The organism is Acinetobacter seohaensis (genome assembly GCF_056431365.1).
On record NZ_JBWKMK010000142.1, the window covers coordinates 1 to 50,591 of the forward strand.

The following is a 50,591-nucleotide window of genomic DNA, read 5'->3' on the forward strand; positions in this document are numbered from 1 at the left end:
CCTGCCATATTGGCAGGACTCTCGATTTTACTAAATACTCTTCAACTGCTCTCAGAATATTCAATAGATGAACTGAATGAAATCGCAACCATTGCACTAGGTACCTAAAGATGTGTAGATACCTATGATTATAAGAGGGGAGAGTTTTCCTATTAAATCTCGTAATACAAACGCTCTTTCGGGAACACGACTTTAAATATAGAGCCTTGATTTTCTTTAGATTCGACTTCTAAGTGTGCATTATGCTGCATCAAAACGTGCTTCACAATTGCTAAACCTAAACCAGTACCGCCTGTTTGTCGGCTACGTGCGCTGTCTACACGATAAAAGCGTTCGGTTAAGCGTGGTAAGTGTTTCGGATCAATCCCGATGCCTGTATCTTCCACAGTAAAATAACCTTGATTGCCATCATCATGCCAGCCAATGGTAATCGTCCCACCTTTCGGGGTATATTTAATCGCATTGGTGATCAGGTTGCTAAAGGCACTGGCCAATTCTACATCTGAACCAATCAGATCATAATGACTGTCAATATTTAAGTTGAGCGTATGTCCATAATCGACGTTATAGGCATGTGCATCGTCAAATAATTGATTCATTAAACTTGGCATTTCAATAATTTGATTTTTGGCGATGGTTTTTTCATTTTCCAGACGCGACAGCAGCAGCAGGTCATTTACCAAAGCGTTCATGCGTCGGGTTTGTGACTGCATTTGCTCAAAAGCACGTTTCCAACGCGGGTTAATATCTTCCTGATCGGTAAAGGTTTCGATATAACCACTCAGCACCGTTAGCGGAGTGCGTAATTCGTGTGAAATATTATCGACAAAGTCTTTACGCATTTGTTCTAGGTTATGCATACGCGTCATGTCGTAAGCAAATAACAAACGGCTATCGCCACCAAACTGAGTCATTTTGACTTGCACATATTGCCCTTCATGCACGCTAGATTTCATTTTTAAACCGTCAGGTGCTTGATCAATATGATTAAAATATTCAATAAAACTAGGTTGGCGCAAAATAGTGAGGATGTTGCGTCCACGGTCTAAAGGCTGAATACCCAATAGCTTTTCAGCAGCAGGGTTCCACCATTCAATTTGATGATTTTCATCAATCAGCATCACGGCTTCATCCAACGCCACCAATGAAGACTGGGCGCGATCAATCAACCCGACCATTTCGGCCTGAACGATACGTTCCTGACGTTGTGAGCGATAAACATTGAACAGTAATGCACCCCAAATACCATGCAGATTTGGCGGCACATCATAAGGACGATTGGAAATCCAATCATTAACTAAATAGAGGGAGCGCATTTGCTGAAGAAAAAACAGCAAAAAGGCGAGGCTAATACAAATCCAAAAATACCCAATCCCAAAACCAATCAAGCTTGCAATAATTAGGAAAAAGGCCAATAAACGAAAATCTTGTTTGGCAAAAGTCCATAAACTGCTGTAACGAACTTGTTTGAGGTCACGGGCGAGTTCAGGGACTGGGTAAGGTTCGTACATAAAATAATTTTAGCCTAAAGCAACATCCGCACGTGTCGAGAAGCGATAGCCTGTACCACGTACCGTTTGTACAAAACGGTCTACGCCATACGGTTCTAAAACTTTACGTAAACGACGAATATGCACATCAATAGTTCGGTCTTCAATATATACATTGCCGCCCCAGACTTGGTCAAGCAATTGCGCTCGGGTGTAAGCGCGCTCTGGGTGCGTCATAAAGAACGCCAATAGACGATATTCGGTTGGGCCCATTTCTAAAATATTGTCACCAAAACTGACACGCTGGCTGACTGGGTCCAAAATTAAACCGTTGGCATCAATAGTTTTTTCACCGCTTAAGGCATTGGCACGACGTAAGACCGCTTTAATACGTGACACCAGTTCACGGGTCGAGAACGGCTTAGTCATGTAGTCGTCCGCGCCAGCATCTAAACCTTGAACTTTGTGATCTTCTTCGCCACGTGCAGTGAGCATAATCACAGGAATTTCAGCAAGGTTGTCATCGCGTTTTAGGCGACGGCACAAGTCTACACCGCTGACACCGCCTGGCATCATCCAATCAAGCAAGATAAGCGCTGGACGTTGATCGACAATCATTTGATGCGCTTGTTTTGCATCTTCTGCTTGTAAGCACTGAAAGCCTGCCATATCTAAAGAGGTATGGATCATTTCCCGAATTGGGAGTTCGTCATCGACGATTAAAATGTAGTCATCTTTCACAACGCAATATCCTATAGATGTTAACGGTGGACCGTTTTATTTATGACAGGCTTATTACAAAGATTAATTATGACAGTATCATTGCAGAAAGGGGTAAACAGGCTATTTTTGCAATAATTTGTGACAAACTAGTGTCGATTTGATGAAATATCTACAGATATTCAGTCAAAGTAAAATAATGAAATTAAAAAATATTATGAATATTTTTCAGTTTTATGACAGGTTGCTGGAATCTTTATCAAGCACTTGCTCTTTGTCTGAAAAGGTTTGAAGCAGTGATAAAAATACAATACGGCAAGAAGACAAGACATCTTCCATGGATTGTTTGAAATCGCTCATCACCCAGCGAATCGCAATTTGGGTGACATAACCATTTAAGCCTGTCGCTACCAGTGAAATTTCTCGGTTGGGGCGGTCTAAATGCGGCATCATCAGCATGACAAAGGCCTGAATCATGCGGTCAAAACGCGACATAGTTTCGTGAATGGTGGCTTGGTTATGTAGTTCTTGCACCAGCATGGCATCAATATAAATAATACGTGCCATTTGCGGGTTATTTTTTAGCGTGGTCAGTAAAGCAGTCAGTCCTGCATCAATCATTTTTTTAGGATCAGCCGAGGCTTGCATAATGGCTTGCATGACATTTTGCTGTAATTCATCAATCAATTTTAAAAAAATGGTCTGAAACAGTTCTTCGCTTTTTTTAAAGGATTCGTAGAAATAGCGCTCGGTTAGTTTGGCTTCGGTACAAATATCTTTTACGGTCACGGCAAAAAAACCATGCGTGCCATAGGCTTGAATACCTGCCTCAATCAGTTTTTCACGACGCGCCTGTTTGCGCTCAGTTAAAGACAAGCCTTTAAACTGACGTTCTTTTTGTTGTTTCTGGGTGGTTTTTTCTGTTTCTGCAGTCACGGGCAGTTGTTCTGTCATGTTCAGTTAAGCCAAATAAGAACCGTAATTAGGCTTTATACTAGCAATAATTATCTGTTAAACCTATGTTTTCAGATTCATTTGCGATATTCGTACTGGCTTATATTGACAATACTTATTGTCAAAATTATATTTAAACCACAGCGCATCGCACAGCCCTACAAAACAACAAGCAGGTCTGAACTGTGCACGCCACATACTCAAGGAAATCACATGAAAAATTTTAAAAATAAAGTTGCCGCAATTACAGGCGCAGGCTCGGGTATTGGGCAGCAATTGGCTGTTCTATTGGCGAAGCAAGGCTGTCATTTATCGCTCAGTGATGTGAATGAACAAGGTTTGGCGCAAACAGTGGATTTGCTCAAAGACAGTAATGTGCGCGTGACCATTAAAAAGGTGGATGTTTCTAAATTAGAACAAATGCGCGAATGGGCAGCTGAAACTGTGCGAGACCACGGCTCGGTCAATATGATTTTTAATAATGCAGGCGTGGCGTTGGGTTCTACCGTAGAAGGTGCAAGTTACGAAGAGTTGGAGTGGATTGTTGGTATTAATTTCTGGGGTGTGGTCTATGGCACCAAAGAATTTTTGCCTTTAATCAAACAAACGGGAGATGGTCATATCATTAACATTTCCAGTTTATTTGGTTTAACTGCACAGCCAACGCAGTCGGCTTATAACGCAACCAAATTTGCGGTGCGCGGTTTTACCGAGTCTTTGCGTCAGGAATTGGATTTGGAAAATTGTGGTGTGAGTGCGTTGAGCGTGCATCCAGGCGGGATTCGTACCAATATTGCCAACAATGCTAAAATGAACGACAGCATGCGCACTTTGGGCATGAATCCTGAAAAATCGGCACGTGCTTTTAATAAATTATTGCGTTGCCCGCCTGAAGAAGCGGCGCGCCAAATTTTAGAAGCGGTACAAAAAGACAAGCGCCGTTTATTGATTGGTAATGATGCCAAAACTTTGGATTTAATCCAGCGTATTGTTCCAACGGGTTATCAGAAAGTTACCGCATGGGCGACTAAGTTGGGCAAGAAACGCGGTTAATCTAACTTACAAATATAACAGACCATTCAGACCAAAACCTGAATGGTTTTTTTCTTCCAGACAAATTGATAATACGCACCTTGACCGATGCACAGACTCACAAATGCCAAGGCATAGGCATACCAAATTCCTTGCAAACCCCACCACTGACTGAAGAAATAAGCACACGGTACTTCAATTAAAACAATCGCTAAAATATTGATGATCATTGGAACATTGACCGTGCCACTGGCGCGCATAATGGAGGCAAAAATTGCACTGGCACCAAAAAATAAAATGGCCCATAACACAATAAATAAGAGCTGCTGACCCAGTACCACCACCGCAGGATCGGTAATAAACAACGCCATCAGATATTTAGAAAATAAATAACCCAAGGTGACTAAAATACCTGTAATCAGCAAATTCATGCCTAAGGCTGTACGGGTCACTTTAGCCAGTAATTCGGCTTTGCCTGCACCAATGGCTTGTGCAGCAAAAATTGAAGCGGCAATTGCAATAGACAGTGCAGGGAATTGAATATAATTCAACACCTGATTGACCGCACCATAGGCTGCTGTGGCTTCTGCGCCATGCCGATTAACCAACCCCACAATTACCAAACCTGCCATAGACGTGGTGACCATTTGTAAGCCTGTCGGAATACCTAAGCGTAAAATGACTTTGCTTAAATGGGGTTGATGTCGAATTTGGCGAAACAAGTGCCAATCTAGTTTGAGTGGATGATCTTTTTTATTTAAATAAATCACCAAGAAAATTAAAACAGCCAGATAACCTAAAATGGTGGCAATGGCCGGTGCAATAATGCCCAAGCGAGGAAAGCCAAAATAACCTGCAATCAGGATGGGGGTAATCACTAAGCCCATTAAACTAGTCAGACTTAGGGCAATGAGTGGTGTAAGGCTATCGCCCACTCCACGTAAAATAGAGGTATAAATAATATAAACAAACAGCAGTGGGCTGCCTGCCAACATCCATTGCACATACGGCAGGGATAGATGCATCACTTTAGGGTCTGTGCCTAATAATATTAAAATTTGTTCGGCAAAAATCACCCCCAAACAGGCAATGAAACTGCCGCCAATTAGGGTCATAAATAAAGTCGAACCGACAATACAACGCACTTTTTCGACATTTTGTGCGCCCCACGCTTGCCCGACCAACACGGTCGATCCTGCCGAAAGCCCAATCACAAAGGCCATCAGGCAAAAAATAATGGGAAAAAATACCGACACCGCAGCAATGGCTTCCACACCGAGCATTTGCCCGACAAAAATCGTGTTAATGGTGCCCGAAAGATTTTGCAAAATATTGGTGGCAATCAGTGGCAATAGAAACACCAAAAAGGTTTTCCAAAGCTGAGGGTGATCGACCAGTGCCTGAGGTCTTGCCATGCCAAATCCTGCGCTTCAATATGCGGTTGTTTGAAATTTCACCCTAGCATGATTTGGTCATAAAAAGCCTTAGCTTTTCAGTAACTCAGTGGCATTTGTTGCCGCTTAAATTGCCGATAAAATTTCACCTGCACGCAACAGGGTTTCGGTTTTTTTAGCAAAGCAGAAACGGATTAAACGTAAATCATCGGGTGGGGTTTGATAAAATGCAGACACAGGAATACCGACAATGCCGTGCTCCTCGGCTAGAAAATGGCACATATCGACAGCATTTAAGCTGGGACGGATATTGCTGTAATCTAAATTTTGAAAATAAGTGCCTTGTGCAGGGCTGAATTGAAAGCGTGAATTGGCAATGCCTTGATTAAACAAATCACGTTTGTCCTGATAAAACTTTGCCAGTTCTGCAATATGTTCAGGGTGCTGCTGCATATAATTTGCCAAAGCCACTTGCACAGCGCTAACTCCGCAGAAATTAATAAATTGATAGGCTTGGCGAAAGAGCTGCATTAAGGCAGGTGCAGCCGCACAGTAGCCTGTTTTCCAGCCTGTGACATGAAAAGTTTTACCAAAGGAACCCACGACAAAACTGCGTTCCCTAAGCTCAGGAAAAGACAGTGCAGAGCGGTGTTGATGCGCATCAAAGACCAAATGTTCATAGACTTCATCGGACAGCACCACAATATTATGTTCCTGAATAACATCAATTAAATGCTGCCAATCTTGCGCTGACCATACTGTGCCTGTGGGGTTATGTGGTGTGTTGATGATGATCATGCGGGTTTTGGCATGAATCGCATCTTTGACCATATTCCAGTCCACCTGAAAATGTGGAGCCTGCAGCGGAATATGAACGGCTTTTGCACCCAACAATTTTACACAGGGTGCATAACTGTCATAACTTGGATCAAAAATAATGACTTCATCGCCTGCCTGCAGCACGGTTTGCATGATGCTAAAAATAGCCAGTGTTGCCCCTGGGGTGATGGTAATTTCACTGATCGGGTCAAGCATTAGCTGATCACGCTGTAAAAATTGCTGTGCCAGTTGTTCGCGTAGTGGCAAGTAACCATCGCCCGAAGGATATTGATTGAAGCCTGCGTGTGTGGCTTGGCTTAAAGCATCCAGTAATGCTGCAGGTGGGGGAAAGTCGGGAAAACCCTGCGATAAATTTAAGGCATTCAGTTGTTGTGCCAAGTTAGACATGGTACTAAAAATACTCAGACCTTGAGCAGGCAGTTTCGCGTGAATATCGAGCATAGTGGGGTTCTGGTTGTGGCAGCAGCTTGTTTTACATCGTAGCGTTTTCAGGGGGGAATGCAAATGGGGTAAAGGGTGATGATGTGGCTTGAATAGATCGTTCGAGGCGTTATTTTTGATTGAACACCTCAAGATCGACTTATCAAAAAAATTTCATCTCAAATCAACTCCACCAATGCCCGAATAATCCCCAATCCCAGACCAATAAATGCACCTACCACTACACCATTGACCCGAATCATGTGTAAATCACCACCGACTTCGTTTTCAATTTTGCCAATCATTTCGCGCGAGTCCCATTCATGAATGCGCTCACTAATAAAGCGAATTACTTTTTCACTATATTGATCTGACAAGTTCACCGCAATCGTACTCATTTTTTCATTCAGTAATTGACGTACTGCGGTATTGGCAATGATATTTTCACCGACTTGCTGAATAGCAACACGCAGGTTTTGTGCAATTCCCGAATCAGGTTTTTGTAAATCTTCCTTAATCGCATTGCAGAGAATCACCACTGCACCACTGATAAAATTCAAGACTTGTGGACTGTCTAATAGGGCATTTTTAGTGTCATTTAGACGTAGACTGGCACTGCTGTTGTTATCTGCCAGTTGTAACATCAGTTGTTGCCCAGCATCTTCAATTTTTTGTCGCCAAGGATGTTCAGGGTCTGCCAACATAGATTCGACCCGTTGCAGTAAAGAATCTATGGTGCGTTGCTGCACATCAATTCCAATCCAGCTCGCACCTTTGGCCAGTTTCCACACGCCAAGCTCTTTAAACAATTGACGGGTCAATTCACGGCTTTTTTCAGGATGTTTCAGCATCCAGTCATGGGCAAGGTCTAAACCGCGTTGCAGCACATCCTGATGAAAGTCATTTTCCAAAACCGCACGCAGCATTTCACTGGCCAAGTGGTTGACCTGCGTGTTGCGAACCCATTGCACACTGTTGCTTTGAATAAAGCGCCCAATTTGTTCTTGCCCGACAAATTCAAAAATTTTCGGTACAGTTTGCTGAATGACTTGGGTCACTTGCGCATTATTTTGCGGATTCGCCAACCATTTACCCACGGCTAAGGATAAGTCAGTGCTATGCAGGCTTTTTTGTACCACTTGGGGCGATAAAAAGTTTTCCTGCACAAAGCGCCCCATCGACTCGGCAATACGGTCTTTGTTGCGTGGAATAATTTCGGTGTGATCACGTAAGAATTTAGGAATTGGCATTTTGCCAAAAGGATTGCGAAACAGCACCGTAATCGCATACCAGTCTGCTAGCCCACCCACCACGCCTGCTTCGGCAGACAGCATTAGAATGTGAATCAACCACGTATATTCAGGCAGTAATTTTGCGGTCAGCATTAATGCCAGCCATGCCAGCACGGCAATCACTAAAGCAATGGTGGCAAAGCGTTTACTGCGTTGCAGGCTCGGAGAGCTATGCTGCGAGCTGCTCGCTAAAGTGTGGTCAGACGCTGTATTCATGCAGGCATCCTTATCTCATTAGGGCGCGGCAGGGGCAGAGGTTGGTGGGGGTAATGGTTGTCCTGTGGGACTTAAACCATATTTTGCCCCCAGTGATTGTAAAATTAGGCTCGCATCAAAGGCATCTTCAGGTGCAGATTTTTGATCTTTAAAACACTGAATGGTGTAAGACACTTGAGTCGGATCGAGGGTCACCACTTGCGGCATATCATAGAATGGGTCAGGCCAGAATGGTGCGCGACGATGATAATATCCATACGGCGAATAGCTATACGGATAGTAACTTGGTGCAGGGTAAACCACGGCTTGTCTAGGTGGTTTCTGGCTACGGTTACTCGGATCATCTAAAACTTTAAAAAAGCGAAAACCGTGTTGCAGCGTGGTTTGTGCTGCTTTCACCAAAGTAATTTCTTCTGCAGTGCCAAAACTCATGTTATGACCCGCTAAAAAACTAATCCGATAGGTTTGCGCATTCAGTGGTGTGGTGCTGTATTGCCCCAACTGCTCAAAGCTGAGCGGTTTAGAGGATGTCGTGGCACAGCCTGTAAACAGCAAACTGCTAGCAAGGGCAAGACCGAGTAGGGAATATTTCATGTGAAAGCTCCTGTACACATCAACCAGCCAAGACAAGCTCGCCAGTTAGAAACTGCTATTGGGTTGGGTTAAAAACTCAAGTTCTTCTGCACTCGAAGGACGTCCCAACACCTGATTCCGATGTGGATAACGCCCAAAACGGTCAATAATCACTTTATGTTTCAGTTCATAGCCCAACACGGTGGGGTCATTCAAACTTTCAAACAGCGTCAATGCGACTTCGTGAATACGTTTGGATTCACTGTGCATAAACGGCATATATAAAAAACGGCGTTCGGTTGGGTTTAAGTCCTGATCCAATTTTAAGTGAATCATTTCCTGTGCCAACACCAAGGCCATTCCATCTTGGGCAAAGGCACGCGGGTCATTACGGTATAAATTACGTGATAATTGATCTAAAACAATGATTTCAGCCAAACGACCTGCAGGTGTTTCGCGCCATGTCCATAATTCTCCTTGTGCCGCTTGTTGCAGTACATCGGTAAATTTTTCTGCGAGCAGGGCATCAAATTCTGCGCTTTTGACAAACCAGTTCGGTTCTGCAGCAGGAGAAAACCAAAAATCTAAAAAATCCTGATAATTCATACGCTTTATTATTTACCTCTGTTCTTTTGATTATAAAATCACAAATTTAGCATGTCTTATAGTGCAACTTTGTGATAAAAAATTGCCAAATTAAAATTTATTGACGTTGACCACTTTATTAAATGTCAGCATGCCCCAAAATCATCATTTTGTTAGAAAAAACAGCCCAAGCGCATGTGCTGATGCCAAATCAAGTTATACTTGAACGGTAGCAATTTCATCTCAGATCATCTGCATGATAGAGAAAATTGCCACCGACCCAAAATCAGCCTGTGGTTTATGTCGTATTTGTAGTGTATTGGATTAAGCGAGAGTGTAATGAGTCAACCCGAACCAAATGCGCAAGATGTTCTACCAACATGGGTAGACGCTGCGTTGCTTCAAGGGATGTTGCGCGGGATTGAACGCGAAAGTCTGCGTATGCAAAGCGATGGCTTCTTGTCGCAGCAAGCACATCCTCAAGCCTTGGGTTCGGCACTCACACATCCGCATATTACTACGGACTATTCCGAAGCGTTGATGGAGTTCATTACTCCACCGCAAAGCAGCATTCAACACGCGCTTGATTATTTGCGAGATATTCATAGCGTGGTGCATCAGCACTTAGGCGAAGGTGAAAAACTTTGGCCGCTGTCGATGCCATGTATGCTTGATGAAACCGATGACGGTATTCCACTGGCGCAATATGGCAGCTCCAATATTGGGCGCTTTAAAACTTTGTATCGCCGTGGTTTAGGTGTGCGCTATGGTCGCCGTATGCAGACCATTTCAGGGGTGCATTATAATTTATCCTTCCCTGAACATTTATTTGCCGCCTTGCAACAACATGAAAGTGATGAGCAGCTCAAAGCACTGAGTTTGCAAGATTATCGTAGTCATCGTTATTTAGGTTTAATTCGTAACTTTATTCGTTTAACGCCATTGGTGATGTTTTTAGTCGGTGCGAGTCCATCGGTTTGTCAGTGTTTTATGACAGGGCGTGAACATCATTTGTTGCCGTTGTTAAGAGGCACGTTGTATTTACCGTATGCGACTGCGTTGCGTATGGGTAACTTTGGCTATCAAAACTCGGCGCAGAAAAAACTTGGTATTCATTACAATGACTTAACAGGTTATTTAGATGGTTTGCAAAAAGCCGTAAAAACCCCGTACTTGCCATTTAGCCGCTTAGGTTTAGATGATGCCACGGGTGAGCCAATTCAAATTAATGACCATGTGCTGCAAATTGAAAATGAGTACTATAGTTTAGTGCGCCCAAAACAAGTGCCACAAGAGGGTGAAACCCCATCTCAAGCACTTGCCAATCGTGGTATTGGTTATGTCGAATTACGCGCGGTAGATGTTAATCCGTATAGCCCAATTGGGATAGATGAACATACCGCAGGCTTTTTGGAAGTCTTAGCATTGTATTGTTTGTTGCAAGACAGCCCAGCCTTGTTAGATGCGGAACAAAGCATCATCGAAAAAAATCAGGCCGAAGTGGTCAATCGTGGGCGTGCGCCAAATGCGCACATTCAAGAGGGCGATGTTAAAACCCCAATTGAAGCGTGGGGACAGCAGTATGTCACCGCTATGCAACCTTTGGCTGTTTTACTCGATCAAAGTTATGCGACGCAGCTGTATTCTCAAGCTTTAGAACGCATGATGGCGCGTTTACATGAAGTCGATGAAACCCTGTCGGCACACATGATTGCCGATACTATTCGTCATGGTGGTACGTGGGGCTTTGGCAGTTATATGGCACAGCAACATGCACATGCGTATGAACAACATACGCTTCGTCCTGAAACACAAACATATTTTGATGAAATTGCAGTGCAATCTATTCAGCAACAACAACAACTTGAACAAGCACAGGGTCTGAGTTTTGCAGACTATGTCGCACAATATAGATAACAGCTCAGAGATTTAAACATGCAATTGAGTTATCGTCTGCTAAGTGGTGTTTTATTTTTAGCCAGTGTCATTGGGATGACATTTGCATTGTATTTAGAGCATGTGCAAGGTTTAGCGCCGTGTCCACTGTGCGTTTTTCAGCGGGTGGGCTTAATTGCATTGGGTTTGGTTTCACTGATTGCTTTTGTGCATAACCCTAAATCTAACGTGGTTAAGCGTATTTACGCGCTGTTCGGCAGTATTGGAATTTTATGGTCAGTGGGTGTGGCAGCACGGCATGTGTGGCTGCAAAACTTACCGCCCGATCAAGTGCCAAGCTGCGGTCCAGGGCTAGATTATTTGGTAGATGCCTTACCCATGAAAGCCGTATTGCAACAAGTACTGTCGGGTTCAGGTGAATGTGCTGTGATTGACTGGACGTTCTTAGGGCAGTCTTTACCTGTGTGGTCATTGCTGTTCTTTAGCGTGTTGGCGATCATTAGTTTATGGCAATTGCTGCGTAACTATCCGTTTGTGGCATCGACTACATTTGGCAAAGTGAAGAAAAAATAAATTCGGGCTACTTGCTCACTGAATTGATAAAAATGCGCCATCTCAATGTAGATGGCGCTTTTTTATTTTTGTATCTGTTGAAAATCCATCTAAAAATCATCGTGTTGTAGCGTATTTTGAACTGTTTAGACTATGTTAGGTGAGCGCAATGCCTTCTAAACTTGACCAATCGCCAATAAATTCATGAATTTGCTGCTCTGGTACTTCTTCATGCGCAGGATAAAACCATTTCACCAATTGCTCTGCCACACTTGGATGATATTGTAACTGAAAGTGGTTCAGACCATAGAACACAGCTTTGTGCGATTCAGGCAGTTTTAATTGAAAACGTGGGTTAGGATGTTCCCCCAAAGCACTTTTTATACTGACTAAATAATCGCCAATGACTTTGCGGGTCAGGTTCTGCTTTTTCTCAAACTCAATGCTGCCTGCCACGAAATAAGCATTAATATGGGTCGGCAAAGGTGCGGGTTTGCGGTTGTCATCGACCTGTCCAATTCGTGCCTGATTATGTTCCCAGTCATCATCTCGCACACTGCCATAGCGCAAATCTAAAATGCCGTTGCTGCGAATGTTGACCAAATGCCCGACAATTTTCACAATAGGAAAGCGACCTAATTTTTCCTGTAAATGGAAACCAAAACGCTCCAAAACAGCCCCATGATGTGGTGAACCCAAGCAGACCAGATTTTCGACCAAGTGAATCCAGTGCTGCAAATTTTGCTTACCGTAAAACAGCGCACTGCGCGACACCAAGCCACCCATGCTGTGCCCAATTAAATCAATACTGGTAATTTTAGGATGACGCTGAATTAAATCATCTAAGGTATTGGCAAGACTGCGGCCATTGGCAGAAATGCGACGCCCTGTATTGTAATTCAGATATAACATGGTGTTATGGTCACGTTGTGCCAGTAATTTTTCACCAAAACCACCAAATTGGTGTGTAGTCCAATCGAGGTGATTGCGGCATAAACCGTGCACAAAAATCACCACACGCCCAGACAAATCGCCTTGTTGGACTTCGCCATAATGGTCATAGAGCACCATAGGTAAGGCGAGCGGATTTTGCTGTTCGAGTAGATAATCTCCCAATACGCCATTCAGTACACCGACTAAAAAATGCAGGCTTGGTGTGAGTGCTTTGTCATGTAAGTTGGGAAATTGCGCAATAATTTGACGTAAACCTGGCGCAACAAAGTGATAGCCGTATTGTTGTAAGCTGTGAAAGGCAAACTTATACAGCTTTTGAAAAGTCGCGGTTTTTTGAAACTTTTGCGAGCGTTGTTCGCTCATGCCAAATACGCTGAGCAAAACTTCACGCTGAATGGTTTGAATCACTTCGCTCATCACGGCATTCAGGCGCGTGCTGACCAACTGTGCCAAGCCTTCTAGTACATCAGCCTGACTTGGAGGTGTACGGTCCCATCTACAATAGGTTTCATGCAGCGGTGTTAAACTTGGCATACTGTGTTGCCCCTTGTGTTCCCATATACCGAACGCTTTATTTTTACTTGGGTTCGCGGTATAAACTCAAGGGTCTGTTGGCATTTCATGAATTTACAGGACTGTAAATTTTTAGATGAATTGTCACCAAACCCGATACTTTTATTTTATCGTGTTCATCTTGAACTACTTGTAAAATACCGATGAATGCCAAGATGTTCGCATCTTTTTGTCTAACAATTGCATTTTTCCATGAAAATTAAATTAAAAACGCAAAATAAGTGCTGTATCAGCCAAAAATTGAATGGTGTTACTGAGAAATGTCACGCATGAATTTAATTTATTTACATGGTTTTCAGAGCAGTCCTTTGTCCATGAAAGGGCAGCTATTGTATGCCTATGTGCAGCAGCATCGCCCTGATATTCAGATGCATTTGCCCGATTTAAATGCTCCACCTTTAGCGGTTTTGGCAAACGTATCGGCATTGATTCGACGTTTGCCCAATGTGGCATTGGTGGGCAGCAGTCTAGGCGGCTTTTATGCGACACAACTGGTCGCACAGCATCATGTGCCTGCTGTTGTGATTAACCCTGCTATGCGACCATGGCAATTGTTTCAGGACTTGTTTGGCGATGTGCTGCCCTATGTGGTACATCCGAACTGGAGCTTAACTGCAGCGCAATTGGATGACTTAGCAGACATTGCGTTGCCAGTTGCGCAAGATGCAGACAAAATATTGGTGTTATTGCAACAAGGCGATGAAGTTTTGGATTATCGTGAAGCGCAGCGTTATTATAGTGCTGCCTCACCTTCGGCCATGATCATGACTGAAGCGCACGGCAATCATGCCATGGATGATTTTGCAGACAAAATTCCGATGTTACTGCAATTTTTATCGGATTCCCTAGCTTAAGGAAACAGTACAACGTGTCTCAATATACCGCTCAATCTCTTGAAGTTTTATCTGGTTTAGATCCAGTACGTCGTCGCCCGGGCATGTATACCGACACCACACGTCCAAACCATTTGGCGCAAGAAGTTATTGATAATGCGGTGGATGAAGCACTTGCAGGGCATGCCAATAAAATTACCGTAAAAGTCTATAAAGATGGCTCTTTGTCGGTAGAAGACAATGGCCGTGGTATGCCTGTCGATATTCACCCAGAATACGGGCAAAGCGGGATTGAAATTATTCTGACCAAGCTGCATGCAGGCGGTAAGTTCAGCACCGACAACTACCAATTTTCGGGTGGTTTGCACGGGGTCGGTATTTCTGTAGTGAATGCCTTGTCCAGTCGGGTTGAAGTGACCGTACAGCGTCAGGGCAACCTGTATAAAATGGCTTTTGATCAGGGCGAAGCTGCTGCACCTTTAGAAGTCTTGGAAGGCAAAGCGCCAAAACGTGCTTCGGGTACGTTGGTACATTTCTGGCCTGAAGCTAAATATTTTGATTCACCTAAATTTGCGCTAAAAGCCTTAAAGCACAATTTAAAAGCCAAAGCGGTACTGGCTGCAGGTTTAGAAATTCATTACATTGATGAAATTAACGATGAAAAAATTGTCTGGCAGTTTGAAAATGGTCTAGTCGACTATTTGATGGATGAGCTGGAAGATCGTGAGATTGTACCTGCTCCTGCTTTTGTGGCGACAGGTGAGGCAGAACGTGCTAGTGCAGAATTTGCAATTTGTTGGAACGTAGAAGGTGGCGAGCAAATTCAGGAAAGTTATGTCAACTTGATTCCGACTGCGCAAGGCGGTACGCATGTCAATGGACTACGTTCTGGTGTGACCGATGCTTTACGTGAGTTCTGTGAATTACGCAATTTATTGCCGCGCAATTTAAAGCTATCTGCCGAAGATGTTTGGGATGGGGTTAACTACATTTTATCGTTAAAGTTCCAAGAGCCGCAGTTTTCTGGGCAGACCAAGGAGCGTTTATCGAGCCGTGAAGCGGCAAGCATTATGCAGAATATCGCCAAAGATGCTTTTGCCTTGTGGTTGAACCAAAATTCTGACATTGCCATGCAATTGGCAGAAATGGCAATTTCCAAAGCAGGTCGTCGTTTAAAAGCAGCGAAAAAAGTAGAACGTAAAAAAATCGTTTCAGGCCCAGCTTTGCCGGGTAAATTAGCCGACTGCGTGGGACAAACCCGTGAAGAATCGGAACTGTTTATTGTAGAAGGTGACTCTGCAGGTGGTTCTGCTAAGCAAGCGCGTGATAAAAACTTTCAGGCGATCATGCCAATTCGTGGAAAAATTTTAAATACGTGGGAAGTGTCTTCGGACGAGGTTTTGGGTTCGCAGGAGGTACACGATATTGCAATTGCGATTGGGGTTGACCCAGGTAGTGATGATTTATCTGAATTGCGTTACGGCAAGATTTGTATTTTGGCGGATGCCGACTCGGATGGTTTACACATTGCTACCTTGCTGTGTGCTTTATTTGTGAAACATTTCCCAAGTTTGGTGGAAGATGGGCATTTATACGTCGCCATGCCGCCATTATTCCGTATTGATGACGGTAAAGATGTACATTATGCGCTAGATGAAGATGAGTTGGAAAATACGCTTAAAAAAGCCAAAACCAAAAATCCGCAAATTACCCGATTTAAAGGTTTGGGTGAAATGAATGCTAGTCAACTACGCGAAACCACGATGGATCCAAATACACGCCGTTTGGTGCAATTGGATTTGGATGATAGTCATTTTACCGCGGGTTTATTGGATAAATTGCTAGCTAAAAAGCGTTCTGCAGACCGTAAAGTATGGTTAGAGCAGAAAGGTAATTTAGCCGATTTAGCGGTTTAAGTAGATGAAATACCATCTGCCATTTTCTTAACATATTCTAAAATTAAGGTGAAAAAAATGGAGCATCTTGTGCTCCATTTTTTATTGATACTTAACTAAAGAACCAATATACAAATAATGAAATAATAAATACGCACATGACGTTCAACACCATGCCCACACTCATCATTTCACTTTGTTTAATTTGACCTGTACCAAATACAATCGCATTTGGTGGCGTTGCCACAGGTAACATAAAGGCACACGATGCACCAATACCAATAATCACCACTAAAATTTCTTTTGGAATACCCATTTGGTCTGCAATTGCAGCAAATACAGGGACCAATAATGCAGCAGACGCCGTATTACTGGTAAATTCAGTTAAGAAAATAATGAAAATGGTCACCGCAAAAATCACCACCAATGGCGAAGTATCACCAAAGGTATTGGCAAGGGTTTGACCCAACACCAAAGATGCACCTGAATCTTTTAAGATTGCACTGAGGGTTAGACCACCACCGAACAGTAATAACACGCCCCAATCGGTATTTTCAGCCACTTGCCTCCATGAGGCAGTACCTAGCATGACCACCAAACATGCAGCAGCTAATGCAGTCCATGTATCGGGTTGGCTAATACCAAAGGTTTCGCTAAGTTTTTTACCAAAAATCCATGCCACTGCAGTACATGCGAATAAAATCATCGTTGCAACACGGGTTTTGGTCCATGGAATGACTTCAGTTTCAAAACGAATTTTCTGGTTTAAATTTGGACGCAATACCAAATATAAGCTGACCAACATGGCTGGCAGTAAAATCAGCACCATTGGTAGACCAATTTTCATCCAGTCAGCAAAGTCATAGTCTAAAGCTTTGGCTGCAATGGCGTTTGGCGGAGAGCCGACCAAAGTACCCAAACCACCTAAACTGGCAGAGTAGGCAATCCCCAATAAAATGAAAATGAAGGTTTTACGTTCTTTAGTGGCATCGAGGTGTGACAACAAGCCCAATGCCAGTGGTAACATCATCGCTGCAGTCGCGGTGTTGGAAATCCACATTGACAGTGCAGCAGTGACCGCAAAAATAGATAAAACCGAAATCCCCAAGTGACCGCCCGACATGGAAATAATCCACATCGCAATTTTACGATCCAGTTTCTGAATGTGCAGTGCAGTCGCTAAAGCAAAACCACCAAAGAACAGGAAAATAACAGGATCGGCAAAAGTCGCCAATGCCTTGCTGGTGCTAATTGGCTCAAGCACTTTGCTGGCATTTTCAAGTGGCATACCTAAAGCCACAGCAAGCACAGGTACTAACAGTGCTGTAATGGTAATGTGTACCGCTTCGGTGAGCCATAAAATACCAATAAAAAGCAACAGACTTAGACCCTTATTGGCGTTTTCATCATAGGGTAAGACGTTATACAAACCGAAAGAGAGCAGGGTCGCAAGAATAACAATGGCCCAAGTCTTGATCAGTTCTTTTCGCTTAATACTGGCTGGCACTTCTATATGGTTATTTTCCATAGAAGTTCGCTCCGTAAAAATGGAATAAAAGGAAAAGTTGGAAGATTGGTCGATGCAAACGACCGAAGCAGTCTTAACAGACTGTTTTTTAAGCTAGTCTTAATTATAGGTGTAAAAAATTATTTAAGCCAAAAAAAATCTAAATAATTTTCCATTTGTTATGTTCATTTTATTGATTTATATCAACAATGCAGGCTGTTTTGTGATGATGGATAATCCTTGAGCAATTGCGTAAATAGCCATAAAACCAAGTAAAGTAAATACAATGTACTTAAATACAGCCTGAGAAATATTTTTACGAATCAGACTGCCCACATAAACCATTGCCACAGAAATTAGGCAAATCAGTGCCAAAACCTTAAATTGTGTGCTGCTAAATTGTTGAATTACTGGATATAACACTGCCAGTTGAATGAGTTTAGAGACAATAAAATTAAGATTACTAATCACCACAATATCGGTTTTACTGTGTTGGGTGCTGAGCAAATACATCATTAAAAACGGTGCCATGGCATTGGTGGCTCCACCAATCACACCTGCTAGAAAACCAAAAATCAGCATATTTTTGAGTGAGGCAGAAATTTGCAAAGGACGTTGTCGAAATTGATCGGCCACGTACAATAAAATCAGTACGCCCATTGCCAATTTTAAATAACCTTCGTTCAGAATGAGCAGCAAACTGACGCCCAAATAGCTGCCAATCAGCGCACTGAGAATTAAGCCCCAATATTTTTTGCAGTAGCCATATAAACTGCTGAATATAGATTGTGTGGCATCGCCCCGCAGCATGTAGATATTGAGAAGCAAACAGGGAATCAGAACCAAAGCAACCGCAGTACTGAGTGGATATAACATCGCCACCGCAGCCGTACTGAGCATAGGAAAACCAAAACCGCTCATGCCATGCAAAATTGCAGCAATCGCACAAAACAGCAGAATAATGAAATCGGTTTTTTGCATGTGGGCTTCACAGTGCTTTTTATTTGAAATTTAACTCAATGTAGCGGAGTTTTGAGCTAAGTACAAATGGGTTGCGTGGTTATGAGCAATGCATATTTATTGGAAACTATTTTAATGACCAATAAAAAAGCAAGACCGAAGTCTTGCTTTTTTGAACAGAGAAAAATACAGCTTAGAAGTGGTATTTGACCAATGCGCTGACATCGTTTTGATTGATGCCTGATTTATTACCGTATTTGTTGTTCCAAACAGAGTGTTCGATACCGACATATAAACGTGTATTTGGCGAAATGTGTTTGCCTGCATTCCATTTATATTGTGTAGTCCAGTTGAGTTCGCTAGCGTGGTCATCTTCTGCAGTAGACCAATCAAGGAAACCATCTACTAAAAAGTCTTCAGCACCGACTTTAAATGGAAGACCGTAAGCAAACGTCATTTGATAATCATCTTGAGAGATATCTTTATCATTATCTGCTTTGTAGAAGTTCAATTGCGCATATTTGAAATATGGAAGCTCAAGATCAAAACCAATACCGTATAGGTAATTGTTAAAGCCTTCGCCACCTTCCCAAGTGGTTGCAATTAAAACATCTTTAATTGGACCAAAGGCAAGTTTTTGACCAGAAACAGCGCCTAAGCTTAAGCGTGGTGATACTTCAAAGTAAGTGTCATTGCCATCTACATCATTGTTTGAACGGTCAGCAAAGGCAAAAAAATCACCATATTTAAAACCAGCAGCGTATTCAAAAGTTACAGTGCTTTGTTCAATCTTTTGATCGCCAGTTAAAAAAGGTGATTTGTAATTTTCACCGTATAAACCTGTCACGCTAAAATCTTGCCAAATCGGTGCAGCTTGCGTAAAAGTTGCAGCAGTGGAGATTGCGCACAGCGCAGCAATATGTGTAAGTTTCATAAAAATAGACCCCAATAAAAGCGTTTCAAGGATACAGATTCTTTAGCAAAAATAAAGCAAAATTCGATTATTGACGGGTCATTTTGGGGTGTTTTTTATCAGTTTTTGGGTTGAGTGTTTTTTAAACGATTTAAAACCAATGGTCAAAATGCAAAGGCGAATATTGCAGATGTAACTAAACCCTTTAAAAGCATCAAGTTTCTTATTGGCAATAGATTGAACAACATGGTGCTATCCAAATTGATCGCTTATTGAGCATCTAAGCTGAAATTGGTGATAAAAGGGTTATTCTTTTGCTGCTTTTCTATAAATATTGCTTGCATATTTTTCAGATAGGCCCGATATTCAAGGTATAGGGACACGGTTCTGCAGAATTAAAAGTGTTCATCATTCACGTAGGAGGAAGTGATTCCAAACTAAGTTGAAGATGTACTTTATGCTGTAAAAACAGCACATTATAAACACGCCAAAACATATATATAAAATTATGTGTAAGATTTTGGCACAACAAGATTCAGAAATAACGAACGCAAGAGGATGAAATCATGAACATTGAAATCCGTACCGATAAAAACATTCAAAACAGTGATCGATTAATTAGTTACGTTCGTGAAGAACTGAATAATGAATTCCAACGCCACAGTGAGCGTATTACCCATTTTTCAGTGCATTTTAGTGATGAAAATGGTGAAAAAGGCGGTGATGACGACATTCGTTGTATGATTGAAGCACGTCCAGCAGGTTTAAAACCAGTGGTTGTGAATCATCGTGGTCATAATATTGATACAGCCATTCACGGTGCGATTGACCGTTTAAAACGCAGCCTAGAACATGCGTTTGAGAAAAATGAGAATCCTCGTGGTGCTCGCCCAGAATTTGTAGATACAGATGTTGGTGGCGACGACGAATAAGGATCAGACAGATTCCAAGAGCCTCGCAAATTTTGCGAGGCTTTTTTGTGTTTGCATGTAGCCAATGCACTAAATTCACGATTTGCTGACATTTATCTCATACAAATGTCGCTTTATTGGGCATAATAGTTCTAAATTAAACATTGAATAAGAGAGCTCTCTGCATGTTAACTGCGCAACAACAAGTCTTGGTGCAAGCAATAGAAGAATTAGACCTTGCCCAAGTGCAACGCCTATTGGCAGACGGTTTAGACCCTAACTTTATGGATGCCGAAAAAGGCCCTGTGATTTCAGTCTGGTCAGATGGTTTATTTCAATGGTGGGAAAAAGTCTGCGAAGCATACGAAGCAGGTCAGCCACTCACAGAACAGCAAAAACAGCAAGATTTGCAAGTGCATTTAGATATTTTAGAGGCATTGATTCAAGCCAAAGTGAATTTGCACTTATGGGATGCCGAAGAAATTTACGGCCCATTGTGGGATGCAGCTTCTGCAGCATGTGTTCCTGCAGTGCAGCGTTTATTGGATGAAAAAGTCGATCCAAACAGCAAAGATGAAGATGGTTTAACCATTTTATCTTCGATTAGTGATTTATTGTTTGATTGTGATTTTGATGAAATTCAGTGGTCGGATGCTTTGCCAGAAGAACAACAGACTTTAGAATTGTTGCGTCGTTACGGCGCAAAAATGAGCAAAGAATTGGCCTAAGAGCAGAGATAAAAATATGTCAGCATTAAAAACAGTTGGGTTAATCGTGGCGGCAGGCATCAGCATGCAGGTGAGCGCGGCAGATTTTGAGTTTGATCGTCCTGGTGCAGGAATGAGTACGGGTATTACACCTGTAGGGAAACTGGCTTGGGAACAGGCTTTGCCAAGTGCAAGTTATCAAGAAAGTAACGATGCTTCGGGCGAAAAAGTTAAAACTACTCGCCTTAATGCTGACATGCTGTTACGTACAGGTTTGGCGCAAGATTTAGAGTTACAGCTGGGCTGGCAAGGTCCTGCATGGAGTAAAAGCAAAACCGCAGGTCAATCGGTTGAAGAAGATGGTTTGGGCGATGTCAGCATTGGTTTGAAACAAGCCATTGACTTAGATGATGACAAACTTTCTATGGCTGTGTTGTTGCAAGCGTTAATTGCCACAGGCAATGATGGCTTTAGCGAAGAAGATGATATTTATAGCTTGGGTACGGCAGTCAGCTATCAATACAGCGAGCTGTTAAAAACAGGCATCAACATGCGTTACGATGTGCAAAATAGCGATTGGGCGGTTACAGCAATTCCCAATATTCAGTATCGTTTAAGCGATCAATGGTCAGGTTTTTCAGAATTGGTCTATCGTAAAGCAGAAAGTCAGGACAATGAATATGGCTTAACTTCGGGGGTGATTTACGCACTGAATGAACGCACTCAGCTGGATGCCAGTGTCGGTGTAGATTTAGACGGTGCAGATAAAAGTTACCATGCAGGTTTAGGTATGGCGTTCTTGTTCTAAGCCATTTAAACCATTTAAAGCTTTAAAATACGTTGTATGTTGCAGCAGGCTAAACTCATCAAGCTTGCTGCAGATTCGTTTTCATCCTAATAAAGTTCATGCCGAGGCGAGCAGAACATGAAGCAGTCCTTATTTCAGACCTTTTGGCAAGCTGCTGTTGATCTAATGGCTGATATTTTTCGCTATATGAATAGGGGCTTATCTTGTCTGCTCGCAAGTCTACTTTTATTGTGTTCGCTAAGCCTACACGCAGAAGCACCTTTACTCCCACCCGAACAAGCCTTTCAGTTTAGCGTTGAATCGGTCAATCCCCAACAAGCCGAACTGCGCTGGAACATGCCTGAACAGTATTATTTGTATCAGCATCAATTTAAGGTTGAGCATGGACAGCAAATACTGGCTTTAGAGTTGCCTCCCGCAGAAGATGTTTATGATGAAAACTATGGACATACTCAGGTTTATTATCAACAAGTCAGTTTTAAAATTCCCACGCAGGCTGCACAGCGCTATCAAGTGAGCTGGCAAGGTTGTGCGCAAGATCGACTTTGTTATCCACCACAGCGCATTGAATTTCAGACCGACAGCACTGGTTTGGTGATTTTAGACAATCAAAGCGCAGCACAAAAAAATCTGTGGGGTGGACACAATAACCCAACCCAGAATGTGTTTTCGACAACACCTGCCAACTCCACGCTAGCATCCTCAACAAGTGTTGCGACAGCGCAACCCATCACTGCACAAGATCAAATGTGGTCAGAAAAACTGGCACAGAGTTCATTTGCTTATGGCTTGCTACTGTTTTTTGGTTTAGGGGTTTTATTGGCCTTTACTCCATGTTCTTTGCCGATGTTGCCCATTTTGACCTCCTTGTTGGTGCGTGAACATAAAGGTGTCAAAGCGTGGACGATTACTCTGGTTTTTGTCTGTAGCATGGCAATGGTTTATGCCATATTGGGTTTAATTGCGTCATCCGCAGGTTTGAATTTTCAGCGTTGGTTACAACAACCTGCTACTTTAATTGCCTTTAGTTTACTGTTTGTGTTGTTTGCCTTAAATTTGTTTGGACTGTTTGAGATCAAGTTACCACGTGCTTGGGTCAATCGACTCGATCAGGCGCAATCTATGCAAAAAGGCGGCAATTTGGCAGGTGCTGCACTCATGGGCATGTTGTCGGCACTTTTGGTCGGCCCATGCATGACTGCGCCATTGGCAGGGGCGTTATTGTTTATTTCACAAACCCAAAGTCAGATGCTGGGGGCGTTGCTGCTATTTACGCTCGGGTTTGGCATGGGTACGCCGTTATTGTTGGCCAGTGTGCTTGGGGCAAAAGCTTTGCCACGCGCAGGTTTGTGGATGCATCAAGTCAAAGTGCTGTTTGCCTTTATTATGTTGGCATTGGCATTGTATTTTATTCGTCCGTTATTGGGTGAAGCATGGATGCAATGGCTTAGTTTGGCACTTGGAGTGGGTTTTGTCGGCTATGTGTTGCATCGTTTGAGTGGCTATCATGGTGCGCTGCGGGCGATTTATCTGAGTGCGTTATTGGTGGTGGTGCCGTATCTGATTTATAACCAATATCAACACAGCCAGCGTTTTTGGCAGCAGGAAAACGATGCGGTTTTAGAATGGCACCGTGCAACGACTGCAACGGAATTACAACAGTTACTTGCCCAAGCTCCGAAAAATCAGCGCATGATTATAGATGTCTATGCCGATTGGTGTGTGGCGTGCCGTCCGATTGAGCAACAGGTATTGACATCTTCCACTGTAAAACAGGCACTTGCAGAATTTTATTTAATTAAACTCGATTTAAGCCATTACGATGCCAGTCATCAAGCTTTGCTGAATAAATGGGAAATTTTAGGGCCACCTACCTTTTTATTTTTGGATGCACAACAACAAGAAATTCGCAGTCTGCGTTTAACGGGTGCGTTTAACGAAAGCACCTTGTTAAATCAACTGCAGCAACTTCAAACCACACAGGAGTCATCGCCATGATGCAGCTGTATATTGCCAATAAAAATTATTCGAGCTGGTCGATGCGCCCGTGGTTGGTACTGAAGGCGTTTGATTTGGTTTTTGAAGAAATACAACTGAACTTTCCATGCGAGCGTGGTGAGGGCGATTTTAAACAACGTGTCCTAGAAATTAACCCCAATGGTAAAGTGCCTGCCTTGTTAGATCAGGGCATGTTGATTTGGGATTCTCTCGCCATTTGTGAATACTTGGCAGAGCAATATCCTGAACAGGCACTTTGGCCGCGTGATGTACAGCAACGCGCTTGGGCGCGTAGCATCAGCGCAGAAATGCACAGTGGTTTTACCGATTTACGCAGTTTATGTGGCATGAATATTCGCACCAATTTAGCAGAAGTGGGTACAAAATTATGGCAAGAACATTCGGGTTTAAGGCAGGATGTGGCACGCATTGAACACATTTGGTCGGCACGTCCTGCAGCAGATGGTTTCTTGTGTGGTGAATTTAGCATTGCCGATGCGTTTTATGCTCCTGTGGTGACGCGTTTTATGACTTATGCCTTGCCTGTAAGTGCCAACAGCCAACACTATATGCAGCGGGTGATGCAGCATCCTGCTATGCGCGCTTGGGTATACGCCGCATCACAAGAAGCAATGTGGGTCAATTATTTAGAGCCTTATCAAAAACCAGCAAAATGACTTGGAAAAAGCAGGATTAGGAAAAATACTGCGGAAGTTTTTGTGCGGTAAAGTGGTCTTTTTTGTTCCAAAAATAAAACATAGTGTCTTAGTTTTCCCAATTATTCTATTTACGCTGCACGATTAAAATAGCGTTATTAAATGAATACAAGATTGGAACATCCCCATGAAAATTTTACACATCGACTCGAGTATTTTAGGTGAAAACTCAGTTTCACGTCAGTTAAGCCAAGCGATTGTGCAACAATTGACTGCAAAAAATAGCAATGCACAGGTCGATTATTTAGATTTGGCACAACAACCGATTCCGCACTTAACTGCCGAAATTTTAATGGGGCAGGATGCAGAACAAGCGGCTTTGGGTGAAAAAATCATCCAACAATATATTGATGCCGATGTCGTGGTGGTGGGTGCAGCCATGTATAACTTTGGTTTGACTTCAACTTTAAAAGCATGGATTGATCGCATCAGCGTGGCAGGTAAAACCTTTAAATATACCGAGCAAGGGCCTGTAGGCTTGGCGGGTGAGAAAAAAGCCTATATCGCCAGTAGCCGTGGCGGTGTGTATAGTGATAACAGCCCTGCCGATTTTCAGGAAGATTTCTTGAAAACCATCTTCAACTTTACAGGGGTGAATGATGTAGAAATTATTCGCGCTGAAGGGGTGAGTATGTCGGAATTTAAAGACCAAGCTGTTGCCAATGCGATGCAAAAAATTCAGGCGATTTAACCCACTATTTCAATAAAAAAAGCTCAGTGCCTTGAGGGTGCTGAGCTTTTTTTATATAGATGGATCGGCTAAAAGGGTTGGTTAGCAAAGCCTTGTTATGGTTGAACTTAGCTCTGATCTTGCCGATGTGCAAACTCTGCTAAATCTGCCAATGCACGTTTGGCTTCTTCAAACCACGGTGAAAACATTTGAAAATTGTGCCACATACCCGTGTAGAGTTTGTAATGCACTTCTACGCCTGCCTGTTCGGCTTTTTCTTTAAAACGTGTTGCATCATCCAGCAAAATTTCTTTAGAGCCAATTTGTACTAAAACTGGTGGTAATTCATGTAAATCATCAAACAATGGCGAAATTTGCGGGTCTGCCCGATCAAGTTCAGGCGGTACATAGTAATCAATGCCTGTTTCCAGCGTTTCAATTGACAGCAGGGCATCATGCTTGCTGTTATAACGCAAGGATTCACTGGTGAGGGTTAAATCTAAAAATGGTGACAGCAGCATTAAGCCACTCACTTGCGGCAATTGCTCATCACGTATTTTTAAAGCTAGCGCCAACGCTAAATTTGCACCGCAAGAATCTCCTGACAAAATAATATCTTTGGCGTGTATACCTTGCGCCAACAGACTTTGATAGACATCAAACACGGCTTCCAAAGCATGTGGAAAAGGATGCTCAGGTGCAAGCGGATAATCGACATGAATCACTTGCATTTGGGTGCGTGCCGCAACTTGACTCAAAAATGCTCGATGGGTATTTAACGAACCCAGAAAAAAAGCCCCGCCATGAATATGAAAAATGAGCTGTGTTGCAGCATTCTGTGGTTTTAATTCTTCGGCATGCAGACCTGCTAAACGCAGCGCGCGTACCTGCACCGACTTTTGCATGGGAAATAAACGGCACATTTGTTCTAGTGCAAAACGTACAGAATTGGGGGGTAAATTAAATTGGCTTGGTTTGCGAATGGTGGTTTTTAAAAACTGCTCTGTAATAATTTGTTTCCACATGGGGTTAATCTTCATGATTTTTCCATCTTGTTCTTTATTTGATCGGATATTTGTGTATTTACCAACATAATTTACAAGGGTACACTAAACGGTCACATTCAAAAATTGCAAATTTGTTGTGACTTTTTAATAATAAAGTTGTCTGATAGTAGACCAGGGAAACAAAACAATGAAAAAAATTGCACTTGCATTCGGGCTGTTAGGTTTAAGCGCTTTGGCCAATGCTGCAGATCCGCTTAACGGCACAGTTTGGAAAACAATTGACGACAAAACCAAACAACCCAAAGCCACGGTAAGATTTACTGAGCAAAAAAATGGAACTTTAACCGCAAGCATTCAGTCAATTTTAACGCCTGGTGAAGAAAATGCCTGTACAAAATGTGAAGGTCCGTATCACAACAAATCACTCAAAGGTTTGACCATTGTTCGCGGTCTGAAAAATACAGGCGGCACGAGCTACGATGGTGGTTCAATTCTTGACCCGCAAACAGGTAAAACCTACAAGCTAAAAGGTAAACTTGCCGATGGTGGTAAGAAACTGGAATTGCGTGGTTTCATTGGTGTAGCGGCATTGGGTCGTAACCAAACATGGATTCGTGCGAACTAAGCATGTATTCCACCTGTGCAGTTGAAATCATATTGCACAGGATATAAAAAACCTGCTCCATGTGAGCAGGTTTTTTATTGGTATTTTTTTAAACTTAACCTAAAGCACGATAAGCCGCTTCATCAAAACCCGCAATAAAGCCTGATTCAGTTTTTAAGACAGGACGTTTAATTAAACTGGTGTGAGTGCAAAGTGCTTCAATTAAGTTGGCTTCACTGGCCAAAGCAGCTTGCTGTTCTGCTTCGCTGAGTTTGCGCCAAGTGGTGCCTTTTTTATTCAGTACTACATCTTGCCCAAGCGCATCTAACCAACTTTTGACAGTGTCGGCATCGATCCCTTGTTTTTTATAATCGTGAAACTCATAACTTAGCCCCAATTCATTGAGTAAATCGAAGGCTTTTTTCATTGAATTGCAGTTCTTAATCCCATAAATTTTTAACATATTTTTTTCACGTTAATATCATCAAACTGGCTATAGCCTAGCCCAAAACAGCGCTAAGTGCTAGAAACTTGCAGTGAACAATGATTGGCTGTTTAAATGGTATGTGTCATCAATACGTCATACCGATGTCACCAAATTGACACTTGATCGCTCTAAAATGGGACGCATAAACAGAATAAAATGAAAAACTTGATAAAAATAGACTCAAGTGAAAATAAAAAATACAGGGAAGAACAACAGTAATAGCGCAAAACAGAAAATAAGATGATAAAAAGAGAAAACCCGCATTTAATCATCCTGATTATGCGGGTCTCATTTTAACGTCCATTGTTACATCCTTGAAACTAACCAAAACCAGTTAGTTTACTTTCCATCCTTCGGCTTCCAATCCTTTTGTGTCATCCTGACTGTCCCTTTGCCGTGATGCAATAATGCGCTGAATCGACTTGAAGATAAATACACAAAGTCGACAGATTATGTGCGAATTGAACCTCAGTTGAGTGAACAATTGTTCACTCATGTAGGCTGTGAAATTTGTGTGAATATTAGATCTTATAATCAATAATCACAGGGGCATGGTCACTAAACCATTCGTCTTTATACACCCAAGCATTGACAGTGCGTGCTTTCCAGTCGGGTGAGCAAGCATGATAATCAATCCGCCAGCCAACGTTCTTGGCACGGGCTTGCCCGCGATTTGACCACCAAGAATACAGCTCCGCTTCATGGCGCACTTCACGGAAGGTATCAACATAGCCCAAATCATTGTAAATATGATCTAACCATGCACGTTCATGCGGCAAACAACCTGAAGACTTTTGGTTGCCCGACCAGTTTTTAATATCAATGCGCTTATGCACAATGTTGTAATCGCCACAGACAATGATCGATTTATTGTCTTCACGCCACTGTTTTAGAATTTTTTGATACTCTTCTAAAAAGTGATCTTTCCGCATTTGCGCTTCTTCACCCGAAGAGCCAGAAGGCAAATACAGTGAACAGATGTAAATTGGGTGATCCAGTCCTACATCAAATTCAGCACTGATAAAGCGACCCTGAGAATCGGCCAATTCAAAGCCTAAACCATTTTGCACAGAAACAAAGGGCAAACGGCTATAAATAGCTGTCCCTGCGTAGCCTGCGCGTTCTGCAGGGAAAAGATGCGTGTGCCAGCCTTCTGGCTTAAATTTATCGGTCCATTGGGCGTGTGTGATGCGGCTTTCCTGCATGCAAATCACGTCTGCTTCAGACTTTTCCAACCATTCGAGTAAGCCTTTGCTTACCGATGAACGCAACCCATTGACGTTAATTGAAACCACTCGAAGAATTTTTTGATCACTCGGATAGCTACTCTTTGGTATCATGCTCAGGTCTTACCTCAATGTATTAATTTGGAGCACCTCATGACATCGCCAGCTCAATTTAACCCGCAAGCTTTTATCGAACTCGCCTTATCACGTGGTGTGCTTAAATTTGGTGAGTTTACTTTAAAATCGGGTCGTGTGAGTCCTTATTTTTTTAACGCAGGTTTGTTGAATGATGGCGAAGCTTTATCGCTATTGGCTTCGGGCTATGCAGATCAACTCATGCAATGCAAAAATGTAGATGTTATTTTCGGGCCTGCCTATAAAGGTATTCCATTTGTGGCAGCTACAGCAGTGGCTTTATCGCAAAATCATGGCGTAAGTGTGCCGTGGGGGTTTAACCGTAAAGAAGCCAAAGATCATGGCGAAGGCGGTGTGTTGGTGGGTGCTGCGGTTGAGGGCAAAAAAGTTTGGATTATTGATGATGTGATTACTGCGGGTACGGCTATTCGTGAAGTGGTGACTATTTTGAAAAATGCAGGCGCACAAATTGCGGGCGTATTGGTGGCTTTAGACCGTCAAGAAAAAGGTCAGGGCGATTTGTCTGCTATTCAGGAAGTGCAAAAAGAGTTGGAAATTCCTGTGCATGCTTTAATTACCATGAAAGATTTAATGAATTATTTGGATGCTAAAGGTGAAAAAGATGCCTTGGCGAAAATGGAAGCGTACCGTGTGAAGTATGGGATTTAAGTTGTTTTGGAGAAGGAAGCGAGAGCTTCCTTTTCGCTTTTATTCAGTTTGATTTTTAATAATATAATGAAATGTAATAAATAATAAAAAAGCCCGACTGAGGGGTGAGACAAATTTTGTATTTTTAAATCACATTAAAATTTAATATGAGAAAAGTACTATGATTTTTTACTAATTTAAAAGTTTGTTATACTTCGCATTATATAATAAAAACATATACGAACTCAAAAATGACAAGATCAACTTCGTTATACAAATTATTTATCAAAACACTAGAACAACAGATGTTCTCAAAAGAGATTGAGCAAATCTTAAAAGTTGTTGAAGGTATCACTGCTCTATTGGTCAGTAGTCAATTAAAGAATGGCGATGAAATTATTGATACTTTTAACAATTCGGTGGCAATATACATTTTTAAAGATCAATTAACATTTCAGAACTCTCTTAGTCATGACTAAACTATAAGGATTAAGATTATGAGAGGTTTTGCTATTCATAATGCACCAACTAATCATGGTGGTCGTATTCTAGCTACTCAGATAAGAAATTCTCAAATGGGCAATTCTTTTGTTAGAGCGGGCGATGGGCATTTCTGTCCAAGATGTAAATGTTGGTCTTCAGTGATTAAAAGCCATGACCATATTATCTTTGATGGTAAGCCAGTTGCTTATGTCGGGGATAAATTAACATGCGGTGCTATTATTCAGCCGCAACAGTCGCATGTTGTTGGTGGGAGTAATGCTAATTATCATATAGTTTCTAATCCTCAAACTGAGCAAACTCTGCCTATAAGTGCTCAACAGAATTTAATAAATAGTTTTACAAATAAGAGGAAGTATGAGAACTATTATATTGAGTTTAATAAAACCGATTATGTAAAATTTAAAACAGGAATTCCTCCATACGATGAAGATAAAAAAGGGCTATTTGGGAGTGTTTTACAAATAGTTTCAGGAGCATGTGATTTTATCGTTACATCTATTTTAAAGAAAAAGAATCTGTTTATAACAGTTTCATATCACCCGCCAGTTGTAAAACATGATGCAAATAAAATCACTCCTTATGCAACTCTAAGACTCTATAAAGAAAAAAATAGAAAATCTGAATTATTAAAAATACAAGAATTGAAGTCTGATGGTGGGGTTTGGAGTATTGAGCGAGGAAAAGAACCAGTAGGTTTCTGTAACATTACCTTGCCTGAGCCTGATTTACTCCTATTGAGGGTTGAATTAGATCTTGGATATGTATTGACGTTTAGCGGTGGAGTTGTTACCCCGATACCCAGTTTTACAACCCACAGCTTTACTTTAAATTCCGCAGCAAGGGAAGTTAGATGAAGAATTTTCTTATTTTTTTAACAGCCTTCTTGATATTCGGAAGCACTGCCTGCTCATCTAATGGACATAATACACATCATGGTGAAGTTGAACTCACTCAAGATAGTGAAGCTGCCCAGAGTCTTTCTGCAGAAGATCAATCTATTATAAAAAAATATAAAGATACGATTCATAATTTGAATTTTAGGGAAAGAGAACATGCGAATAAGGTAATGAAAGATAGTTTGTCTGAAATAAGCAAAATTAAGAATGATTCCGAGCGAGAAAAGTTGCAAATGCAGATTTACTTAGCCACAGCCATGTATAAAGAAGCTTATGATTTAAATAGTAAAATGTTAAAAACTAGGTTTAGCGAAGCACGTTTACTGACTCAATGTGAGTTGAGCTATTACGCTAAAAAGCCTAAAAATGAATATGAAAAATGTTATGCCCAAGTAGCGTCATTGCTGGAAAAGACATTGAAAGTCACTCTTAAAAATGACTCTGAATATTTATATGGTGAGTGGGGGTACTTACTCGCGATGTATAAGGCAGGACATGAAGAATATAGACAAAAAATGGAAGATTTTATTCATTCTACTCAAGATAAAACGCTGAAATATCAGTTTGAAAGTTCTTATGAGTTGGCGATTGAACAGATCGCTAGTTACCAGTGATCTTTGTTGTATTGGTTTTCAGGAGTGCGTAAATACATCAACCTAACCCTACTGTTGTGATGTATGCAAAATTCTTAAAATACGAACAGAATCTTTAACGTCATACACGACAACATAGTGCGATGCACCACAAGTTCTCGAGTTCCATGGATGAGACCAGATCGCCCTTTAATGGCAGCGAAGAATGCTATACACGCACGACTTAAAAGGAGACATTTGGGGTATGAAGAGGGTATGAATAACACTGAGTATCTAAGCGGAGGGTATAAATAATTCTGTGTAAATACAGTTTTAAAAATACTTGGTTACACGCTCTTCAAACATGATACTAAAGCGATTCATAGCAGCTTTCCAATTCTGAATAGGCATCGTCCATTTTTTGCTTGCTGCCATAATTGCTAAATATACCACCTTTTTCACGGAATCATCAGTTGGGAAGATTTTTCTTTTCTTGGTTGCATGGCGGATAACGCTGTTCAATGATTCAATCGCATTCGTCGTGTAAATCGCTTTGCGAATATCCATAGAGTAAGCGAAGAACGTGTTGAGATTCGACCAGTTGGCAAGCCATGACTTGCTGATTTGAGGATACTTCTCATCCCATTTTTGTCCAAATTCATCTAAAGCCTGTAAGGCTGCGTCTTCTGTAACAGCTTGATATATCTTTTTTAAATCGGCTGTGACAGCTTTGTAGTCTTTCCAACTCACATATTTAAGGTTGTTGCGTACCATGTGGATGATACACAACTGAATATGCGTATCAGGGTAAATTGTATTGATTGCATCAGGAAAGCCCTTCAGTCCATCTACGCAGGCAATCAGAATATCCTTTAAACCACGATTTTTCAGTTCTGTAAGGACTGAGAGCCAAAATTTAGAACCTTCGTTTTCTGACACCCACATACCTAATAAGTCTTTCTGTCCGTCTGTATTGACACCTAATGCTAGATACACCGCTTTGTTAATAATCGTACTATCTTGACGCACTTTCACCACGATACAATCCATATAGACAATAGGATAAAGGGCATCCAATGGTCGATTTTGCCATTCTATTACTTGTTCTTTAACTGCATCCGTCACTTTGGAAATAAGCGTTGGGGAGACGTCCGCATCGTACATTTCCTTGAATGTGGCAACAATATCTCGTGTCGTCATGCCTTTGGCGTATAGGGATAGGATTTGGCTATCCATTTGTGTGATACGCCTTGCGAAGCGCTGCTTCTCATCTTCTTGATCAGCTGGGGCTCAAAAGTGCCATCACGATCTCTAGGCGTGTCTAGTTCAAATTCACCATCATCAGTAAATAGCCGTTTGGTTGTATAGCCATTACGTGTATTTTTGCCTATACGAGGACTATTCTTCTCATAGCCTAAATGTTCAGTCAGTTCAGCATTGAGTGCAGTTTCAACGGTGAGTTTCTTTAGAGCTTTACTGAAATTATTCAGGTCAGCTTCTGTTTTTAAGTTCTTGGCAAATTCTTTTGCCAATGCCAGCATTGCTTCATCTTTCATGGTAAACACCTGTGTTGCCCCCAACAGCGTTGAGGGATAGTTTAAGCGTTTACACAGTTTTATTTACAGTCTCCCTAAGCGTATTCACTCAGTCTCCTCCTCACACTTCTTACACTCCAGCATCACCCCCAACTTTTCCTTGCGCCCTTGCTCTGTGATTACCCACGGGCGGTTTTGCCACGGTGGATTATGCCGCACATGCTGCCCATGACCGCAGGCCAAATCTGCGACCCAATCATTTTCTTCATCTAAATGAAAACCAATAATCGCTTGTTGCATCGCATACTCCTAAGTGCATGATGATCGTGGATAAAGCGTTACGAAAATTGCAGCAAAACCAAAGCCAAACTCCGCTATACTTTTGCTTATTCAATTCTTCAAAAGAGCACCGAAATATGCGCGTACTTGTTGTGATGGATCCCATCGAAAGTGTCAATTTGAAAAAAGACTCAACCATGGCGATGTTATGGGCGGCAAGCCGTCGTGGGCATACCTTGGGCTATGCATTACAGCAAGACTTATATATTGATCAGGGCAAGGCATTTGGTCTGATTGCATCGCTCAAAGTCTTTGAAGATTATAACCATTATTACGAATTGGGCGAAAAACGCAAAGAATCCTTAGCTGATTATGATGTCATTCTCATGCGTAAAGACCCGCCTTTTGACATGAATTTCGTTTATACCACATATATTTTAGAGCAAGCTGAACGCGAAGGCGCATGGATCATCAACAAGCCGCAAAGCCTGCGTGACTGTAATGAAAAGCTGTTTGCGACTCAATTCCCAGAACTACAAGTTCCGACATTGGTCACTTCACAACAAAGCCTGATTCGTGAATTTATTCAGCAACATGGTGATGTGATCGTTAAACCGCTCGATGGCATGGGCGGCATGGGAATTTTCCGTTTGTACCAAGATGGGGTCAATATTGGCTCAACCATTGAAATTCTGACCAACAACGGCACTCAGCCAATCATGGCGCAGCGCTATATTCCAGAAATTGTAGATGGTGATAAACGCATCCTCATGGTTAATGGTGAGCCTGTGCCTTATTGTTTGGCACGAATTCCACAAAATGGCGAAGTGCGTGGCAACTTAGCTGCAGGTGGTTTAGGCGAAGCACGTCCATTGACTGAAAATGACAAAGCCATTGCCGCCAAAGTCGGGCCATTTTTACGTGAAAAAGGCTTGGTTTTTGTCGGATTAGATGTGATTGGCAACTATGTCACTGAAATCAACGTGACCAGTCCAACGTGTATTCGTGAAATTGATGCACAGTTTGGTACATCCATTGCCGATGATTTATTTACCGTACTTGAAGCAGGTCGTCCCAACTAAGTTTGGGCTTTATGCTCACTGTATCAATACAAAAGCCGTTTTCTATTTGAAAGCGGCCTTGTTTTTAGAGACGTGGATACAAAAAACAACTTAAACACTTTGCAAAATAGATCAATCAAAGCAGGTAAAATTGAATAAAACTTAACATTTTCCGTAGATTAATAATAAAACTAGTTTAAACTTGAAAATCTGTAGAAAAAAACAATCAAGCACTTGGTGAAAAAAAGTAAATAACCTTTCAAGCCCATGCGTTTGTGATTACAATTGATAGCTTATACAAGATTTTTATTTGCCTTATTTTGAGTTGAAGAATTAAACCGTGACTGACGCACAGCAACAACAGCCTAAACATGTCATGATGATGGCCGCAGGTACAGGTGGACATGTTTTTCCCGCTTTGGCCGTCGCAAAACAATTACAGCAACAAGGGATTCAAGTGTCATGGTTGGCGACCCCAACGGGCATGGAAAATCGTCTGCTTAAAAATCATAATATCCCAATTTACCAAATTAATATTCAAGGTGTACGTGGCAACGGTTTGATCCGTAAACTGGCTGCACCATTTAAAATTTTAGGCGCAACGCTCAGTGCTGTGCGTTACATGAAGCAATTAAAAGTTGATGCTGTTGCAGGTTTTGGTGGTTATGTGGCAGGGCCGGGTGGCTTGGCAGCACGTGCTTTGGGTATTCCTGTGCTGATTCACGAACAAAATGCAGTTGCGGGTTTTACCAACACTCAATTGTCACGTGTGGCAAAAACCGTGTGTCAGGCTTTCCCAAATACCTTTCCAAACAGTAACAAAATTGTCACCACAGGCAACCCTGTTCGTGAAGAAATCACTGCGACCTTAAGCCCTGCATGGCGCTATCAGGAACGTGAAAAAGCAGGCTTGCCAATTCGTATTTTAATTGTGGGTGGTTCACTAGGTGCACAAGCCTTAAATGAATGTGTACCTGAAGCGTTAAAGCAACTAAATGTCGCTTTAGATGTTTATCATCAATGTGGGCAAAACCATGCCGATGCGACGCAGGCACGTTATGCACACAAGCCTGACCATTTACAGGTTGAGGTACAGCCTTTTATTGAAGATATGGCCAAAGCCTATAGTGATGCCGATTTAATTATTTGTCGTGCGGGCGCACTCACGGTAACCGAGGTCGCGACTGCAGGTGTTGCAGCAGTATTTGTACCATTGCCTAGTGCGGTGGATGATCACCAAACTGCCAATGCCAAATTTTTAGCCGATTTGGGTGCAGCAAAAATCTGTCCGCAAGCCAGTATGACTCCCGAAAGTTTAACAACATTATTAACCCCGTTAATGAATCGTCAATTGTTGTCTGAAATGGCGGTCAAAGCCCGTCAGCAGGCGCAGCCTGATGCAACTCAACACGTGGTTCGTCTTATTCAAGCATTGTTCGAGTAAAATATGTCTCCATCTACACCCGCTGATCAAGCGAAAAAATTAATCAAAGTGCCTGAAATGCGCCGTATCAAACACATTCATTTTGTGGGTATTGGTGGCGCGGGGATGTGTGGTATTGCCGAAGTCTTGAAAAATCAAGGCTATAAAGTGTCGGGTTCAGACATCAAAGCTTCAAAAACCACAGCGCAATTAGAAGAAAACGGCATCAAGGTTTATATTGGGCATGCGGCAGAGAATATTAAAGGCGCCAATGTGTTGGTGGTGTCTACTGCAATTGACCCAGAAAACCCAGAAATTAAAACAGCAATTGACACCCGTATTCCTGTGGTGCGTCGTGCTGAAATGCTGGGCGAGTTGATGCGTTACCGTCATGGTATTGCAGTCGCGGGTACACATGGTAAAACCACCACTACCAGTTTAATCACCTGTATGTTGGCCGAAGAAAACATGGATCCAACTTACGTGATTGGTGGTTTGCTAAACCGTACTGGGGTCAATGCAGCATTGGGTGCGAGCCGTTATATCGTGGCAGAAGCCGATGAATCTGATGCATCGTTCTTATTCCTAGAGCCAATGGCGGCTGTGGTGACCAATATTGATGCCGACCACATGGACACCTATGGTGGTAGTTTCGATACCTTAAAAGATACCTTTATTCAATTTTTGCACAAACTGCCATTCTACGGTTTGGCTGTGGTGTGTGGTGATGATGCCAATATTCGTGAAATCATGCCGCGTATCGGGCGCCCTGTATTGACCTATGGTTTTAATGAAGACAACGATATTCGTGCCGTTGATGTTGATCAAGACGGTATGCGCACACACTTTACTGTACTGCGTAAAGACCGCGAACCGTTACGCGTGACGGTGAATCAACCGGGGCTGCATAACGTATTGAATGCCTTGGCTGCAATTGGAATTGCCACCGATGAAGGCGTTTCTGATGGTGCAATTTGCCGTGCTTTAGAAGGCTTTAGCGGTGTCGGTCGTCGTTTCCAAGTACAAGGTGAGTTTGCGGTAGCAGACGGCAATGTGAAATTGGTAGATGACTACGGACATCACCCGAAAGAAGTGGAAGCCACCATTAAAGCTGCGCGTCAAAGTCATCCTGATCGCCGTTTGGTGATGTTGTTCCAGCCACACCGTTTTAGTCGCACCCGTGACTGTTTTGATGACTTTGTGGAAGTGTTGTCACAAGTCGATCAATTGTTATTGCTCGATGTTTATCCTGCGGGTGAAAAACCAATTGTTGGCGCAGATAGCCGTACTTTGGCACGCAGTATTCGTTTGCGTGGTCAGGTTGAGCCAATTTTGGTCGATCCAAATGACGGCAACCTACCGAATATTGTGAAACAAGTGTTACAGGCCAATGACTTGTTATTGACCCAAGGTGCAGGTAATGTGGGGGCGATTTCAATCGAGCTTGCACAAAACCATTTATATTTAAAATAATCACAACCTGTGATGTTTGAATTTGATCGACCAGTTTAAAGTTTAAGGATATAAACGTGTCAAATGCTTCAAAGTTCGGCAAAGTTGCCGTGTTATTGGGTGGAAAATCTGCTGAGCGTGAGGTTTCTCTAGACAGCGGTCAAGCAGTACTCGAAGCACTGCTACGTTCTGGGGTCAATGCAGAAGCATTTGATCCACAAACACGTAGCGTGACCGAATTGGTCAATTATGATCGTGCCTTTATTGTGTTACACGGGCGCGGTGGTGAAGATGGTCAAATTCAAGGTGTTTTGGAATGGTTGAATATTCCATACACGGGTACGGGCGTGCAAGGTTCAGCCATTGGCATGGACAAAGTGAAGACCAAGCAAATTTGGCAAGGTTCTGACTTGCCAACTGCGCCATATCGTATTGTTAGCAAAGATTCCAATATTGAAGACGTGGTTGCCGAATTGGGTTTACCACTCATCATCAAGCCTGTACATGAAGGTTCAAGTATTGGCATGAGCAAAGTCGAAAAAGTAGAAGACTTTGCCGATGCTGTAGCGAAAGCAACTGCACATGACGCTATTGTTATGGCTGAAAAATGGATTACAGGACGTGAATTTACCATCGTGCTGTTAAATGGTCAGGCTTTACCGATTATTCGTTTAGAACCACCGAAAGATGTGGCGTTCTATGATTATGAAGCCAAATATCAACGTAATGATGTGCAATACGGTATTCCGTGTGGTTTAAGCACTGCCGAAGAGCAACAGTTACAAGCTTTGGCATTACGTGCCTTCCAAGCCGTGGGTGCAAGTGGCTGGGGTCGTATTGATGCCATGCAAGATGAGAACGGCAATTTCTGGCTATTGGAAGTGAATACCGTGCCGGGAATGACCAGCCACTCTTTAGTTCCGAAAGCGGCAAATGCAGTCGGCTATAGTTTTGATGAGCTGTGTGTGGCAATTTTGGCACAAACCCTTACAGGTGAAGCACACTAAATATGGCTCAACTTCCTGCATCCTTGCGCCGTAAACGGGCAGCGATTACCTCGATTCATGACAAACCGCCAACAGCCAAAGAAAAGCTGATTCATTTTGGCGGTTGGGTAATGCTGTGCGTTGCGGTGCTCGTGTTGGCAGTGGGTGCGTACGGGCTATACAAAGTCATGACCGATGCACAAATTGCCAAGCTAGATGTAGTGGGTACACGTTCAGATGCGGAACACCGCCAAGTGATGACGCATGTGAACCCTGTAATGACCAAGAACTATTTCACCTCTGACCTAGAGCAAATCCGCGATACCGCTTTGGAGTTGTCTTGGGTAGATCGAGTGGTGGTTTCACGTGCGTGGCCGAATGCTATTCGTGTGCGGGTTATGCCGCGTCATCCAATTGCACGTTGGGGGACAGGTCGTTTGCTCAGTGACAGCGGTGAAGTCTTTACCGAGGTCACGCCACAAAATAATCAACATTTACCGTTATTACACGGGCCAACGCATCAATCTAAAATGATGATGCGTCGTTATAATGAAATTAACCAATTATTCTTACCCGTCAACGATCGTTTAAAAGAACTATATTTAACAGAACGTATGACGTGGTTTATGCAGTTTGATTCAGGTCTACGTGTTATTGTAGATAAAGATCAAACCATGAGTAAGCTGCAGCGCTTGGGGCATCTTGCACAAAGTGATTTGAAACCTGTATGGTCTAAAATATCCGCCATCGATTTGCGTTATCGCAATGGTTTAGCCATTCAATGGAAAAACTCAATTCCGCCAAAAATTGCAAATGGTCACTTTGTTGTAACGATTGATGACACAAGCATTGCAGAGGGAATAAGAGCAAAGCCATAATATTGGGCTTTAAAAAAATAGAGGCATTAAGCCATAAATTAAACATACTGGTAATGGTAGTGAATAAATGAGTGAAGCTGTTCCCTCGGTTGTTGCGATTGACATTGGGACGCACAAAGTTTCAGTTTTGATTGCTAAGGTCCATGCGCCAGACAATATCCAAGTCATTGGTATGGCCACCGCACGTAATCGAGGCATGAGTAAGGGAAAAATTGTCAGTCTCGATAAAGTGATTACTGCAATTAAAAATGCCGTGCAAGAAGCGGAAGATATGGCGGAATGCCGTGTGCATTCGGCATGGATTTCTATTCCTAGTGCAGAGCTAAAAAGCTTTTATGCTTCAGGTCGCACACCTATTGAAAGTAGTGATCACACCATTACCACCAGTGAAGTGGTACGCGCCTTGGACTTGGCCAAAGCCAGTCACCTCACCTCAGACCATTATTTGGTGAGTGCAGTACCACTCGGTTTCGATTTAGATGATTCGGGTGAATGGGTACAAAACCCAATTCGTATGTCAGCACATAGCATGACGGGGCATTATCAATTGATGATGTTGCCTATTAGCACCATGCAGAATTTAGACCGTGCTTTAAAAGGTGCCAATATTGGTGTCGAAAAAATGGTGGTGTCAAATTTAGCCACTGCAGAAGCCAGTCTGCTTAAAGATGAAAAAGAATACGGTGTGTGTCTGGTAGATATTGGCGCAGGTACGACCAGTATTGCAGTTTATTTAGATGGACGTTTGGCCTTGGCACACACTTTGCAGCGTGGTGGTGAGCATGTCACCCGCGATATTGCAGCGGTGTTACAAACCACAACTGAAGAAGCTGAACGGATTAAGCTATTGTATGGCTGTGTAGATATGAAAGTGGTCAAACCTGATCACATGATTCAGATTCAGGGCATTGATGGGCCGCAAACCATTAGCCGTATTGAACTGGCGGAAATTATTATTGCGCGTTATGAAGAAATTTTTGCACAAATTCGTCAGGAACTCGAAAAGAGCGGTGCCATTCATGGTTTATATCATGGTGTGGTTTTGGCGGGTGATGCCTCACAAATTGAAGGCATGATCAGCTTGGTACGTCGTATGTTGGGTGTTTCGGCACACTTGGGGAATCATCCTTCACAAGTTTATGCCGATGAACCGCATCAGGCCGCCTTACGCCGTTCACAATATGCAACAGCATCAGGCTTATTGCTTTATAGTCAAAACTATACTCAAGACACGATTGTAGAACATGAAGACCCTGAAACCTTATCGGTTTGGGGGCGTGTCGGACGGGCATGGTCTGGCTTGAACGAAAAGTTAAAATCTATTTTTTAGTTGAGTTTTTTGGGAATATTGTTAGGAAGTTGTACGGATCATCACTGGTACTTGACAAGCCAGAAGTTGAACAGCATTCTTAAAAATAATTTTTATGAAGATCAAGGCAGTATACGGGCTTAAGTGACTGCCAATAACGTATTAGGAAATCTAAAGGTCATGGCCTCATTTGAATTTATAGATGATCAAACCGATAGCAACGGTCAAGCCCGTTTCACTGTGTTTGGTGTGGGTGGTGCAGGTGGTAACGCTGTGCAGCACATGCTTGAGTCGGATATTCAGGGTGTAAAATTTGTTTGTGCCAATACGGACAAACAAGCATTGGATCGCATGAATTCGCAATTCAAAATCCAGCTAGGTGAGCAAAGCACACGTGGTTTAGGCGCGGGCGGTGATCCTCAAGTGGGTCAAACTGCAGCGGAAGAAAGCCGCGAGCTGATCTGTCAGCAACTTGAAGGCACAGACATGGTGTTTGTGACTGCAGGGATGGGCGGTGGTACAGGTACAGGTGCTGCGCCAGTTGTGGCTGAAATTGCCAAAGAAATGGGCATTTTGACTGTTGGTGTGGTGACTACGCCATTTAACTTTGAGGGTAAGCGTCGCTTACTTTCTGCGGAAAAAGGGATTGCGGCATTAGAACAGCATGTAGACTCTTTAATCATTATTCCAAACCAGCGTTTAATGAAAGTTTACCGCGACATTTCAATGAAAGATGCGTATAAAAAAGCCGATGACGTTTTGTTGAACGGTGTACGCAGTATTTTTGATTTGGTGGTACGTCCAGGTCACATCAACCTAGACTTTGCTGACTTGAAAACTGCGATGAGTACGCGCGGTTATGCGATGATGGGTGTTGGTTCAGGTCGTGGTGAAAACCGTGCGCGTCAAGCGGCTGAACAAGCGATTCGTAGCCCATTGCTCGATAGCGTAACCATTGCCAATGCCAAAGGCTTGTTGATTAACGTAACGGGTGGTGATGATGTGACCTTCGGTGAAATCGAAGAGATCATGGACGTGATTCATCAACTTTCAGATACCGAACAAACCCAAGTATTCTACGGTACGGTATTTGATCCTGAAGCGCGTGACGAAATTAGCGTGACTGTTATTGCTACTGGTTTAGCGCGTAACACAGGCGATACACCAGAGCCTGCAAAACGCACCGTGACACAAACCACTTCTGCAGCACCAACAGCGGCAGTAGAAGAAGATGATGTGCCTGCAATTCAGCGTCAGCAGGCAGAAACTGCGCCTGCAATTAGTGCGACAACAACATCAGGCTCTGCGCGTCCAACGCCAATGAGTATTCAAGACTATTTGAAAAATCAGCAGCGTAAATAAGCCAAGATCCTCAATTTCATTGTGTGATCGGGAAAAGGCAGTTTTAAACTGCCTTTTTTGTTTTTTATCAATGGCTAAATATGCTAACGTATAGCGGTTTTAAAATTTAGATGAATTGAGAACATGCTGAAACAACGTACCCTACAACGTGTCGTCAAGGCGAGCGGTATTGGTCTGCACAGTGGTCAAAAAGTATTGATCAACTTTGTGCCGCATCATGCCGATGGGGGAATTGTGTTTCGTCGTATCGATTTAAATCCGCCTGTCGATATTCCAGCCGATGCCATGCTGATTCAAGAAGCATTTATGTGCTCGAATTTGGTTCAGGATAATGCCAAAGTTGGCACTATTGAGCATGTTATGAGTGCAATTGCAGGGTTGGGCATTGATAACTTGATTATTGAAGTGTCTGCCTCTGAAGTGCCCATTATGGACGGCAGTGCAGGGCCTTTTATTTATTTGTTGATGCAGGGTGGTTTAAAAGAACAGGATGCTGCGAAAAAGTTCATCAAAATTTTAAAACCTGTAGAAGCTTTAATTGACGATAAACGTGCGGTGTTCAGTCCGCATGAAGGTTTTCAGCTCAATTTCACCATCGACTTTGATCATCCTGCCTTTAAAAAAGAATATCAGTCTGCCACCATCGATTTTTCTACAGAAACCTTTGTCTATGAAGTCAGTGGCGCACGTACTTTTGGCTTTATGAAAGATTTGGACTATTTAAAAGCCAATAATTTGGCTTTGGGTGCGAGTTTAGATAATGCCATTGGGGTAGATGATACAGGCGTGGTCAATGAAGAAGGTTTGCGCTTCTCGGACGAGTTTGTACGGCATAAAATTTTAGATGCTGTGGGGGATTTGTACTTGCTTGGACATCAAATTATTGCCAAGTTTGATGGTTATAAATCAGGACATGCCTTAAATAATCAGTTATTACGCAATGTTCAGAGCGATCCAAGCAGTTATGAAATTGTAACATTTGATGACATAAATTCTTGCCCGATCACTTTTGTGCATGTGACATAAGTCATTGTCTTTTCTTACTACGTTATAATGTAACAACAATAATATGTGAATTTCATCACAAATTTGAGCACGAGTTTTTGGTGTTTTCTGCAAACAATTATTTTTTATTGCTTGCCAAACGTAACAAAGCTTGGCTAAGCTTAGGGTCGCTCACAAAGTCAGCAGCACCTCGTAACATATCTTGAGTTTCTGGACTAAGTGTTCTTAAAGGCTTTTCGCTTTTTGGGGGCGTTTGAGATTCAACTCTTAAACGAACTTGAATTTTTTGTATGTCTTTCAGTTCATGCAGTTGTGACAGTTGAGTAATGTATTGCTTTTGCAAATAAGCAAGTTGACTGACCATCGCTTGATTCGTTCCAGTAATGGTTAAGACACCTTGTTGATAACAAACCACCTGCCATTGCTCTGGTTGCGGCAGTAAAGGTTGAATAAGTTTGCCAAGTTTCTGCCATGCAGCAACTTGGGTTGAGAGAAACGTTAGGTTTCCTGTTTTTATGTGTTTTCTTGTTTGTTGAAAGAGATTCACAGGTTCGGACATACATCATTCCTTCATGTTTATGCCCTAATCTTATGCGCTCCTTTCAGTAGATATCAAGGAAGAGATCACAAGGAACTTCAAGTAAGAACAGTTAAGAGGTTTTTTTATGCATTCGCGCCGTATTTTATTAGCGTTTTCACTGGCAGCTTCGGCAGCATCTGTCGCATTTGCTGATTTAGTTGAGTTAGATTCTCAAAATTCATCGACTGATCGTATTGAGCAATTAACCCGCACCTTGTCACAAGGTTCTTATACAGAAACACAAGACATTGATGTTCCTGCACAAACGCAGATGACCGTTAAGCTTCGTGAAAAGACTACAGAATTAAACAATGCGTCTTTAGCAAAAAAATACGGTACCAATACCAGCACCCGTTTTGCTTCTTCAAATCCTTATGCTTGGTTAGTGTCACATCCATTACCAAATGCACGTATTAGCTCGAACTATGGCGGTCGTGTCATGAGTGGTCGTGCTGAAAACCATTCAGGCTTAGACCTTGCTGCACCAAGCGGTACTCCAATTTATGCGACTGGCCCAGGTATTGTGACCAAGTCAGGCTGGGGCACAGGTTATGGTCAATATGTAGAAATTAACCACGGTAATGGTTATATCACGCGCTACGCACACGCTTCACGTTTAATTGCACGTGTGGGTGACCGTGTAGATGCAGGCGAACATATTGCCAACGTGGGTTGTACAGGTCGTTGTACAGGTCCTCACTTACATTATGAAGTAGTGAAAGATGGTCAACGTAAGAACCCTTCTACCTATTTAGCAATGTTGCCGTAATGTTTTGGCTAGAAATTCATGCTCTAGCCACACTCACTGTAAACTACACGCGAACTACAAATTAAAACATGAAATTAAAGCGGCAAAGGTCGCTTTTCTTTATACTCACGTTTTAGCTTTTAGCAAAATCTAGTGAGACATTTCAGACATCAACTTATCACCTAAAAAAATAATAACACGCAGTATCTGCTTTATTGTATAAAAAACCGCCTAAATTGGCGGTTTTTTGTTACTTGCTGTAAGAATGTGTCAATGACTATTTATTTTCTAAATAGTATGCAGGATATGCATTTAAGATTAGCCATATCTACTAAAGTCTAAATTATGATACATATAAAGCATACGATTAGGCTTAGGAATAGTGAATTATGGCGTTTTACGGTGATACGGACTCACAAGAAACCCAAGAATGGCAAGACGCCTTTGATGCTGTGTTACAACATATGGGTACTGAACGGGCAGCATTTTTACTCGAAAAACTGTACCAACGTGCAATTGCAAAGCATGTACCCATTCAGCGATTAAATACTCCTTACCTCAATACCATTTCAGTGGAAGAACAACCTGCCATGCCGGGCGATCAGGATATGGAGCGTCGTATTCGCGCCCTGATTCGCTGGAATGCGTTGGCAATGGTATTGCGTGCCAATAAAACAGGTGATGATTTAGGTGGTCACCTTGCAAGTTTCGCATCTTCAGCCACATTATATGATGTTGGTTTTAACCATTTCTTCCGTGCCAATAGTGATCATTTTGGCGGTGATATGATCTACTACCAAGGTCACTGTGCACCCGGTATTTATGCCCGTTCATTTTTAGAAGGGCGTTTAACCGAAGATCAATTGAATAATTTCCGCCGTGAAGTGGGCGGTAACGGTTTACCTAGCTATCCACATCCTTATTTAATGCCTGACTATTGGCAGTTCCCAACGGTATCGATGGGTCTGGGTCCAATCATGTCAATTTATCAGGCACATATTCAAAAATATTTAATGAACCGCGGTTTAATTAAAGAAGAAGACCGTAAAGTCTGGGCATATCTAGGCGATGGTGAAATGGATGAGCCAGAAAGTTTGGGTGCAATTTCACTGGCAGGTCGTGAAAAGCTAGATAACCTGATTTGGGTGGTGAACTGTAACTTACAGCGTTTAGATGGCCCTGTACGCGGTAACGGTAAAATCATTCAAGAACTTGAGTCGTTATTCCGTGGCGCAGGTTGGCGCGTGATTAAAGTGGTCTGGGGGCGTCATTGGGATGCTTTATTGGACAAAGACGACACAGGTGCATTAAGAGCCATCATGGAAGAAGCGGTGGATGGCGATTATCAGCGCTTGCAAGTGAAAGGCGGTGCATACGCCCGTGAGAAATTCTTTGGTAAATATCCTGAAGCCAAAGAATTAGTCAAAGATTTAAGCGATGAAGATATTGATAATCTGAACCGTGGTGGTCACGACCCGTACAAAGTATTTGCGGCGTATGCAGAAGCGACCAAAGCTAAAGGTCAGCCAACGGTCATTTTAGCCAAAACCGTCAAAGGTTATGGTTTGTCTGATGAAATTGAAGCGGTGAACAAAACCCACCAAATCAAAAAAATGCAGTTGGATTCTTTAAAATATGTACGTGACCGCTTCAACTTGCCATTTAGCGATGAGCAACTTGAAGAAGTGCCGTTCTATCGTCCAAGTGAAAATTCGCCTGAATTGAAATATATGAAAGCGCGTCGCGAAGCGTTGGGTGGTTATTTGCCTGCGCGTCGTAAAGACAGCGAAGCTTTACAAATTCCTGAATTATCAGTTTTCGATTCAGTCTTGGCAGGTTCAGGTGGCAAAGAACAATCGACCACTATGGTGATGGTGCGTTTGATTTCTGCCCTGCTCAAAGAAAAAGCCATTAAAGACCGTGTGGTACCCATTGTACCCGATGAAGCACGTACTTTCGGTTTAGAAGGCATGTTCCGTCAACTGGGTATTTATGCCGCACATGGGCAAAAATACACCCCTGAAGACCAAGAACAATTGATGCATTATCGTGAAGCCAAAGACGGTCACATGCTGCAAGAAGGCATTAACGAAGCAGGTGCAATGAGTGCTTGGGCAGCTTTGGGTACCAGTTATTCGACCAATAACTTACCAATGATCCCAATGTATATGTATTACTCCATGTTTGGTTTCCAACGTATTGGGGATATTGCATGGGCGGCAGGTGATGCACAGGCGCAAGGTTTCTTGTTGGGTGCCACTGCAGGACGTACCACACTCAATGGTGAAGGCTTGCAACACCAAGATGGTCACTCGCATATTTTAGCCAATACTATTCCAAACTGTGTGTCTTATGACCCATGTTTTGGTTATGAGCTTGCCGTGATTGTGCATGATGGTTTGCAGCGCATGTATGTCAATCAGGAGCGCGTGTTCTATTACCTCACTGTAATGAATGAAAACTACGAGCATCCTGAAATGCCACAAGGTGCGGAAGAAGGCATTAAGCGCGGTATGTATTTGCTGCAGGAAGATGAAAAAGCCACGGTTCAATTGCTGGGTTCAGGCGTGATTTTGCGTGAAGTCATCAAAGCGGCGAAAATCTTGCGTGAAGAGTATCAAATTCACTCGAATGTCTACAGTGTGACCAGTTTTAATGAATTGGCGCGTGATGGTATGGCGTGTGAAGAATACAACCGTTTGCATCCATTGGCTGAAGAAAGCAAAGAGCCGTGGATCTCACAACAGTTACGTGGCAAGGATGGCATTGTCGTGTCTGCTACCGATCACATGCGCGCCTATAGCGAGCAAATTCGCGGTTACTTGCCAGACAATCGTCCATTTGTTGCCTTAGGTACCGATGGTTATGGTCGTTCCGATACCCGCGGTAACTTGCGTAGCTACTTTGGGGTCGATGCTGCACACATTGTGGTAGCCACCTTGAAAAAACTGGCTGATGAAGGCGAAGTCGATGCGCGTTTGGTCAAAGATGCAATCTCGACATTTGAGTTAGATACAGATCGTCCTGTCGCGTGGGCACCGCAAGCGGTTCCTGAAGTACAAGCGGTTGCTGACTACAAAGAGGAGCACTGATCATGCAAATTCAAACGCCTGATATTGGTGTCGATAAAGCCACTGTTGCAGATATTCTTGTCAAAGTTGGCGACACGATTGCAGTTGATGACAGCATTGTCCTGTTGGAATCAGACAAAGCCTCTGTTGAAGTACCCAGCACCGCTGCAGGGGTAGTGAAAAGTATTTTGGTACAACAAGGCGATGAAGTGACTGAAGGTGCGGTGCTAATTGAGCTAGAAACTGAAGCTCAAACCGCAGCTGCTACAGAAGTTGCTGCACCGCAAGCCGAAGTGGACGCTGCACCGAAGCAAGATGCTGAACCAGTGGTCGCTGCAGCGCCAAGCTCGGCGACATCAACCACAGCACAAGAAGTAGATGTACAAGTACCTGACATTGGCGTGGAAAAAGCCGTTGTTGGGGAAATTTTAGTACAAGTCGGCGATGCGATTGATGTTGATCAAAGTATTATTGTGGTGGAGTCGGACAAAGCCACAGTAGAAGTGCCGAGTACGGTGTCGGGTACAGTTACCGCTATCCAAATCAATACGGGTGATACCGTAAAAGAAGGTGTGGTGATTCTGAAAGTGAAAACCGCCGCTGCTGCAGTCACACAGGTGGAAACACCTCAAGTGGCATCAGCAGAAGCGGCTGCTGCAACAGCGAGCGCAGCAACTGCATCGGCACCACAAACAACAGCATCAGCACAGGTTGAAGTCGCAGTGCCTGATTTAGGGGTCGATAAAGCCACAGTGGCAGAAATTTTGGTACAAGTAGGCGATACAGTCGCCGCTGACCAAAGTTTGATTGTGGTGGAATCAGACAAAGCCACGGTTGAGGTGCCAAGTACTACCGCAGGTGTGATTCAAGCCATCCACGTGGAATTAGGACAAAGTGTTGCGCAGGGCAATGCCTTAGTGACGATAGTAACTGCAGGCGCAGCTGCACCAGCAGCAGTTGCGGCAGCGCAAGTTGCCTCTGCACCAAGTGCATCGCCAGCAGTCAGTGCTGCATCTACAGCACAAACCACAACGGTTGCAGCAAGTGCACATACGAATGTAGACAAATTGAGCAAGGCGCAAAATGAAGCCAATGCAAAAGTGTATGCAGGCCCTGCTGTGCGTAAACTGGCGCGTGAGTTAGGTGTTGTTTTAGCCGATGTAAACGCCACTGGCCCGCATGCGCGTGTACTCAAAGAAGACTTGAAGGCTTATGTTAAAGCGCGTCTTACTGCGCCGCAGACTGCTCCTGTCGCTGCTACAACACAGCAAGTTACAGGTTTGCCAAAGTTGCCTGATTTTAGTGCATTTGGTGGCGTGGAAGAAAAAGGTTTGACGCGCTTACAACAAGTGTCAATTCCGCAATTGTCCCTGAACAATTACATTCCACAAGTCACGCAATTTGATTTGGCCGATATTACTGAGCTAGAAGCGTGGCGCAGTGAATTGAAAGCCAACTTCAAAAAAGAAGGTGTCAGCCTGACCATTTTGGCGTTCATTGCCAAAGCAGTAGCGCATTTGCTGAAAGATGAGCCATATTTCGCTGCGCATCTGGCAGATGATCAAAAGTCTGTGCTGCTGCGTAAAGAAATCCACATGGGCATTGCGGTGGCAACCCCCGATGGTTTAACCGTGCCTGTACTACGTAATCCAGATCAGAAATCGATTAAACAAATTGCGATTGAACTGGGTGAGTTGAGTCAAAAAGCGCGTGATAAAAAGTTGTCGCCTAAAGATTTACAAGGTGCAAACTTTACCATCACCAGTTTAGGTTCGATTGGCGGTACGGCATTTACGCCGTTGGTGAACTGGCCGCAGGTTGCGATTTTGGGTATTTCACCAGCGACCATGCAGCCTGTCTGGAATGGTGAAGGCTTTGATCCGCGCTTGATGTTGCCGTTGTCATTGTCGTATGACCATCGGGTGATTAATGGTGCAGATGCAGCACGTTTTACCCATAAACTGACCCAGTTGTTGGCAGATATTCGTAGCTTGCTGCTCTAAATTCAGAAAAGCTTTATAAAACCCTGCTACGGCAGGGTTTTTTTGTCAGTGCCGTTACTCGGCTAAATTTGCTTAACCGCAGTATTCCGTTTAGAATAGCTGTACTTCATTGGGGAGTAGCCGCTTTTTACTAATTTCTGTTTCAACTGAATGCAGTAAAAAGGTGATGGTCAACATATTTGTTCCACAGAACATGGTCATCATAGCAAAGAACCAAGTCTGCTTTTTCAAGCTTTCTTTTGTTGGCAAGACCTTTGATTTATCACTCTGCAGATTTTGGCTAGCAGGAGGGATAGGTCATTGGTATGTGTGCTAGCCAGAGAAAAACATCATGTATGAATTCCTCATCTCGACTGCCATTGTCGCCTTAGCCGAAATGGGTGATAAAACCCAACTATTGGCTTTATTACTCGCAGCCCGCTTTCGTAAACCTGCCCCTATTTTAGTTGCCATTTTATTGGCAACACTGATTAACCATGGTCTTTCTGCAGTGTTAGGGCAGTGGATTACCACCGTACTCAGCCCAGAAGTCTTGTTGTGGATTTTATCTTTAGGCTTTATTGCAATGGCCATCTGGATGCTGATTCCAGACCAGTTGGACGATGAAACCGAAAGCATCAACAAATGGCAAAAATATGGTGTGTTTGGTGCAACCTTTGTGCTGTTCTTTTTGGCAGAAATTGGCGACAAAACCCAAATTGCCACGGTGGCTTTGGCGGCACGTTATGACAGCATTTTCTGGGTCATGCTGGGTACGACATTAGGCATGATGCTCGCCAATGCGCCTGCGGTATTTATTGGTAATAAACTGGCGACCCGCTTACCAATTGCATTAATTCATAAAATTGGCGCACTGATTTTCTTAATTATTGGTGTATCGACCTTGGCACAGCATTATTTCTTCTAGAGAATCAGTGAATGTGTATAAATCCTGAGCAAAATGCTTGGGATTTATTTTTGTAAGTTGTGATGCAATTCACTGATATTTCAGATAATCCAAGCTATTTTATTTATTGTAACTTTCCATAAATAGCTATATGTTATTCAGTCATAGAAAACGTATTTTTAAAATGAAAAAATCGGGGTTTGGTTATGGCATTTGACCGTACAACATCGCAGGTCTTGTTTGACAATGGGACACACAAATGTATTAGTTTTACCAGTTTGGTCAAAGGTGAAGGTGTTCAGGCTAACCAATTTCTGATCCTTGATAATAACCGTGTGGCAGTGCTAGACCCAGGTGGTGACCTCACCTATGTACCACTGACCATGGAATTAAATAAATCTCTGTACACGACAAATTTCACAGAACCCTTATCCTATCAGGGTTCTGCCTTCTTAAAATTGCCAAAATTTCCTTAAACTCTTCTTTTTTCCCAAAACCAATTAAACGCTGAATCGCCATTTGAAC

General features: G+C 42.8%; 45 protein-coding genes, 2 pseudogenes and 1 riboswitch. Of the genes and pseudogenes, 28 read left to right on the top strand and 19 right to left on the bottom strand.

Annotated features, from left to right (window positions below; all coding sequences use genetic code 11):
* Nucleotides 1-152 precede the first annotated feature (152 nt).
* From phoR to AC07E5_RS13915, 3 genes are all read right to left on the bottom strand, one after another.
* A complete protein-coding gene (phoR, locus tag AC07E5_RS13905) occupies nt 153-1,511 on the bottom strand; it encodes a phosphate regulon sensor histidine kinase PhoR (protein ID WP_253132352.1) in 1,359 nt (452 codons plus the stop codon).
* Nucleotides 1,512-1,520: 9 nt separating this feature from the next.
* Nucleotides 1,521-2,231: a phosphate regulon transcriptional regulator PhoB gene (gene phoB / locus AC07E5_RS13910; protein WP_004974162.1), complete on the bottom strand. Its 711-nt coding sequence runs from the start codon at nt 2,229-2,231 to the stop codon at nt 1,521-1,523.
* A 213-nt stretch (nt 2,232-2,444) separates the two neighbouring features.
* Nucleotides 2,445-3,164: a TetR/AcrR family transcriptional regulator gene (locus AC07E5_RS13915; RefSeq protein ID WP_179997049.1), complete on the bottom strand. Its 720-nt coding sequence runs from the start codon at nt 3,162-3,164 to the stop codon at nt 2,445-2,447.
* Nucleotides 3,165-3,377: 213 nt separating this feature from the next.
* Here AC07E5_RS13915 and AC07E5_RS13920 point away from each other — a divergent pair, with 213 nt between their 5' ends.
* On the top strand, nt 3,378-4,217 hold the full coding sequence (locus tag AC07E5_RS13920) for an SDR family NAD(P)-dependent oxidoreductase (RefSeq protein WP_096901500.1): 840 nt from the start codon (nt 3,378-3,380) through the stop codon (nt 4,215-4,217).
* A gap of 26 nt (nt 4,218-4,243) precedes the next feature.
* Here the strand turns inward: AC07E5_RS13920 and AC07E5_RS13925 are convergent, their stop codons facing one another.
* The 5 genes from AC07E5_RS13925 to AC07E5_RS13945 form a co-directional block, all read right to left on the bottom strand.
* Nucleotides 4,244-5,611, bottom strand: a complete 1,368-nt coding sequence (locus AC07E5_RS13925; protein ID WP_253132350.1) for an MATE family efflux transporter — start codon at nt 5,609-5,611, stop codon at nt 4,244-4,246.
* 105 nt (nt 5,612-5,716) lie between these two features.
* Entirely contained in the window at nt 5,717-6,871 is a 1,155-nt protein-coding gene (locus tag AC07E5_RS13930; RefSeq protein WP_253132348.1) for a methionine aminotransferase, read from the bottom strand.
* A 158-nt stretch (nt 6,872-7,029) separates the two neighbouring features.
* Complete coding sequence (locus AC07E5_RS13935; RefSeq protein WP_253132346.1) at nt 7,030-8,358, bottom strand: DUF445 domain-containing protein; 1,329 nt, start codon at nt 8,356-8,358, stop codon at nt 7,030-7,032.
* 18 nt (nt 8,359-8,376) lie between these two features.
* Entirely contained in the window at nt 8,377-8,952 is a 576-nt protein-coding gene (locus tag AC07E5_RS13940) for a CC0125/CC1285 family lipoprotein (RefSeq protein WP_104852739.1), read from the bottom strand.
* 45 nt (nt 8,953-8,997) lie between these two features.
* Nucleotides 8,998-9,537 (bottom strand): DUF924 family protein, encoded by a 540-nt coding sequence (locus AC07E5_RS13945; protein WP_167846415.1) that lies wholly within the window; start codon nt 9,535-9,537, stop codon nt 8,998-9,000.
* A gap of 318 nt (nt 9,538-9,855) precedes the next feature.
* Here AC07E5_RS13945 and gshA point away from each other — a divergent pair, with 318 nt between their 5' ends.
* A complete protein-coding gene (gene gshA, locus AC07E5_RS13950) occupies nt 9,856-11,433 on the top strand; it encodes a glutamate--cysteine ligase (RefSeq protein WP_253132344.1) in 1,578 nt (525 codons plus the stop codon).
* 18 nt (nt 11,434-11,451) lie between these two features.
* Nucleotides 11,452-11,985, top strand: coding sequence for a disulfide bond formation protein B (locus tag AC07E5_RS13955; RefSeq protein WP_131261221.1), 534 nt, complete (start codon nt 11,452-11,454; stop codon nt 11,983-11,985).
* A gap of 135 nt (nt 11,986-12,120) precedes the next feature.
* On the opposite strand, the gene AC07E5_RS13960 is transcribed toward AC07E5_RS13955, so the two are convergent.
* Complete coding sequence (locus tag AC07E5_RS13960; protein WP_253132342.1) at nt 12,121-13,452, bottom strand: alpha/beta fold hydrolase; 1,332 nt, start codon at nt 13,450-13,452, stop codon at nt 12,121-12,123.
* A 308-nt stretch (nt 13,453-13,760) separates the two neighbouring features.
* Between AC07E5_RS13960 and AC07E5_RS13965 the strand changes: the two genes are divergently transcribed.
* Nucleotides 13,761-14,345 (top strand): YqiA/YcfP family alpha/beta fold hydrolase, encoded by a 585-nt coding sequence (locus tag AC07E5_RS13965; RefSeq protein ID WP_026438348.1) that lies wholly within the window; start codon nt 13,761-13,763, stop codon nt 14,343-14,345.
* 14 nt (nt 14,346-14,359) lie between these two features.
* Entirely contained in the window at nt 14,360-16,240 is a 1,881-nt protein-coding gene (parE, locus tag AC07E5_RS13970) for a DNA topoisomerase IV subunit B (protein WP_180005851.1), read from the top strand.
* A gap of 91 nt (nt 16,241-16,331) precedes the next feature.
* Here parE and AC07E5_RS13975 read toward each other — a convergent pair whose 3' ends face one another.
* The 3 genes from AC07E5_RS13975 to AC07E5_RS13985 all read right to left on the bottom strand — a co-directional run bounded on the left by AC07E5_RS13975 (nt 16,332) and on the right by AC07E5_RS13985 (nt 19,620).
* On the bottom strand, nt 16,332-17,747 hold the full coding sequence (locus AC07E5_RS13975; protein ID WP_253132340.1) for an SLC13 family permease: 1,416 nt from the start codon (nt 17,745-17,747) through the stop codon (nt 16,332-16,334).
* A gap of 177 nt (nt 17,748-17,924) precedes the next feature.
* Nucleotides 17,925-18,707, bottom strand: a complete 783-nt coding sequence (locus AC07E5_RS13980; RefSeq protein WP_253132338.1) for a sulfite exporter TauE/SafE family protein — start codon at nt 18,705-18,707, stop codon at nt 17,925-17,927.
* A gap of 172 nt (nt 18,708-18,879) precedes the next feature.
* Complete coding sequence (locus AC07E5_RS13985; protein ID WP_253132337.1) at nt 18,880-19,620, bottom strand: outer membrane protein OmpK; 741 nt, start codon at nt 19,618-19,620, stop codon at nt 18,880-18,882.
* Nucleotides 19,621-20,165: 545 nt separating this feature from the next.
* Between AC07E5_RS13985 and AC07E5_RS13990 the strand changes: the two genes are divergently transcribed.
* From AC07E5_RS13990 to AC07E5_RS14015, 6 genes are all read left to right on the top strand, one after another.
* Nucleotides 20,166-20,531, top strand: coding sequence for an HPF/RaiA family ribosome-associated protein (locus tag AC07E5_RS13990; protein WP_004974190.1), 366 nt, complete (start codon nt 20,166-20,168; stop codon nt 20,529-20,531).
* 164 nt (nt 20,532-20,695) lie between these two features.
* A complete protein-coding gene (locus tag AC07E5_RS13995; RefSeq protein WP_136144366.1) occupies nt 20,696-21,238 on the top strand; it encodes an ankyrin repeat domain-containing protein in 543 nt (180 codons plus the stop codon).
* Between the two features lie 16 nt (nt 21,239-21,254).
* Nucleotides 21,255-22,025, top strand: coding sequence for a transporter (locus AC07E5_RS14000; RefSeq protein WP_253132336.1), 771 nt, complete (start codon nt 21,255-21,257; stop codon nt 22,023-22,025).
* Between the two features lie 186 nt (nt 22,026-22,211).
* A complete protein-coding gene (gene dsbD / locus AC07E5_RS14005; RefSeq protein ID WP_498625693.1) occupies nt 22,212-24,023 on the top strand; it encodes a protein-disulfide reductase DsbD in 1,812 nt (603 codons plus the stop codon).
* Nucleotides 24,020-24,700, top strand: coding sequence for a glutathione S-transferase family protein (locus tag AC07E5_RS14010; RefSeq protein WP_253132334.1), 681 nt, complete (start codon nt 24,020-24,022; stop codon nt 24,698-24,700). Before dsbD ends, AC07E5_RS14010 begins: the two co-directional genes overlap by 4 nt.
* A gap of 166 nt (nt 24,701-24,866) precedes the next feature.
* The gene (locus AC07E5_RS14015) at nt 24,867-25,430 is read left to right on the top strand and encodes an FMN-dependent NADH-azoreductase (RefSeq protein ID WP_253132332.1); all 564 of its coding nucleotides are present in this window, start codon (nt 24,867-24,869) and stop codon (nt 25,428-25,430) included.
* A gap of 107 nt (nt 25,431-25,537) precedes the next feature.
* Here AC07E5_RS14015 and AC07E5_RS14020 read toward each other — a convergent pair whose 3' ends face one another.
* Nucleotides 25,538-26,449: an alpha/beta hydrolase gene (locus AC07E5_RS14020; RefSeq protein WP_004974206.1), complete on the bottom strand. Its 912-nt coding sequence runs from the start codon at nt 26,447-26,449 to the stop codon at nt 25,538-25,540.
* Between the two features lie 154 nt (nt 26,450-26,603).
* Between AC07E5_RS14020 and AC07E5_RS14025 the strand changes: the two genes are divergently transcribed.
* The gene (locus AC07E5_RS14025; protein WP_004974208.1) at nt 26,604-27,041 is read left to right on the top strand and encodes a DUF2147 domain-containing protein; all 438 of its coding nucleotides are present in this window, start codon (nt 26,604-26,606) and stop codon (nt 27,039-27,041) included.
* Between the two features lie 94 nt (nt 27,042-27,135).
* Here AC07E5_RS14025 and AC07E5_RS14030 read toward each other — a convergent pair whose 3' ends face one another.
* Complete coding sequence (locus tag AC07E5_RS14030) at nt 27,136-27,483, bottom strand: Spx/MgsR family RNA polymerase-binding regulatory protein (protein ID WP_026438350.1); 348 nt, start codon at nt 27,481-27,483, stop codon at nt 27,136-27,138.
* A 545-nt stretch (nt 27,484-28,028) separates the two neighbouring features.
* Complete coding sequence (locus AC07E5_RS14035; protein WP_179988755.1) at nt 28,029-28,847, bottom strand: exodeoxyribonuclease III; 819 nt, start codon at nt 28,845-28,847, stop codon at nt 28,029-28,031.
* 39 nt (nt 28,848-28,886) lie between these two features.
* On the opposite strand from AC07E5_RS14035, the gene pyrE reads away from it, so the two are divergent.
* The 3 genes from pyrE (at nt 28,887) to AC07E5_RS14050 (ending at nt 31,530) form a co-directional block, all read left to right on the top strand.
* The gene (pyrE, locus tag AC07E5_RS14040) at nt 28,887-29,537 is read left to right on the top strand and encodes an orotate phosphoribosyltransferase (protein ID WP_096901637.1); all 651 of its coding nucleotides are present in this window, start codon (nt 28,887-28,889) and stop codon (nt 29,535-29,537) included.
* 476 nt (nt 29,538-30,013) lie between these two features.
* The gene (locus tag AC07E5_RS14045; RefSeq protein ID WP_178867106.1) at nt 30,014-30,874 is read left to right on the top strand and encodes a PAAR domain-containing protein; all 861 of its coding nucleotides are present in this window, start codon (nt 30,014-30,016) and stop codon (nt 30,872-30,874) included.
* Nucleotides 30,871-31,530: a hypothetical protein gene (locus tag AC07E5_RS14050; protein ID WP_253132330.1), complete on the top strand. Its 660-nt coding sequence runs from the start codon at nt 30,871-30,873 to the stop codon at nt 31,528-31,530. The genes AC07E5_RS14045 and AC07E5_RS14050 overlap by 4 nt, the downstream gene beginning before the upstream one ends.
* Nucleotides 31,531-31,578: 48 nt before the next feature.
* On the opposite strand, the gene AC07E5_RS14055 is transcribed toward AC07E5_RS14050, so the two are convergent.
* The 3 genes and pseudogenes from AC07E5_RS14055 to AC07E5_RS14065 all read right to left on the bottom strand — a co-directional run bounded on the left by AC07E5_RS14055 (nt 31,579) and on the right by AC07E5_RS14065 (nt 33,323).
* Complete coding sequence (locus AC07E5_RS14055) at nt 31,579-31,638, bottom strand: hypothetical protein (RefSeq protein ID WP_225531235.1); 60 nt, start codon at nt 31,636-31,638, stop codon at nt 31,579-31,581.
* Between the two features lie 183 nt (nt 31,639-31,821).
* Nucleotides 31,822-33,044, bottom strand: a pseudogene (locus AC07E5_RS14060) (IS256 family transposase).
* Nucleotides 33,045-33,128: 84 nt separating this feature from the next.
* Complete coding sequence (locus tag AC07E5_RS14065) at nt 33,129-33,323, bottom strand: DUF3565 domain-containing protein (RefSeq protein WP_070155853.1); 195 nt, start codon at nt 33,321-33,323, stop codon at nt 33,129-33,131.
* Between the two features lie 116 nt (nt 33,324-33,439).
* Here AC07E5_RS14065 and gshB point away from each other — a divergent pair, with 116 nt between their 5' ends.
* The 8 genes from gshB to lpxC all read left to right on the top strand — a co-directional run bounded on the left by gshB (nt 33,440) and on the right by lpxC (nt 42,799).
* The gene (gshB, locus tag AC07E5_RS14070) at nt 33,440-34,384 is read left to right on the top strand and encodes a glutathione synthase (RefSeq protein WP_004974228.1); all 945 of its coding nucleotides are present in this window, start codon (nt 33,440-33,442) and stop codon (nt 34,382-34,384) included.
* Between the two features lie 319 nt (nt 34,385-34,703).
* A complete protein-coding gene (gene murG, locus AC07E5_RS14075; RefSeq protein ID WP_104852726.1) occupies nt 34,704-35,807 on the top strand; it encodes an undecaprenyldiphospho-muramoylpentapeptide beta-N-acetylglucosaminyltransferase in 1,104 nt (367 codons plus the stop codon).
* A 3-nt stretch (nt 35,808-35,810) separates the two neighbouring features.
* Nucleotides 35,811-37,259, top strand: coding sequence for a UDP-N-acetylmuramate--L-alanine ligase (gene murC / locus AC07E5_RS14080; protein ID WP_096901645.1), 1,449 nt, complete (start codon nt 35,811-35,813; stop codon nt 37,257-37,259).
* Nucleotides 37,260-37,315: 56 nt separating this feature from the next.
* Nucleotides 37,316-38,245, top strand: coding sequence for a D-alanine--D-alanine ligase (locus AC07E5_RS14085; protein ID WP_004974232.1), 930 nt, complete (start codon nt 37,316-37,318; stop codon nt 38,243-38,245).
* A gap of 2 nt (nt 38,246-38,247) precedes the next feature.
* Nucleotides 38,248-39,102 (top strand): cell division protein FtsQ/DivIB, encoded by an 855-nt coding sequence (locus AC07E5_RS14090; protein ID WP_004974235.1) that lies wholly within the window; start codon nt 38,248-38,250, stop codon nt 39,100-39,102.
* Between the two features lie 67 nt (nt 39,103-39,169).
* Nucleotides 39,170-40,432, top strand: coding sequence for a cell division protein FtsA (gene ftsA / locus AC07E5_RS14095; RefSeq protein WP_004974236.1), 1,263 nt, complete (start codon nt 39,170-39,172; stop codon nt 40,430-40,432).
* Between the two features lie 159 nt (nt 40,433-40,591).
* Nucleotides 40,592-41,773 carry a cell division protein FtsZ gene (gene ftsZ, locus AC07E5_RS14100; RefSeq protein WP_004974238.1) on the top strand — a complete coding sequence of 394 codons (1,182 nt, stop codon included), beginning with the start codon at nt 40,592-40,594 and terminating at the stop codon, nt 41,771-41,773.
* Between the two features lie 123 nt (nt 41,774-41,896).
* The gene (gene lpxC, locus AC07E5_RS14105) at nt 41,897-42,799 is read left to right on the top strand and encodes a UDP-3-O-acyl-N-acetylglucosamine deacetylase (RefSeq protein ID WP_004974240.1); all 903 of its coding nucleotides are present in this window, start codon (nt 41,897-41,899) and stop codon (nt 42,797-42,799) included.
* A 97-nt stretch (nt 42,800-42,896) separates the two neighbouring features.
* Here the strand turns inward: lpxC and AC07E5_RS14110 are convergent, their stop codons facing one another.
* Nucleotides 42,897-43,337 (bottom strand): DciA family protein, encoded by a 441-nt coding sequence (locus AC07E5_RS14110; protein ID WP_004974242.1) that lies wholly within the window; start codon nt 43,335-43,337, stop codon nt 42,897-42,899.
* A gap of 106 nt (nt 43,338-43,443) precedes the next feature.
* Between AC07E5_RS14110 and AC07E5_RS14115 the strand changes: the two genes are divergently transcribed.
* The 5 genes and pseudogenes from AC07E5_RS14115 to AC07E5_RS14135 form a co-directional block, all read left to right on the top strand.
* Entirely contained in the window at nt 43,444-44,127 is a 684-nt protein-coding gene (locus tag AC07E5_RS14115; protein ID WP_004974246.1) for a M23 family metallopeptidase, read from the top strand.
* Between the two features lie 368 nt (nt 44,128-44,495).
* Nucleotides 44,496-47,198, top strand: a complete 2,703-nt coding sequence (gene aceE / locus AC07E5_RS14120) for a pyruvate dehydrogenase (acetyl-transferring), homodimeric type (RefSeq protein ID WP_253132328.1) — start codon at nt 44,496-44,498, stop codon at nt 47,196-47,198.
* A gap of 2 nt (nt 47,199-47,200) precedes the next feature.
* Nucleotides 47,201-49,180 (top strand): 2-oxo acid dehydrogenase subunit E2, encoded by a 1,980-nt coding sequence (locus AC07E5_RS14125; RefSeq protein ID WP_253132326.1) that lies wholly within the window; start codon nt 47,201-47,203, stop codon nt 49,178-49,180.
* A gap of 99 nt (nt 49,181-49,279) precedes the next feature.
* A riboswitch (yybP-ykoY riboswitch) is annotated at nt 49,280-49,440 on the top strand.
* Between the two features lie 71 nt (nt 49,441-49,511).
* A complete protein-coding gene (locus tag AC07E5_RS14130) occupies nt 49,512-50,087 on the top strand; it encodes a TMEM165/GDT1 family protein (protein ID WP_136144497.1) in 576 nt (191 codons plus the stop codon).
* 185 nt (nt 50,088-50,272) lie between these two features.
* Nucleotides 50,273-50,464, top strand: a pseudogene (locus AC07E5_RS14135) (MBL fold metallo-hydrolase); the annotation flags it as partial.
* Nucleotides 50,465-50,591: the final 127 nt, after the last annotated feature.

Excerpts from the sequence above, each read along its gene's own strand:
- AC07E5_RS13960 (WP_253132342.1), bottom strand. The coding sequence starts at position 13,452 with ATGCCAAGTTTAACACCGCTGCATGAAACCTATTGTAGATGGGACCGT.
- AC07E5_RS13980 (WP_253132338.1), bottom strand. The coding sequence starts at position 18,707 with ATGCAAAAAACCGATTTCATTATTCTGCTGTTTTGTGCGATTGCTGCA.
- AC07E5_RS14035 (WP_179988755.1), bottom strand. The coding sequence starts at position 28,847 with ATGATACCAAAGAGTAGCTATCCGAGTGATCAAAAAATTCTTCGAGTG.
- gshB (WP_004974228.1), top strand. The coding sequence starts at position 33,440 with ATGCGCGTACTTGTTGTGATGGATCCCATCGAAAGTGTCAATTTGAAA.
- AC07E5_RS13995 (WP_136144366.1), top strand. The coding sequence starts at position 20,696 with ATGTTAACTGCGCAACAACAAGTCTTGGTGCAAGCAATAGAAGAATTA.
- AC07E5_RS14125 (WP_253132326.1), top strand. The coding sequence starts at position 47,201 with ATGCAAATTCAAACGCCTGATATTGGTGTCGATAAAGCCACTGTTGCA.
- AC07E5_RS14115 (WP_004974246.1), top strand. The coding sequence starts at position 43,444 with ATGCATTCGCGCCGTATTTTATTAGCGTTTTCACTGGCAGCTTCGGCA.
- AC07E5_RS14015 (WP_253132332.1), top strand. The coding sequence starts at position 24,867 with ATGAAAATTTTACACATCGACTCGAGTATTTTAGGTGAAAACTCAGTT.
- AC07E5_RS14130 (WP_136144497.1), top strand. The coding sequence starts at position 49,512 with ATGTATGAATTCCTCATCTCGACTGCCATTGTCGCCTTAGCCGAAATG.
- AC07E5_RS14065 (WP_070155853.1), bottom strand. The coding sequence starts at position 33,323 with ATGCAACAAGCGATTATTGGTTTTCATTTAGATGAAGAAAATGATTGG.
- AC07E5_RS13985 (WP_253132337.1), bottom strand. The coding sequence starts at position 19,620 with ATGAAACTTACACATATTGCTGCGCTGTGCGCAATCTCCACTGCTGCA.
- AC07E5_RS13925 (WP_253132350.1), bottom strand. The coding sequence starts at position 5,611 with ATGGCAAGACCTCAGGCACTGGTCGATCACCCTCAGCTTTGGAAAACC.
- gshA (WP_253132344.1), top strand. The coding sequence starts at position 9,856 with ATGAGTCAACCCGAACCAAATGCGCAAGATGTTCTACCAACATGGGTA.
- AC07E5_RS13940 (WP_104852739.1), bottom strand. The coding sequence starts at position 8,952 with ATGAAATATTCCCTACTCGGTCTTGCCCTTGCTAGCAGTTTGCTGTTT.
- AC07E5_RS14025 (WP_004974208.1), top strand. The coding sequence starts at position 26,604 with ATGAAAAAAATTGCACTTGCATTCGGGCTGTTAGGTTTAAGCGCTTTG.
- AC07E5_RS14020 (WP_004974206.1), bottom strand. The coding sequence starts at position 26,449 with ATGAAGATTAACCCCATGTGGAAACAAATTATTACAGAGCAGTTTTTA.
- AC07E5_RS14000 (WP_253132336.1), top strand. The coding sequence starts at position 21,255 with ATGTCAGCATTAAAAACAGTTGGGTTAATCGTGGCGGCAGGCATCAGC.
- AC07E5_RS13930 (WP_253132348.1), bottom strand. The coding sequence starts at position 6,871 with ATGCTCGATATTCACGCGAAACTGCCTGCTCAAGGTCTGAGTATTTTT.
- ftsA (WP_004974236.1), top strand. The coding sequence starts at position 39,170 with ATGAGTGAAGCTGTTCCCTCGGTTGTTGCGATTGACATTGGGACGCAC.
- AC07E5_RS14045 (WP_178867106.1), top strand. The coding sequence starts at position 30,014 with ATGAGAGGTTTTGCTATTCATAATGCACCAACTAATCATGGTGGTCGT.
- AC07E5_RS13920 (WP_096901500.1), top strand. The coding sequence starts at position 3,378 with ATGAAAAATTTTAAAAATAAAGTTGCCGCAATTACAGGCGCAGGCTCG.
- AC07E5_RS13935 (WP_253132346.1), bottom strand. The coding sequence starts at position 8,358 with ATGAATACAGCGTCTGACCACACTTTAGCGAGCAGCTCGCAGCATAGC.
- AC07E5_RS14010 (WP_253132334.1), top strand. The coding sequence starts at position 24,020 with ATGATGCAGCTGTATATTGCCAATAAAAATTATTCGAGCTGGTCGATG.
- lpxC (WP_004974240.1), top strand. The coding sequence starts at position 41,897 with ATGCTGAAACAACGTACCCTACAACGTGTCGTCAAGGCGAGCGGTATT.
- AC07E5_RS14090 (WP_004974235.1), top strand. The coding sequence starts at position 38,248 with ATGGCTCAACTTCCTGCATCCTTGCGCCGTAAACGGGCAGCGATTACC.
- AC07E5_RS13915 (WP_179997049.1), bottom strand. The coding sequence starts at position 3,164 with ATGACAGAACAACTGCCCGTGACTGCAGAAACAGAAAAAACCACCCAG.
- AC07E5_RS13965 (WP_026438348.1), top strand. The coding sequence starts at position 13,761 with ATGAATTTAATTTATTTACATGGTTTTCAGAGCAGTCCTTTGTCCATG.
- AC07E5_RS13975 (WP_253132340.1), bottom strand. The coding sequence starts at position 17,747 with ATGGAAAATAACCATATAGAAGTGCCAGCCAGTATTAAGCGAAAAGAA.
- AC07E5_RS14030 (WP_026438350.1), bottom strand. The coding sequence starts at position 27,483 with ATGTTAAAAATTTATGGGATTAAGAACTGCAATTCAATGAAAAAAGCC.
- AC07E5_RS13945 (WP_167846415.1), bottom strand. The coding sequence starts at position 9,537 with ATGAATTATCAGGATTTTTTAGATTTTTGGTTTTCTCCTGCTGCAGAA.
- AC07E5_RS14110 (WP_004974242.1), bottom strand. The coding sequence starts at position 43,337 with ATGTCCGAACCTGTGAATCTCTTTCAACAAACAAGAAAACACATAAAA.
- ftsZ (WP_004974238.1), top strand. The coding sequence starts at position 40,592 with ATGGCCTCATTTGAATTTATAGATGATCAAACCGATAGCAACGGTCAA.
- aceE (WP_253132328.1), top strand. The coding sequence starts at position 44,496 with ATGGCGTTTTACGGTGATACGGACTCACAAGAAACCCAAGAATGGCAA.
- pyrE (WP_096901637.1), top strand. The coding sequence starts at position 28,887 with ATGACATCGCCAGCTCAATTTAACCCGCAAGCTTTTATCGAACTCGCC.
- AC07E5_RS13955 (WP_131261221.1), top strand. The coding sequence starts at position 11,452 with ATGCAATTGAGTTATCGTCTGCTAAGTGGTGTTTTATTTTTAGCCAGT.
- dsbD (WP_498625693.1), top strand. The coding sequence starts at position 22,212 with ATGAATAGGGGCTTATCTTGTCTGCTCGCAAGTCTACTTTTATTGTGT.
- AC07E5_RS14050 (WP_253132330.1), top strand. The coding sequence starts at position 30,871 with ATGAAGAATTTTCTTATTTTTTTAACAGCCTTCTTGATATTCGGAAGC.
- murC (WP_096901645.1), top strand. The coding sequence starts at position 35,811 with ATGTCTCCATCTACACCCGCTGATCAAGCGAAAAAATTAATCAAAGTG.
- phoR (WP_253132352.1), bottom strand. The coding sequence starts at position 1,511 with ATGTACGAACCTTACCCAGTCCCTGAACTCGCCCGTGACCTCAAACAA.
- AC07E5_RS13990 (WP_004974190.1), top strand. The coding sequence starts at position 20,166 with ATGAACATTGAAATCCGTACCGATAAAAACATTCAAAACAGTGATCGA.